Here is a 57,671-nt window from a genome sequence, read left to right as displayed (position 1 = left end):
TTTTTTGCGAAACTTCCATGGGTTTAAAACTCCACATCCAGTAAAGGCTGTCAAAGGCTCTTTTCACTTTGACAGCCTTTACTGGATGTGGAAAAATCCATAAATGGAAGTTCAAAAAAACCATTAGCTATAGTGATTTTTTCTTAGCGTATATCGTGTCTTGATAGTGCATTAAAACAGCCCCTACTAGACGGAAAGCTGATTGGGTGTTTGGAAAAATACGTATAACTTTTTCCCTTCTACGTACTTCTTGATTTAATCGCTCAAGAGAGTTAGTACTTCTAATATGAGGACGAATGGATTCTGGATGATTCATGTATTGAATGGTATCTTCGAAACCTTTATCTAATACATCGAGTGCTTTTTCATATTTAGGGTTATCTCCAAACTTACTCATTAGTTCATCCTTAAATGTTCTAATATCGTCTATTGTGACAGCTTCAAACACACGTTTAATCATTAAGCGAATTTCAGCTGAATCCTTTTTAGGGAGTTTTTCAATAATATTACGTTTAAAATGTACATTGCATCTTTGCCAAGTAGTCCCGATAAATTCACGCTGTATAGCTTTTTGTAGACCCTGATGAGCGTCAGATATAACAAGTTTCGGGGATTGAAGGCCCCGTGATTTAAGTTGTTTAAAGAAATTACTCCAACTTTCATAGCTTTCAGCGTGATCTACACTTAATCCCAATATTTCACGCTTGTTTTTTTCAGTAAGAGCTGTGGCAATATAAACTGCTTTAGAGACGACACGTTGATGTTCACGTACTTTTATATACATTGCATCTACAAAAACAAAAGGAAAATAGACTGTGTTTAAAGGTCTTTTAGCCCAATCATTAACAATTGGATCTAACTTTTGAGTGAGTGATGAAACAAACGATTTAGAGATACTTTCACCACAAAGCTGCTCTACAATATGAGTGACCTTTCTTGTAGAGACACCATTAATGACCATCTCGAGCATAGAAAGGACTAAAGCCTGATCACAGCGAGCGTATTTTTCAAAGACCGAAGGTGAGAATTCACCATTACGAGTTCTTGGAACCTTGAGTTTTATCTTCCCAATACTCATTGTCAATTCGCGTTCATAATATCCATTACGGTAGTCATGACGCTCATCAGACCGCTCGTAAGGAGAAGTTTGTAAGTAGTCATCTCTTTCTTTTTCCATAAATTCATTTAAAACCAAAACAATAGCCGATTTAATAACGGTATCAATGTTTGAATTCATAACAGAATCTTTTAAAACTTCCATATCTAGGGTAAACTGTAACTGAGTCATTTTTATTCCTCTTTCATTGTTTATCGTGGTTGTTAAACATTGTAGCCAAGAAGGAATAAAATGACTCTTTTCTTTTTACACAATTATATGGACTTAATCAGTATAACTAATACATAGACATTATTTAAATTATTTTTCTAAAAAAATCTTTCATACAGGAGATGAAACACATACATGAAGTTATTAGCGATTACCTCATGTCCAAACGGCATTGCCCATACATATATGGCAGCTGAAAACTTACAAAAAGCAGCTGAAAAGCTTGGACATCAAATGAAAGTTGAAACTCAAGGCTCAATCGGTGTTGAAAACGAACTAACCGAACAAGAAATACAAGAAGCAGATGGTATTATCATCGCTGCGGACAAAACCGTTGATACAGCAAGATTTGTTGGCAAAAAGCTTCTCGTAACGGGTGTTCAAGACGGGATTCGCAAGCCTGAAGAATTAATCAACCAAGTGTTAACAGGTGACGTTCCTGTTCACCAAGAAAGCATGAAGTCCGTCGATCAAATTAAAAGTGAAAGAAAAGAGAAACAAAACCCGTTTTACCGCCACTTAATGAACGGTGTATCTTACATGATTCCATTCGTTGTGGTCGGCGGGATTTTAATTGCATTAGCATTAGGTCTAGGCGGTCATCCGACAGCTAAGGGAATGGTTGTCGATCCAGATTCGATTTGGAACTCTGTCTTAAATGTCGGTGCGGCATCATTCGGATTTATGGTTCCAATTTTAGCCGGATTTATCGCGATGAGTATTGCAGACCGTCCAGGATTAGTACCTGGTATGGTCGGTGGATATATTGCCGCACATGGGGAATTTTATAGCAGTGAAGCAGGCGCAGGGTTCCTTGGTGGAATTATTGCCGGTTTTATCGCAGGGTATGTTGCAAAATGGATCAAGAGCTGGAAGGTACCAAAAATGGTGCAGCCAATTATGCCAATCTTGATTATCCCGATTTTAGCAAGTGTCGTGGTTTCAGCCGTCTTTATCTTTATCCTTGGTAAACCAGTGGCAGGCGTGTTCACAGCATTAACTGATTTCTTAAATGGTATACAAGGTACAAGTTCTATTTTATTAGCGTTATTATTAGGTGCAATGATTTCCTTTGATATGGGTGGTCCAGTGAACAAGGTTGCGTTCTTATTCGGTTCTGCGATGATCGCTTCTGGTAACTACGCCATCATGGGTTCAATTGCAGCAGCGATCTGTATCCCTCCAATCGGTATGGGTCTTGCTACATTGATGAATAAGAAAAAATACGAAGATGCGGAAAAAGAAGCAGGAAAAGCAGCGTTCTTCATGGGTCTATTCGGTATCACGGAAGGTGCGATTCCATTCGCAGCGAAAGATCCACTGCGCGTTATTCCAAGTATCATGGTTGGTTCGATGGCCGGTGCTGTAATCGCAATGTTAAGCCACGTGGGCGACCACGTTCCACACGGTGGATTGATTGTTGCCGCACTTGGTGCAGTGGATAATGTAGTAATGTTCTTAGTGGCAATTATCGTTGGGGTCGTTGTGACAGCACTAATGGTCAATGCTTTGAAAAAGAATGTGGAGTGATAATAGATGAAATTGACAGATTTAATCAGTACAGAGCTTATTGAAACAGACATCAAAGGGAACACGAAAGAATCTGTAATCGATGAAATGATTGAGAAGTTAGACGCGTATGGCGCCATCAAATCGAAGCGTAAATTCAAAAAGGCGATCATGAATCGTGAAAAAGAAAGCACAACGGGAATCGGCATGTCGATTGCCATCCCTCACGGTAAATCGAAGGCGGTTGTCAAACCAACTGTTGTGTTCGGCCTCAAGCGTGATGGCGTGGATTGGGAAGCATATGATGGCACACCAGCAAGATTAATTTTCATGATTGCAGTGCCAGAAGAAGCAGCAGGCAACGAACATCTGAAAATCCTACAAATGCTATCTCGTAAGTTGATGAACGAAGAATACAGAGAGCAGTTGCTTGGGATTGAGACGAAAGAGCAGGCTTTGGAATTGTTGGGGCAGATTGAATAGGGTTGGATTGTTGGAGAGAAGAGTCCTTGTGGGGGGCTCTTCTTTTTTAATAAATATGGGATTGGTTAATGTAGACGGGCCCTACTTCTTCTAATTAAAATTCCTAAAACATCGATGTAAACGGGCCCTACTTCTACTTTTTCTAATTAAAAATCCTAAAACGTCGATGTAGACGCGCTCTACTTCTATTTTTTCTAATTAAAAATCCTAAAACGTCGATGTAGACGGGCCCTACTTCTACTTTTCTCAATAAAAGTCCTAGAACGTCGATGTAGACGCGCTCTACTTCTACTTTTTTCAATAAAAAGTCCTAGAACGTCGATGTAGACGCGCTCTACTTCTACTTTTTCTAATAATAACTCCTAAAATGTCGTTGTAGACGCGCCCTTCTTCTATTTTTTCTAATTAAAAATCCTAAAACCTCGATGTAGACGCACTCTACTTCTACTTTTTCTAATTAAATATCCTAAAACATCGATGTAGACGCGCTCTACTTCTACTTTTTTCAATAAAAAGTCCTAGAACGTCGATGTAAACGGGCCATACTTCTACTTTTTCTAAATAAAAATCCTAAAACGTCGATGTAGACGCGCTCTACTTCTATTTTTTCTAATAATAACTCCTAAAACGTCGATGTAGACGCGCTCTACTACTATTTTTTCTTAATAAAATTCCTAGAACGTCCATGTAGACGCGCCATACTTCTTCTTTTTTCTAAAATAATTCTCTCATCGAAAGGTTTCATATTTTTACCATTTGAATATTCGTTGACTTCTGGTTGCTACTTAATTATTATATGTTTAAACACTTAAACATTTAAACACTTGAACATAAATACATCTTATGGAGGACTACTTTATGAAAAAAACTGCATTAATTACCGGTGCAACGAGCGGCTTAGGCTATGAGTTTGCTAAACTGTTTGCGAAGGATGGCTATAATCTTGTTTTGGTCGCGAGAAGCAAAAACACTTTAACTGAAATGAAACAAACCTACTCTAATGTAGAAGTAACCGTTATTCCTAAAGACTTGAGTGCACCAGGAGCGGCGAAGGAAGTATTTGAAGAAATCGAACAAAAAGGGATTTCGGTTTACGTCCTAGTGAATAACGCTGGCTTCGGATTGATGGGCAAGTTTGATGAGCTGGAGATTGAAAAACAATCCAACATGATTCAATTAAACATCACGGCTCTGACAGAACTCACCTACTACTTCCTGCCAAAAATGAAGCAGGTGGGCAGCGGCAGAATTCTGAACGTTGCGAGCACAGCGGCATTCCAGCCAGGTCCGTTAATGGCCGTTTATTTTGCAAGTAAAGCCTATGTTCTTTCCTTATCGGAAGCACTGGTGGAGGAATTGGTTGGTACTGGCGTGACAGTCACCACTCTATGCCCGGGCGCCACGAAAACAAACTTTGGCGCAGTCGCAAGTGTGGAGAACTCGAAAATGTTCAGTTCAGCGATGTCCTCGGATGTAGTGGCGAAACAAGGGTATGAAGCATTGATGCGCGGGAAGCGCGTCATTGTGACAGGCGGCTTAAATAAAGCAGGAGTTCTTGGGGCAAAATTTATGCCAAGAAGTCTGGCGGCGAAAATTTCCAAGTATGTTGCAGGGGAAAAATAATTTTACGTACAAAAGGGGAAATATTAGGCATGGCTCAACAAGCAATCGATGTATTTCGTTCATGTATACCGTTATTCACCGCACTTGCGGACCCGGCAAGGCAAGATATCATTCTGTTACTTGCGGAAAAGGAACCATTAAGTGTCAATGAGATCGCCGAGCAATCGAGTCTTTCGCGCCCGGCCATCTCGCATCACTTAAAAATCATGCGCGACAACAATCTCGTCGTCAGTGAACAAAAAGGAACCCAGCGCTACTATTCTCTTTCACTGGAGCAGAGTGTCGCGCAATTGAAGCAGCTGATTCAGATTGTGGAGAGCGAGTGCATTTTGTGACTTGCTCTTTTTTCACCTAGAGTATTGGAATTATTTTTGCCCATGTACTTAGGTTAATTCGCTAGGATCCTGTGATGATAATTACACAAAAATACTTATTATGTTTTGATTGTCCACACCCTCATTCAGCACCAATCATAATTTATCTTAGAGAATAAGGGGGAAAGGGTGTAAAGGTCAGTGCAGGAGAAGGATAATCAAATGGAACGGAAACCAAATCGAGAATTAGACCGCTTCTCAAGCTTTATGTTTGGACAAAGGGATGCTTACAATAAAGATGACAACCAGTCAATGGAATTTCCTGAACAAAAAGAGCATTCATCTTTCAAAAGCAGTTCGGGGGATGATTGGTTTTTAGGCTCCAGGAGAAACGAGCCTGATCACCATAGGAGCAAAACTCAAAGCCAGCTTGAAGATCATATGAACAATATAGATTTTGTATTACTTATGGAAACGATCGATATGTTCGTTGCTACAGCTAACCAATATAAACCATTGTTTAATGAAGTTACTCCTATTTTTCAGAAATTTATTAAAAAATTCAAATCAAGTAAGTAGGGGGACTACCCCCAAACTCATATTCCTCCTCTGAAAAGAATAAGATGTACAAGCGAGGGGGAGTCTCAAATGGATATCCATGGACTTTTTAGCTTTATTCTTCTGAAAGTTAAGGAATTTATTATATTTTATTTATTCATTTTACTAGGGGAATGGTTTGCAGACAGACAGGGCTGGAACTTGTTTGATCGGGCTTGGCTCATCACTATCATCTCCCTCTCCATCATCACCTTTGTCTTTTGGGCCTACTTTGGGAGAAGTCTTAGATGGTTCTAGTAGTTTTTTTGGGGACAGTCCCCCGGCGCTTTAGCGCGACGGGGGACTGTCCCCATGAACATACGGATGGACTTTAGCATATAGTAGAAAACAAGAATTAACTCATAAAGGATGTTTGTGTATGTCTTTTGGACCAGGGCAAGTGAAGATTGATACGGTGAGTGGCGGTATTGTACAGTTTGGAGGCGCGGTATTTGTATCGCCGAAGAGTGCTTCGAAAAGTTTCAGTGGTTCGGGTATTAGCAACACTGGTGTAAATATCGTTACGATTAATGGAGCAAGTTCCACCAATACGGTAGATACTGACGTACTGGACCAGCCAATCGTTAACGACAACTAATTGGAACTCAAAGTAAAAAAGAATGAAAGAGCATGTTTGTGTGCTCATTCATTCTTTTTTAATAGGCGCTCTTCTTCTTTTTTCCAAAAAGATAAACCACCGACAAAACCACCAATGCCCCAAAGCTATCAATTAGTACATCCTTATAAGTTGCTGTCCTTCCAGGCATAAAGGATTGATGATATTCATCGCTCATCGCGTAAAGGGCCGTTAATATCCATGCAAGAAGATACGAAAAGTTTGAAGTCTCAACAGATTTGAACAATAAAAATGCTAAGATACCAAAAACCGTAAGATGAGTCGCCTTTCGAATAAGGAAGTTGAGCACCTTAACCACCCCATGGTCCGCACTGGGTGTATCTATCGTTTTATGTTCCGTGTTTACCACTTTTTCGATGGTCTGGGATGTGTTTTCTCCTGTGAAGTATGGAAGCTGTGTCGCACAGAAAATGCCGGTCATCCAGATAATCGCCGCAATAATCCACCACTTTCTCCTACCCATGTGCAAAACCTCCTTTCGTTATACAATCTATTTGTTTTATTTTACAGGAAAAATAGACCTAATACCTACTTAACTACACGTTTTTTGAAGATATCTACATACTTTCATGATTTATCTACACGTTTTCCACAGATATCTACACACTTATAACATTTATCTACATAAAATCTGAAGTTATCTACATATCTTTAAAGGAAATCTACATATCTATTAAATAGACCGATAGCCCCTCCGCGTTTTCTTCTTGACAGCCTGGGCAATTTGCTTTAATATATCTCAAGTTCAAGATTTTTACATTACGAAAATTTTTTCAAAACAAAGGGGATATATATATGAAGAGCAGAACAACTGTGATGGTTAGTATTGTTCTTGCGATGCTGGTTGCGTCCATCGATTCAACGATTATGAATACGACGATGCCCATCATTGCAAAAGAATTAGGCCGGTTTGACCTCTATGCGTGGTCGTTCGCGTCCTATATGATTACCAGCACCATTCTTTCTCCTGTGGCTGGTCGGTTATCCGATTTATTCGGACGTAAAAGAGTCTTTGGCACCGGAATCCTCCTATTCCTAGTTGGATCGCTCCTTTGCGGAATTTCCGCCAATATGGTGCAGTTAGTCCTTTTCCGTGCCGTACAAGGAATTGGCGCTGGATTCATGATGCCATTCCCTGCAATTATTGCGGGTGACTTATTTTCCGTTGAAAAACGAGGCAAAATCCAAGCCTTATTTACAGCGATGTGGGGCTTATCTGCCGTCCTCGCTCCATTGCTTGGTTCGTTTTTCGTTGAGTTTATGACTTGGCGCTGGATTTTCTTTGTGAATCTACCGGTGTGCTTAATTTCGTTTGTCACCCTGCTGCCTTACAAAGAAAATTATCAACCTAGAAAAGCGAAGGTCGACTACATTGGCGCCATTCTGTTTGCCATTGGTGTCACGTTCCTACTATTAGATACGATTGTAAAGGATAATCGCGTTCTTTTCGCAATTATTGGAATTGTCTTCTTGGTAGTTTTTTACTTTTTCGAAAAGAAACAAGAGTCACCAATTGTTCCACTGTCTATGTTTAAAAATAAGATGATTTCTCGCATCAACATCAATGCTTTTATTGGAACGACGGCTTTATTCGGGGCATCCAGCTTCGTTCCCTTGTTCTTGCAAAATATTGCCGGCCTGTCGCTGTTCCTTAGCGGGGTTGCCTTACTCGGAACGGCGATTGGCTGGATGGTGGCGGCCGTACCTGCGGGTAAATGGATTCTCAAATACGGTTATCGCATTCTATTAATAATCGGGAATGCGTTATTATTCTTGTCTGGCGCCTTGTTAACGATGCTAGACCCAAGCCACGGGTTCTGGTTTGTGTTCTTAGTGATGATTGTTCAAGGATTAGCGTTTGGTCTTCTTACAACCGTGGGAATGATCGGCGTCCAACAGCTTGTCGGCCCAACGGAAAAAGGAATCTCGACTTCATTCTTTATGTTCTGCCGAAATATGGGGACCGCGATTGGCGTCACCATCATGGGGGCATTATTAACAAGTGGAGTGAATTTCATGGAAGGCATTCACCACCTCTTTATTTTCGGATTCGTGGGCAGTATCTTAGCGTTTCTAACCTCCTTCCTGGTTCAGAAGGATTCATCATCCGAACAGCAAGGATTAGTAGCTAAACCGAAAATGAGTTAAAAAAACAAAAAAAGAGGGGACAGTCCCCCGGCGCGCTAAAGCGCTGGGGGACTGTCCCCATTTCTATTATTTCTGTTTCTCCAGCCCATTTACATCAATAAACGGCGTGGCTCCTCCTGTAACGCTCGGTAGACGGCCATCCCATTTTTCTAAAGCTTTTTCTTGGACTTCGATTTGTTTGAGTTGGATTAATTCCGGAGTGACTTCTTGCTTTTTCAAACGTAAGGCTTCGGCTTCTGCTCCCGCTTGAGCGACCTTCTGTTCCGCTTCAATTTTGATTCTTTCGAGGTCCCGCTGTGCCCGTAACGCATTTTGCTCTGCGGTTTGCTTGGCTTCGATGGCCTTATTGAATTCTTCGCTAAAAGCGAATTCTTTAATATTAATATCTTCTAGAATCATATAATATTTGGTTAATTTCGCTGCAAGCATCTCTTTGACTTTTGCTGAAACCTCCGGTCGTTTGGAAATCAATTCTTCCGCTGTATATTGTGCCGTAATGGCTTTTAGAGCTTCAGCAATCGCAGGGTCAACAATCCTGGAACGGTAATCCATTCCGATGTCTTGATAGAGTTTATTTACAGCTTCTGGATTAACAGAAAAGTTAACGGCTACATTGGTGGTAACGGTTTGTAGGTCCTTTGAAGCGGCCGTCTGCGAACTTTCTTCCTTTTGCACCCGTACCTCAATCGGTTGAACGGTTTGGATAAATGGAAGCTTAAAATGAAAGCCTTCCGTTAAAATCGTTGGCTTAACAGCCCCTAATTGCAACAGTACTCCACGATAACCTGATGAAACAGTGGTGGTCGAAAAAAAGCCAACTACTAAAATAACAATGGCAATGGCTCCACCAATTATCGACCTCTTATATTGCATGCTGCTCCCCCCTTTAAAACAGATCTCCTCCATGTTTCCTTCAAAAATGACTGTTTACATAACTTTATGAAAATCATTCTGACTTTATTCAACCAGGCCAAAAATGGGGACAGTCCCCCGTTGCGCTAAAGCGCCGGGGGACTGTCCCCAATCTTTTTTATTTTTTCATCCACTCAGGCTTCCCAAAGCCTTTGAACTTTTCGTCGATGACTTTTTCAAAGTCTGCAGATTCTACAACTTCTTTAATATCTTTTGCAAGCTGGGAATCTTTGTTTTCTGTTTTGACAGCCACGATATTGCGATAGGAATCTAGCATGTTTTCTAGTGCTAATGCATCAAGCAGATTCATTTTTGCAGCTAATGCGAAGTTTCCTGGTACTGCTGCTAAATCCACACTGTCCACCGACCGAGGAAGCTGACCCGCTTCAATCGCTTGGAACTTTAGTTTTTTCTTATTTTCAACAATATCCTTCTCAGATACTTTCAACGGATCGGCACTCTCGTTGATTGTAATTAAGCCTTCATCGCGAAGTGTATTTAAAGCACGTGCTGCGTTTGTTGGGTCATTCGGTAAAGTTACGGTCGCTCCGTCCTTTACTTCAGCCAATGATTTGTACTTCTTAGAGTAAAGTCCCATTGGTGCTGTTGGTACAGAAATCAATGCAGACAGCTTCATGTTGTTTTCCTTCGCAAAATTCTCTAGATAGATAGAGTGCTGGAATAGGTTTGCTTGGATGTCCCCATTATCTAATGCTTTGTTTGGCTGAATGTAATCGCTGAATTCTACAATTTCAACTTTGTAACCCTTCTTTTCTAACCCTGGAACAATTGCTTCCTTCAACATATCGCTATACGGGCCAGCAGTAGCACCTAATTTAATGTCCTTTGATTTTGCCTCTGCTTTGTCCTTGCTGTCAGAACTGCTGCCGCAAGCGGCTAACGCACCCACGACTACTACTAAAATCATTGCTAAAAACCACTTTTTCATGACCTTTTCCTTCTTTCCTTTATCTTCTTTTATCTACAACTTTGGCAACAAAATCACCAAGCAGTTGAATAACCTGAACTAAAATAATTAATATTACGACAGTGGCAATCATGATTGTATTGTCATAGCGATAATATCCAAAGCGAATCGCTAAATCGCCAATTCCTCCGCCGCCGACTGTACCAGCCATTGCCGAAAACCCTATTAAACTAATAAGGGTTAACGTAATACCCGATATGATTCCTGATCTCGCTTCAAGAAGCAAGACATCTTTTATAATCATGGTTGGCGTTGCGCCCGCCGCAATCGCTGCTTCAATGACCCCTTTGTCAATTTCCCTTAATGCGGTTTCGACAATCCTAGCAAAGAATGGAATCGCCGCCACTGAAAGTGAAACACTTGCGGCAGTTGGTCCAATCGTCGAACCAACAATGAGGTTGGTTAATGGTATAAGCGCCACCAGCAAGATAATAAATGGAATCGAACGAATCAAGTTCACCAAGAATCCCATCGTTACTTGAATGAAGCGGTTTTGTAAAAACAAGCCTTTGTCAGTAACAAATAACAGGATTCCTACTGGAAGGCCAATGACGATGGAAATCGCTAAGGATATCAGAATCATGTAGATCGTTTGTAAAAAAGCTGTATTGATATCAGGGATGAGCTCCACCAGATGCTGAAAATCAATGCCCATTATGTAACACCTCCACTTGTGCCGCACGGTCTTCGATGTATTGAAGCGCCGAGGAAACTTCCTCCTTCGCACCTTTCAGTTCCATAATGAAAATGCCCAAAGGCAATTCTTGTATATATTCAATCGAACCATGGAGGAAGTTCCCTTTTAGACTGAATGTCTGCAACATATCGGAAATGACACCCTCTCCGGCGACTTTTCCTTTAAATAACACCTTGATGATAGGACCATCACAGCTAGACAGGATTGATTGCGGAATGTCAAAGGAAACCACACTATCAATAAACTCTTTGGTGAGTTCCGCTTGGGGATTAGCAAATATGTCGTAGACCGCACCCTCTTCAATGACTCTGCCGTCTTGCATGATCGCCATTCGGTGGCAAATTTCTTTCACTACATCCATCTCATGTGTGATGAGAATAATCGTAATGTTAAGCTCCTTGTTGATCTTTTTTAATAGATTCAAGATCGACTTGGTTGTGGTCGGATCGAGTGCGGAGGTTGCCTCATCACATAATAAGACTGTTGGATTATTGGCGAGTGCCCGTGCAATCCCTACCCGCTGCTTTTGTCCTCCGCTCAGCTGGGCTGGGTACACATCGCGCTTATCCGCAAGTCCCACCGTTTCTAGTAATTCCATCACACGAGTGCTGATTTGATTCTTCGGATAGTTAGCCGCCTTCAGTGAAAAAGCAATATTCTCATACACGGTTTTCTGACTGATGAGGTAAAAGTGTTGAAAAATCATGCCGATCTTTAATCGGGCTAAGCGTAGCTTCTCCCCTTTTAAAGAAATAAGGTCCGTCTCATCGACAGCAATGCTTCCCGAAGTCGGCCGTTCCAATAGGTTGATGCAGCGGAGCAACGAGCTTTTCCCTGCACCAGAGTAGCCTACGATGCCATAAATCTCGCCTCGTTGAACATTTAAGGAAACGTCATCGACTCCCTTGACCGTGCCATTTTTCGTTTTATATTCCTTTGTTAGATGACGAATTTCAATCATAACGAGGACCTCTCTTTCTAAATAAGCGATATTTTATGTTTTTTCCTTTCTCCAATTAACAAGGGAGAAATAGTTGGTTTTTCCATAAAAAAAATGCCCCTTTCATCTGAAAGGAGCATCGAAATACAAACAATTATTTCAAGCTTATCTTTCAGAATGAAAGTCATTCTGCTGGAATTGGCACCTTCCCAATTAGGGGGTTGCCGGACGTCATAGGGCCAAGTCCCTCGGTCGCTCTCGATAAGAATTATTAGTTTTTTTTAACATTTTTGATATTACTAATCTAGTTTTATCTTGTCAATCCTCAGAAAATATTATTTTACTATTGTAAGTGTTTCCATTATTATCAAATCAACTATTTAGGTACTCTAAAAAATTTTTTTGGGGACAGTCCCCCGGTGCGCTAAAGCGCCGGGGGACTGTCCCCGCTCTACTAGATAAAGTTCTGTGTCGTGTTGTTCCTGCTGAACCGATACACGGCGATGAGGAAGAAGGCCGCGGCAAAGGCGAATAGGATGATGTAGTGTAGGTACAGGCTGCTGAAGCTGCTTCCTTCCTGCAGTTTCGTTAGAGTGTCTAATGTCCAGCGCTGCGGCAGGAATTCTGCGATTTTTTGCAACGCTTTCGGCATCACTTCCACAGGCCAAAAACAGCCGGAGAGCATAACCGTTGGGATGATGACTAAGTTTTGCAATGCACTCGCAGCATTCCGGCTGTTGGCAAAAGAGATAATCACCAATGACAACCCGACCGAAATCAAGGAGAAAAGGATCATGACAAAGGCCGCTTCCCAGAAAGATACGTTCACGCCCATATCAAAAACCGTTCTCATGATTGTTAGCGTAATTAACATCTGTACGGTCATAACGATCATATTCACGACCACATTCGCTAGTAAAAACTTCCTGGCATTGATTGGTGTCGATAGTAAACGGTAGTAGGTCCGCTGTTCTTTTTCCAAAAGAATGATTTCTGATAGATTCACAGCCGACATCAGCATAATCATAATCAAAAAGCCGATCGTTTGATTGGTCATATACTTATTTTTCGATGCATCCTCCACCGAATGAGTCGCAAGCTTATAGTGGCTTTGCTGATAGTCCGCCACCATCTGCTCGAACAGCGGCTGATTCCCCTCTGCTGCTCGGCTGATGGTTGCTAGATTATTAATATATTGATATAAATACGATTTCACGAAGCCAGTCACGGCTGCCCCTTTGATGGAGCTAATCTCGATATGATTAGGCGAACCCTTCAGCACGCTTTCCGAGAATCCTTTTTCAAAGGTAATTACAGAGTCCAGCTTACCGGATGTCACCCGTTCCTTTCCCTGTGCGGTGTTCACCTCGGAAACCTTTACATTCTCTAGCCCTTTGAGAAATTCAATCGTATGGTCCGTAATCTCACTTTTATCTTGATTCACGACGCCTATTGCAAGGATTGGTGTTTGCCCCCCTCCATAGGCAAGCAGCGCAATGAAAATCCCAACCAACGGCATACAGAGAAACATGATGATGTTTTTCCGTTTGCGAAACGTCATACGTAAGGTGTTTTGAATTATCCAGAGGATATCTTTCATTTATAGCCCCTCCCTTCTTTTTAAAGAAATAACTGCTACTAGTAAAAATAGGAGTGACCCAGCCAAATTAATTGAGATTGCAGGGATGGCCGCAGAAAGGTCATTCGCATAGATTAATTTCGTTAAGCCGTTGTTCATCCAGGTAAGGGGAGAAAGTTCCGTAATAAATTTGAAGAAACCCTCAGGATTCACAATTCTAAAATAAGACCCGCCAAAGAAGGAGGACAACTGGGCAACGAGTGTAATGATCACTTTTGGAGCAGCATGTGTTTTGGACAAAAAGCTAATCCCAATCCCTAGGCTCACTGCAAAAATAATCTCCGTCAAGAGTACCAGGTAGACCATCCCTTCATGATCGCCCCAATTCGCATCGAATAACAGCTTGCTCAACTGAACCACGAGCAAGGCAGATATGCTGCTGCTAACAAGACTTCCAAGTACTTTTCCGATAAAAATGTCACTTTTTCGAATCGGAGAGGCAATCAGACGATTTGCCGTCCCTCTCACACGTTCCTCCACAATTAACGAACTAGCTGACATCGCCCCGTACAAGATAATCATTGTCGTGATCACTATCGCATAATAGTCCATCGAACTCGGTTGCTTATCAGGTTGAAGCGAGGTTTCTTTGATAAAATTCCCGTTGCTTTCTTCGGAAAAAGCAATGGCCATCTTATCCGGCGCCGCCTTCATGATTTCAGTGGCAATATTGTATCGGTCGACATAGGCAGAAAGCATGCCTTGAAGGATATTTGCTTCGATGCTGTTGCTATTATTGAGAAAGAGCTGAAGCCCCTCATCTGTTACCTTTACGTAGCCGTCCACTTTACTTTGCTGCACGTCTTTTTTTGCCTTGGGTTCATCGGTGGCTTTTTTAAAATGAACGCCCGACTTTTTAACCTCCGTGATGAAGGGCTGGAAGTTCTCTCCCTTTGTCGTATCTGTGTATAACACGTGGATATCATCCACAGGAAGACTCGTCGTAAACGTATTCGACAGGGCGGTTCCCAGGACAAGCATCAAGACAATCGGAAAGAGGAGCATGAAAAACAAGGTTCTTCTGTCACGGAAATCTGATTTGATTTCCTTCCAAGCAATACTGAAAATGTTCATGGTCGTTCCCTCCTTTCCTTATTGGTCCCGTAAATTCCTGCCGGTTAACGTTAAAAAGACCGTCTCTAGGTTTGGCGCTTTTTCCTGCAGCGAACGGATTTCGATATGCTCGCTCATAAAGTGCTCAATGATGTGATTTAAGTTGTTAACGCCGGTATCCGAGTTAATTTTAATAATGTTTTCATCGATTGAAACCGCTTCGACCCCTTTAATTTCCTTAATGGCTTGAACGTTCACGTGTTCCGTTGATTTGACCTCTATCCACAAATCCTTTGTATTGGTGATGATTGATTTCAGCTGTTCCTTCGTGCCTTCTGCAATGATTTTTCCATGGTCGATAATAGCAATTTGCGTGCAGATTTCTTCGACTTCCTCCATATAGTGGCTCGTGTAAATGATCGTACAGCCCATCTCATTTAGCTTGCGGACCGAATTGAGGATGTAATTACGCGATTGTGGGTCGATGCCGACCGTTGGCTCATCCATGATAATCAGCTTTGGTCGATGGGCAATGGCACAGGCAATATTTAGGCGGCGTTTCATCCCGCCGGAAAAACTTTTCGGATAACTTTTATGGCGATCTTGTAATCCAACAAATTCTAAGGCCTCTTCGACCCGTTCCTTTAATTCCGCTCCGCGCAGGCCATACAGACCAGCAAAAAATTTCACATTTTCATAGGCCGTCATGTCCTCGTAAATGGCGAGGTCCTGCGGCACCATTCCAATATTCATTTTGGCGTATCGACTGTGTTTGGCCGTATCCTTACCGAGAATGGAAATCGTCCCCTCGTTGCTGCGTAAGAGGCCGGCAATCATGTTAATGGTCGTACTTTTCCCCGCCCCCATTGGATCCGAGGAACCCAAATATTTCTCCTTCTTTCACGGATAAGCTCATATGGTCGACAGCAATAAAATCACTGAATTTTTTCGTTAAGTTTCTAATTTCTAACACGTTCATCCTATTCACCCCTGCTCCCTTGTATAGTTCAAGTATAAAAAAAAGAATGAACCTGCATAAGTGCAATCGTTCATTCTTTTTACATGAGAATCTTCATGTTTTGCTTGTGAAATGATCATGGTGACTGGTTGGGCAACGTCGTCTTATATGAAAAACTTCACGGCGGTAGGTTCTGAGCTAAAAACCTCATGCTTGTGTGATCGGCAACAGAGTCGTGACCGAAAACCCATGCGTACTATCCACAATGATTTTACCATCCACAGAAGCCGTCCGTTCCTCCATCCCCATAATCCCAAGACCCTTCTTAATCATCTCCGTGCCGACGCCATTATCCTTCACTTCAACACGGATGATTTTGTTTAGTACTTTAACATCCACAGAAACCAGTGTTGCACCTGAATATTTCATGGCATTCGTTAATGACTCCGTGACATTCTCATGGATAATTTTCCATTGAATCGGCGTGATGTGGTCTAAATTTCCCTCATAGGTTAGGACGGTCTTGATGGATTGCTTCGCGTTGAAATCATCGAGCAAAAGCTTCATCCGGTTTATCCCCACTTGTTCGGTCGGCGGCTTCATATTTTTCAACGTCATGCGAATCTTCTCAATCCCCTCCTTGGAGATGTTGATGGCGTTTTGCAAGAGCTCGGTGGCTTTTTGCTTGTCGCTCTCCATCAAACGTTTGGCTGCCTCCATTTGAAAAAGAGCCCCCGTCATGGAGTGGCCGATTTTATCATGAATCTCCTGTGAAATTCGATTCCGTTCCTCTAATTTAAAGGTGTATTCCGACTGGCGGATGTATTCGGTATTTTCATTGATATTCTTCGTTAACCTGTGGAGCGTTTTTCGCATCGTATCGATCTGGGCTTCATTTTTTTCCAGTTTCTCTTGATACAGGTGTGCCATGGTAAAAATTAAAAAACAAAGAATCGTCACTAAGCTGTAAATGGGCTGGAGTTCGACCTTTATGTAAAGGATGGGAACCATGGATACAATCAACAGAGTGAGTCGGCTATGGACAAATTCGGCTGCCAGTTCAATAATTGCAAGCGGTAGGAACAAGCAAAATAAGGGTAATACAAGAACATAGGAAAGGACCGAGAGACCGATGGTGAGTATTAGCAACACCCGTTTGACAGTGTAATTTTTAAAGATATACATCGTAATATTTAGACAAAAGTACAGTAAAAAGGTGAGGACCACCCATGAGAAATGATTGATTTCTCCACGGATACAAGTAACCGCGATATACACTAAAAGACTAACCTTAGTAAAAATCATCCAAAGTTCCATCTTTACTCTACTTTCCCCGTCAGATAGTAAATCGCGATTTGGGTGCGGTGCTCCAGTCCCGTTTTATTTAGGACCGAGGTGATATAATTGGCGACCGTCCCTTCAGAAATAAACAATTCCTTTGAGATAGTTTTGTTGGAATAGCCTTTGGCAATCAAGGACATGATGGCGCGCTCTCTCTCGGTAAAAAGAGTGAGGTCCAACTTGGTTTCAGACGGATTCGTGCCGCTGCCCAGGTTCGATTTCAGCTTCTCTAAAATGACGTCCTGAATAATGCTATTTCCTTTGTACACACTTTTGATGGCATCACGGATTTGTTCCGGGTCGTTATTTTTCAATAAATATCCTTTCGCACCATTCCTAATGGCATCCGTTATGTATTCATCATCATCAAAGGTGGTGAGGATGATTGGCTTCGTATTCGTTTTTTCGGTAAGAATCTTGGTAGCTTCCACCCCATTCATATTGGGCATGCGGACGTCTAACAAAGCAATATCAACCTCATGTGTTTGGCAGTATTTCACGGCTTCATTTCCATCTCCTACGGTGTCTAGGACCTCGAATTCTGTATAGGTAGATAGAATGATTTTTAATCCTTCGCGAATAAATGAGTTATCATCGGCAATTATGACTTTTATTTTCATCAGCTGGGGAGCCCCTCCCTAAATTTGACTATATCTATCTGCTATTATAGCAAGATTATGGTAAAAGATTGAATAGCAAGTAATAGCCCCCGAATCGCTCGTTATAGTCCTTGATACCTCCACCACTATTTTTCCATATTTTTTACATACCTCTTGACTTATTTTTTTGTTATGATAGAAAACAATTGCAACTAGTTTGTAAGTTTTTAGGAGGTTCTGTTTTATGAGAGCTCGAAAAAAGAAAAGAAAGTTAAGAAAATGGGTAAAAGTGACGGGCGCCATCCTTCTTGCGATAGGAATCGGCGGCGGTGCGTACGGTTACTCTGTATATAAATCTTTAAATAACGCGGTTGATTCGATGCATCAGGCGTTTGACCGAAAATCAGATAAACGCAAGGAACCAGTTGTGGTGGAGAACAAGGAGCCATTTTCCGTGTTAATGCTTGGTGTGGACGAGCGTGAAGGGGATAAGGGCCGTTCGGACACGATGATTGTGTTGACGGTGAATCCGAAGAATCATACGGTAAAAATGCTGAGCATTCCACGTGATACTCGCACGGAGATTGCCGGAAAAGGAAAAGTAGATAAAATTAACCATGCCTACGCATTCGGCGGTGTGCCGATGGCGATGAATACGGTGGAGGATTTCCTTGATATTCCGATCGATTACTATATCCAGGTGAACATGGAAGGCTTTAAGGATATGGTGGACGCGGTTGGCGGTGTGACAGTGAATAACGATTTAGAATTCACGCAGGATGGTTTCCATTTTGCGAAGGGTAAGTTGAAGCTTAGTGGTGCAGAAGCGTTGAGCTATACTCGAATGAGACACGAAGACCCTCGCGGCGATTTCGGCCGTCAAATGAGACAGCGTGAAATTATTCAGGGTGTCATTGATGAGGGCGCAAGCTTCTCCAGCTTGAAAAACTTTGCTGGCATTTTTGACGTGCTTGGTAAAAACGTGAAAACGAACCTGACCTTCAAACAAATCGTGTCTATTCAAAAAGGCTACGACGTGAAGGATACAACAATTGAGCAAATGGAGCTAAAAGAAGAAGGAACTCGAATCAACAACATCTACTACGGATTAGTTTCTGCAGAAGAAAAGCAGCGCGTACAAAACATCTTACGTGCACAGCTGGATTTATAATCATTTGTTGGGGACAGTCCCCCACTGCGCTAAAGCGGTGGGGGACTGTCCCTACTTTTTATTTAATGTAATAAATTTTTCCTTTGTTAACCCATACTTCTGTTTTTCTACCTTTTTCATCTACTCCTCTAACTAAATAAAAAGGGCCAAGTTCTTTGTCATTTTCGCTGATCTGTTGATTGATACTAAAGACTTTGACCAGTTTTGTATTTTTCAACACTAGCTCACTTGCTAATTGTGCCTCGCTTTTTGGAGTCTTTTCCGCTCTCTCTTTACCTTTTGTGCTCAATTCTTTTGCAGTAGAAACTTCCGATTTGTCAGCCGTCTTAGTCGCTTCCTTATCTTTTGAGCATGAAATAAGCGATGCCACTAGTAGGGATGTTAGTACAAGCAGAACAAATTTTTTAAACAAAGGACTGGCTCCTTTCTAAGAAAGTTCTCAAACAAACACACGTTTCAAAAAAGTCGACCCCAGAAAATAAAGGCCGGCACTCTTACACTTGGTTAGTTAGAAAGATTAATACGCAATTGATCCATTCCAACTAATTTTCCATCTTCGACACTAAATTTAAGATTTAATACATACCACTTCGATTCAGATTCTAACCAAATACCATCTAATTGATAGGATCCATTTGGTACGACCAGACCAAAGCTTCCGTCTGCAGCTGTTTTCGCATTAAACCATTGATCACCACTAGTGGAATGGAAACTAAAAACAACATTGCCTAACGCTTCTGTTCCTTTCGTTAATACACCTGTCACGTTTTTAACTGGTGCAGTCGGAATCGTCACATCAAGCGTAAGTGAACCAGAAACAGTAAATTCCTTTTGTAGCTCATACCATTTGCCATCTTTATCAACCCAAATACCTTCAAGCTTGTAAGATCCATCTGGTAGACTGAACTTAAAGTTACCGTTCGCATCGGTTTGTGCATCATACCAAACACCAGTTGTCGTATGAACACTGAAGATCGTATTCGCTAATGGAGCATCCCCTTGTTTTAAAGTACCCGTTACATTTCCATCAACAGAAGTCACATTGACGAGTAATTGGTCTCCTCCCACTAGCTTCCCATCTTTTACAGTAAATTGTTGATTTAATACATGCCACTTGCCTTTTGCTGCTTCCCATATTCCATCTAATTGATACGTTCCATCTGGCACCTTGACTGCGAAATTCCCTTTCGCGTCTGTTCGTGTATCGTACCAGTTGGCGCCATCAAGTGTATGGACGCTAAAGGTGATGTTAGCAAATGCATCGCCATTTTTCGTTAATTTACCTGCAATGTTCCATTTGGCTGGGTCTATTGGAACTTGATAATCATTCGCGTTAATGACTAATTTGTTTCCATTTACAAGACCATTTTTAATCGTAAAGGATCCGTTTAATGGATACCAAGTCGGAGCGGCCCAGACACCATCAATCTTATAATCTCCATCTGGAAGATTATGTGTGAAGTTTCCATTTGTATCGGATTTTAAATCGTACCAAACTTGGTTTGCACCAGCTGTATACACGCTGAATGTAATGTTAGCTAATGGTTGGCCATCCAATAATAATTGACCTTTACCTGCATCTGGATTTGGTTCTGGATCAGCGGCCTTTCTTGTGACGGTGATTTCTTTTGAAGCAGAGTTTTGTGCATCATCATCGACCATAATCTTGACTTTGTTATCTCCTTCAGTCAAGCCATCTATGGAGATATTGAAAGAACCATCTTGATTAAGTGTAATAGCCGTTGTTCCTACTTGTGTTTCACCTTTGCTATTTGTTAATTGATACTTCGCTTTTAGTTTCGAATTGATGTCATACCCTTCTTCAAATACCTCTTCAACACCTGGTTCCCAATCGATATACGAGTCATTCAGGCTTCCGGATAGGTCAAATTTAGTCGTGTTTGTCGTATAACTGGCTTCAGTTACAATGGTTGGAGCTTTTGTTTTAACAAAAATCGGTCCAACCCATCCTGAAGCAGCAACCGCTGTTTGAGCTTGGTTTAAAGTGGTAATATCAATCGTGTATACACCGTCAGCAGCAAGAACTTTCTTGCTTGTTCCCCAATCCGTATACTGTCCATTGAAGGCAAGTGTTTTTGCTCCAACTGTTGTAGAAGAGGAAGCAAGTAAGTAGCCTAAATATCCGTCACCATATTCACCGGCTTCCTGATGGAAGGCATCCCAGACTTCAATATAAGTGGTGTATTGACGGTTATGGAATTCATAACGTAACGTTGTGCTGTCTAATTTTCCATCCCCATTTGGTGAGATCACTTTACTATCAATTGAGTAGCTCTTTAAGCCAGTTGGAGGAGCAAAGTTACCAGCAAACGGTAATATTAATTTCGTTTTACCATTCGTAATATGGATATAACCTAAAATTTCATTTCCGCTTGTTCCCGATCCTTTTGGAACATCTAATGTTACTTTTAACGCTTGTTCTCCTGAAGCAGCCAGGTTAAAGCTTGATTGATCAACCGATACTTTTGCAGCTGCTAACGTACCCGTTGCCGCCTTTGTTGTTTGCACTGTAACAGTATAATCACTTGCTTCCCCAGTTAGGTTTTTCACGACAATATCTCTTACTACCTTGGATTCAGCGGTGGTGCTTGTTGCCACGTTACCGAATGTAACCGTACCTTTGATATTTTGATAGGTTTTTCCGGAGAAACTTGTCTGATCGGTGGAATAGGCTAATGCCTCAGTAGTTGCAGCCTTTAACGGTTGCACTCGTCCAGGTCCTTGTGAGAAAACATCATATTTGGTTACATCTAGTTGTTTCGATGTATTGGAAATCGCTACCTTCAGATCAAATGGTGTCCAATCAGGATGTTCTGATTTTAGTAACGCAGCAATACCTGAAACATGCGGAGTTGCCATACTTGTTCCAGTGAAACGATCATAGGATTCAGAGTAATCAGCGTTTGGATAATCCTTTCCATAAGCTGGAACCGACGACATGATATTCGTACCTGGAGCAGACACGTCTGGCTTCAAATCGAAATTCGGATTTGCTGGTCCACGTGAACTTGAGCTATTGATATCATCTCCAGCCGTTTTGGCAGAAGTAAAATTACCAAAAGTCACAGTCGCCTTTTTCGTTGCTAACGCAGTTCTAAGCGCAGTACCATCTGTAGTTGACATATCAAATGTCGGAATGAAATGGAACGAATCCCCTAGGAAAATTCCTGCTGGAGTAGTTCCCGTATTATTATGAATAATCGCAGCCACTGCTCCTGCTTTTTTCGCTGCAGCAATTTTATCAACGAACGCAATACCGCCTCCACGAGAAACAAGGGCTACTTTTCCATTGACGTCTAAGCCTGTATAATCGGCATCTACTCCAAAGTTTGGAACAGCTACAACGTCATAAGTACCTGTTAATAAATCACTTGGCTCTGTACCGAATTTCCAACCCATAAGGTTCATATTATAGGGAGTTGGTGCGGTTCCCTCAGCTGTTACAGTCGCTTGGCCAGCCTTTGTTGTTTCAGGAACAGTAGAGTTTGCTACAGAAATAGCAAATGCAGCTACCCCAGGACTTCCAATTGTTCCGCGATTTGGACCGTCATTACCAGTTGCGATGACAGCCGTTACACCCACAAGGGCAGCATTGTTAATAGCAATCGCGTCTGAAGAGGTTTGGGTATTATTGCTGCCACCTAATGATAGGTTGATAATATCCATTTTCTCTTGGGCGGCTTTATCAATGGCTGCAATAATGCCAGAGTTAGCACCGCTTCCATAGGCACCTAATACGCGGTAGGCATATAAATCTACCTTTGGAGCAAGACCTTTGATCCCAAATGGATTTTTCCCTTGTGCCGCAATGGTTCCAGCAACGTGTGTACCGTGCTCGGTATAGAAGGCACTACCATCGGAATTAAACTCCGCTTTATTGCCCGGACGATCTAAAGGAGTCGTTTCATATGGATCATCCGCAGCTCTAGTTCGTGCATAGTTCGCAGAGTTGGACTGATCGATAAAGTTGTATCCACCTTTGTATACGCCCTCAAACTCAGGGTGATTATAGTCAATCCCAGTATCAAGGACTGCTACTTTTACCCCTTGTCCTTGATAGCCTAAGCCCCAAACAGATGGAACTTCTAAGAATGGATTGCTCGTATTCATGGTTGCATTCTTTTGATCACCAGGCACAACTTTTTCTCCAAGTGCAACTTTTTCTGCATCTGGTTCGACTAATTTAACACCATCAACTGAAAGAAGCTTCGCCACGTCACTAGCTTTTAATTTTAAGGCCAATCCGTTGAAGGTGTAGTTGTAAGTAAAGCCAACCTTTGCCGCAATGCCCTTTGCACTTAGGTTGGTTTTAAATTTTTGCTGTTGAGTAATAACTTTTTGTTGAATCGCCTTTTCTTCTGTTTTTGAAGTCGACTTACCAGCTTGTTTGTTGATTCCTTTAACTAAAGCAACTGGGTATTCAGACAACTCAACAATGACGGCGACTTCTTGATTGCCTTTAAGGTTTTTTAGACTGGGATGCAAAACAGGTCCTTGAGCTAAAGCTGCCTTTTGCTGTGCAATTAGATTTTTTGCTAATGAGTTAGATTCATTGCTTACTATGTTCTCTTTTTTCTCTAATCGTTGCGTAGCTGCAGCCCCATATGATGGGAAAAGCATGGTGAAAATAATTGTTAATACTAGATAATTGATACCTAATTTCCGCCTATTCCTACCCTTCAACCTTCCAATCCCCTTTCAAAACTATGAAATTTTCCGCAATAAAATAATGTGTTCACCTCCTTTAAAATATAGGCACTGTTAAATTTACCTGTTGGTTTCCGCTCAAGAAGCGAGCGGTACGGGGGTATTTCGGCGAGACTCCACGTAGCCTACGCCTCCGGGGGCTCCCCTGAACCATATTCCTACAGGACATTGTCATCGAATCTACACCGCACGAAGGAAATGCGATAGCATTTTCGAGGAGTCTTCGTGCCTTCCGCACCAATTAACGGGTGTAAAAATCAACACTGTTCTTAAAAAAACAGCCATAATATAAAAAAGTAGGGGAATGCCTAAAAACTTCTAAAATAGCAGAGAAACTATCCTACTTTATGTATGATATAGAACCATTTATACCTACTATTTTACTTAATAATTAAGAGAAATTATGATGTGTGGTACAAGTTGGAGAAAAATTGAGAGAGAGTTAAGGTTTCGTTGTCTAAAAAAGTGAATATTCAGTTATTTAATTGTACTTTATATTCACCTAGTAGTAAAGTCCTAAAAAGGGAAAACGGAAGCTTCTGAATCGACTCTATTTCCTTTTAATAAAGCTCTGTTGAACTTGTCTGTTGATTTTCGCTCAAGAAGCGAGCGGTGGGTCGTTTCGGCTAGTCTGACTCCACGAAATCAACAATGAAGGGACAGTCCCCCGCCACGTTAAAGCAGTGAGGGACTGACCCCGGATTGGTATCCTTCTGGATTTTTCTTTTGCCATTTCCATGAATCTCGACACATGTCTTCTATTCTTCTTGTTGCTCTCCAGTCTAGTTCATATTTTGCTTTAGATGGATCCGCATAGCAGATGGCAATATCTCCTGGTCTTCTATCACTCATTCGGTAAGGGATTTTTACTCCGGTTTCTCTTTCGAATGCAGCAATTAACTCTAAAACGCTATATCCGGTGCCTGTTCCTAGATTGTATGCTTCTATTCCCACTGAAAACATGACTTTCTCTAAGGCTTTAAGATGCCCGTTAGCAAGATCAATTACATGAATATAGTCTCTTACACCAGTTCCATCAACTGTTGCATAATCACTTCCGAATACCAGGAGCTCCTTCATGGTCCCCATGGCAACCTGAGTAATGATCGGCATTAAATTATTCGGGAAACCATTAGGGTCTTCACCAATTAAGCCACTTTCATGTGCACCAATCGGATTAAAATAACGTAATAGCGCAATACTCCATCTATCATCCGAGTTATACAAATCTCTGAATAGTTCCTCTAAAATCAACTTAGTTCGTCCGTAAGGATTGGTTGCATTCAATTTACAATCCTCTGAAATAGGTACTCTTTCCGGCACACCATAAACTGTAGCAGATGAACTAAATACTAGTTTATGGACACCGAATTCCTTCATCACCGTACAAAGATTCAGTGTTCCCATTATATTAGTTTGGTAGTAGTAGAGGGGCATATGGACCGATTCTCCAACAGCTTTTAATCCAGCAAAATGAATCACTGCCTCTATGGAATGATTGGCAAACAAGCTTCTCAACCCCATAGCATCCAACAAATCTAACTCATAAAAGCTAAAATCCTTACCAGTAATTTGGCTGATTCTCTGTAATGATTCTGGCTTGCTATTTGAAAAATTATCTAGAATGATAATCTCGTAACCGCTATTTAGTAGTTCCACACATGTATGACTACCAATATACCCTGCTCCGCCTGTAACCAAAACCGCCATAACCAAACCATTCCCCTCTATCAAAAAATCATCATTTCCTGACATCTACCATGATTGTAACACCATTAAATAGAATTTTCTCTCTATTTACAATAATATTATTATTCACAAATTCCTTATAGATTACATAGGACTTTTGTAATATAATTCAAAATATATGCTTACTTTTACAAAGTGATGAGTTGCAGTGATAAGGAGGAGCGAGTCTGATGAAATTACTCAATGAGATTAATCCCCATAACGAAATGCTGCCAAAAAGCAAAATACTTTATTCCAGTGTCAAACATGCCATTGATATCGTTATTAGTATTTGTTTCTTAACCACGCTTTCTCCTTTATTCCTTTTGGTCGTTCTATTGATTAAAGCAGATTCACCCGGAGCCGTTTTTTACACACAAGAACGAATAGGACTGGGTGGGGTTCCGTTTTATATAATTAAATTTAGAACCATGCATACGGACGCAGAAAAGAATGGTCCTCAATGGGCAGACCATTTTGACCCAAGAATCACAAAAGTTGGCTATTATTTAAGAAAATATCGAATCGATGAAATTCCACAGTTTTTTAATATTTTGCGCGGGGAAATGTCCATCATTGGTCCACGACCCGAGCGCTTAGTCTTCATTGAAGAGTTTGAAAAAGACCTTCCTAATTTTCGTAACCGTCTGCAAGTGAAACCTGGAATTACTGGTTTGGCACAAATCAACGGAGGTTACGAGCTTTCCCCCAGTGAAAAACTTGAATTGGATTTACAATATATTTATCAATTTTCATTTTTACTAGACTTAAAGATTTTTTTAAAATCAATTCCCGTTATCTTGTTCTCAAAAGGGTGGAGATAGGCTGTGAAGAGGATTCTATTTTACGAGAGTCGTCCGGAATGGGGTGGAGCTCAAAAATGTGAGCTTGAACTACTTAATGCACTTGAAAACAATGCCTTACAAACCTACTTTCTTACCTCCACCGACGGACCCATGAATCATCGTGTATCAGCACATGGGAAAAGTGTATTTCTGATTCCTATCAGTAGGCACATTGACAACATCCGCAAGGGGCAAGTAAGAACCGGTTTATTTTTTTTACTTATTCAAGTATTTTACTTACTGCCTCATTTCATAAAAGTCATGTTCTTTATTCTACGGAATCGGATTGACATCATCTATACTAGTCAATTTCGATCACAGCTCGTTATCGGCTGGCTAGCCAAACTCCTTGGTAGAAAGGTCATATGGCATATCCATGGAGAAGAGAAAATTGACAATCTATTAGGAAGAATATGCATTACAACAGCAGATAAAATAATTGTTGTTTCTCAACTATTAAATGATAGATACTGTACTCTCTATCCAAACAAGATTGACAAATTCATCACGGTACATAATGGAGTAGACAGCCCCTCTCTATCAAATACACACATCAAGAACAGTGAATTCACCATAAGTATGGTAGGAACTTTAATTGAAGGAAAAAGGCAGGACCTAGCCATCTTGGCTGTTGCAGAGCTTATCAAAATGGGATATAACGTCCAGCTAAAAATAATAGGCGAGAAGCCTCCATGGCTGAAAGAAGACTATTTCCTTTCCTTACAAAGACTAGTCCATCAATTAGGGCTCGCAAACTCTGTGTTATTTCTAGGTTGGCTGGATCAGCCGTGGAAGGCATTACTCCAATCAAATGTGTTCATTTTGCCTTCGGATACAGAAGGATTACCTCTTTCAATAATTGAAGCCATGGCTATAGGACTTCCCGTCATATCAACCAATGTTGGAGGTGTACCGGAATTAATTGAAGATGGAAAAACCGGTTTTATTATTCCACCTGGTAATGTTGAGGAATTAGTTAGAAAACTTAAAAAACTTATAGAATCTCCCTCCGCTTGTGAGCAAATGGGCAAGGAAGCTCTCAAGAGGTATGAGACCCGTTTTACGAAAGAATTATTTGTTAAAGGAGTGGCAGGTGTCATCCACACCGTAATTCAATGAAAATCCTTTATGTAATTACAGGCGCAGATATAGGTGGTGCACAGAGGCATTTACTCTATCTTTCTAATTGGTTTTCAAAGCAAGGTCACGAAGTACACGTGGTTTTGGGAGAAGATGGACCTTTCAAGGATGAGCTCGAAAAGCAAAATATAAAGGCAATCGTGATTCCGATACCAAGAACCATTAAGTGGAAAGAAGACTTATATGCCTTATGGAATTTAAGCCGGTTTATTCAAAAAGGAGGCTATGATGTTGTCCATTCTCACAGCTCAAAAGCGGGAATCATAGCCAGACTTGCCTCTTTCATGAATCGAGTAAGGAAAAACATCTATACAGCACATGGATTCGTATTTAATGATCCAACATTAACAAAGAAAAAGAAATACTTTTACTTATGGCTTGAAAAATCATTTAGCTGGATATCATCCCATATCATTACGGTTTCAGCCTATGACTATCATCAGGGAGCAACGTATGGAATGAAGGAACAGAAATTATCTGTCATTTATAACGGGATTCCTGAAAATCAAATTCTTTCACAATCTGAATGGGCGGTAAAGCAGAAAAGGCTTCGCCATACGAAAAGAAAAATTATAGGGTTTGTCGGCCGATTTGCATCAGAAAAAAATTTGGATATGCTGCTTCGGGTCGCCTCACATTTTACGGATGAAAATGTAGAGTTTTGGCTTATTGGGGATGGCCCCCTATTTAATCATTATCAACGTGAAGTCATGAAACAGAATCTACAGTCGACGATTCTGTTAAAGGGTAGTCAGGACAATGTGTATGAATGGATGGACCAAATGCACGTGATGATAATTACTTCTCATAAAGAAGGTTTTCCTTATGTTTTTGTTGAAGCATGTGGGAGGGGACTTCCGGTAATTAGTACAAATGTGGGTGGAATAAAGGAAGTTCTTGACTCACATGGTAAGGAAAACCTCCTTGTCCCTATCAATGGAGATGATGAAATGGTCCAACGGCTTCATTCCATACTTTCTGATGATACCATTCGCTTAGACCTAGGTATGTATTGTTTAGAGATTGCTCAACAATTAACTGTGGAACAAATGTGTGTAAAAACCAATAATGTATATTCTAGTTAATCTAAGGGGACCATGAGCATGAATACTTTCATAAATAAAAGTCGGATTGGCCGCGATACCATAATCTATATTCCTGTATTTTTAACACCTGCACTGGTCAATATCATCTTGCTGATGGTCTTTACGAGATATTTCTCACCAAAAGAATATGGTACCTATACTATTGTGGTGAATACAACGATTATCTTATCCTCCCTATTAACACAGTGGATTATATTATCGATCCAAAGATTCCGACCGGAATACAGTCATAAAGGGACGATTAATGAGTTTAATCGTCATCTAAACCACCTCCTCTTATATCTCTCTCTAGGTTTTGTCCTTTTGAGTATTCCCATGTATCTATTTTTACCATTTAGTCTACAACCCTACCAAGAGTATTATTGGCCCTCAGTACTACTGATTACGAGTTCTATTTACTTTATGGTACTAAGCGGAATCTATCAAGTTGACTTGCAATCTAAGAAATACCGAAACCTAAATGTGATCCAATCCCTTTTGAAGTTACTAATCATAATTGGGATGGTTAACTATTTACACTTGGCACCTGTTGCTTTTGTCTGGGGTTCTTTACTAGCCCAGCTATTGGTTACAACCCCCATGCTTCGATATGTTCACACCAATAGAATGTTTAAACCTAAAAAGACAAGTAAGGATTCATTTCGCAAATTTGTGAAGAAATTATGGACATATGGTTTCCCATTAATTGGATGGTACATTGGAACCACCGTTATGAATCTAACAGATCGATTTATGATTGAGTATTTCCGTTCATCACATGAAGTTGGGATTTATTCTGCTAATTTTACCATTGCAGTGCAGGCAATTGCTTTAATTTGCAACCCATTGTTTTTTGCCGTTCAGCCCAGAATGATGAATGAAATTCAACAAAATAAAGATAAAGAGTATATTGAACAGAAAATATCTCACTATACGCAATTATTTATCATGATCTCTTTACCTTTTGGTGTCTATTTTTCAATCTATCGAAAGGAAGTAAGTTCCCTCTTACTCGGTGAACAGTTTACTAGCGGAGCAATCATTATCCCCATATTAATCTTTGGCTTTTTCGCTTGGAATATTGGCTTATACGGACAACTTGTCTATCAAATAACTAAAAAGACAAAGGAAATGTTTTATTTTGTAACAGTGGCAGCAATAGTGAATTTTGCTCTTAATCTTTATTTTATTCCTCAATGGGGCTATGTGGGAGCCGCTATTTCAACCACTATCGGATTTTTCTTGTATAGCTCATTACTTTATTTTTTCTCATTCAGACTAATCCAATGGAAATTCCCCTGGATGGTATTAGGGAAAAATTCTATACTAGTCTTAACACTTTCTTTACCGGTAATTTTTGTAAAAAATATATATTTACAAGGTGTTTCCCCTCTAGTTAGTATGTTAGTAGGAATACCTTATTTCCTTATTTACATAGGAGCCGTATTCTTTCTTTGGAAAAATACACTAAAAAATATCCTAGCCTGAACAATATATGGAGTGATTAGAGAAATGACCATAAAAAAAATGAACCTATTTAGATTACTACTGATTAGCCTATCGATGGTCGTTCTTATTACAATCTATAAAGTCCCAGCCTTTGGCAGCCTAGGAATATTCCTTTGTGGTGTTTTTCTTTTACCTGTTATTTTCTCTTTCATCTATAAGCATCGGGGAACTTTTATCTTATTTGTATTTTTCTGCAGCTTTGGCATCATGAATACAGACATCAAACTCTTTGACCTCTTATTTATTATCGTAGGTTCCATTTATTGGGTAAAGCAAAAGGAAAAATTTCTGGCAATGCAACAGGTTAGGTCTATAAATTATGCTTTTCTACTATTTATTGGGATTACTATGCTCTCGATACCTAACAGCACTAATATTAGTGAAGGTATCGGCTACTTTATACATACCGTGTTTATGATAGCCATTTACTATTTTCTCTCAATTCTCATTCGAACGAAAAAGGAATTTTACTCCATAATTTTGGGCTATATTTGCACCGTCCTGGTTACAGTATTAGTGGTAATAGTACAGAAATTGGGGTTCATAGGTGATATGGGTACTTGGTTTCAAGGGGTTCGTGCGCAAGGATTTTTTATGGACCCGAATGACTTTTCACCGTTCTTGATCCTCGCTATTTTCCTTTTGATTGAACGGGCATTTTCTTATCATTATGTTTCCATTCATTATTTTTTCTGTTGTTTCCTTGCTGGGACTGTATTTGCCGTTTTACTTGCTAGTATGTCACGTGCAGCTCTATTAAATTTCACCATCGTGTCACTTATCTATCTTTATTTCTCTATTTTTCATAAGAAAAAGTACGGTCAATCCTTCATATTGGTCGGTATGATACTGCTAACAGTAAGTGTAACCCTAATAGTAGCAGGGGATTCTATTATGCATGATCTCTCTATCCGATTTTCCGGATCAACAGACGTATTGCAGTCATATGATGCGGATCGATTCTATTATCAGCGGCAAGGAATAATACTCGGCTCTACACATCTTTTCGGAATTGGCCCTGGACAATTTGAACTCCTATTCAACTATGCCACACACAATTTATTTGTCCGAATTATCGCAGAGAATGGTTGGCTCGCCTTCCTGATGTTTGTTATGGTCATTCTGTATATTTTATCTCGCCTTTTTCATTTTCGAAAAAAGGAAGTCTGGAATCTGCCCGTTTATTTATTTTTAGCGGTTTTTATCGGTGTAATTGTTAATAGCTTCTTTCTAGACACCTTACATTGGAGATACCTTTGGTTTATCTTAGGACTTTGCACTATACTATTAAATAACGCTTCTAAAGTAAACATAGAAAAAGGAAAACAATAACCCTTCATCGGGTTGTTGTTTTCCTTTTCTCCATTAATTTGCTTGTGTTTCCATCTCAAAGATCTTTAGATCCTTAATCCAGACCTCACTTACCTCTCCTCGTAAATCAATTCCACGGACAACAAAGAATGGACCTAAATCAGGATGCTGTTCTTTACTTCGTTTACTGATACTAGAAATTTGAACGATTTTTGTATTAGTTAATACAAAGTCAACAACCTCTTTTTCTCCTACATTCTGATTCTTATCTGTTTTTTCGGTTGGTTTCTCGGTTGTTTTTTCATTTGAGTTCTTCGTTGTTTTGTCTGTTGGTTTATTTGTTGAGTTTTCCGATGTTTTCTTTGATGATTTTTCTGCCGATTGTTCAGTTGTATTGGCGGCAACCTTATGATCATCCGTGGTAACACTTCCGGTAGTTTCAGTTACCTTTTTAGTAGTTTGATTGGTTTCTTTCGCTTTACTTGCAGGTTTATTATTGGCTTCAACCGACTTTTTCCCTCCAGCATCGGAAGCTGTTTCTTTACCAAAGCAACCACTTAAGCTAATTAATGCAAATGATAACAGTAAGACAAAGATGATTTTGCCTGATCGTTTCACCTTTTTTCCCCCTTTAAAACTAAGAAACATATGATTGGTGAAATTACACCGATTTTTCCTATCACTTAGTAAACTATTTTTATACGCCCTTACAAAAAGGAGGAAAAAAGCACCTGCCTCAATGAACAAAGTTCAGGTGCTTTTTTCTTTTACCAATTAACTCGCAGGCCAAATGGACTCTGCCCACTCTGGATGATCGATGAATGGATTACGATTTCCTTGAATGGATTGAATCACATCGTTTCTGTGCTTTTCAAAGGCATCCGGTGGATCCATTTTACTCCATTGAAGGAGGACAGACTTTTTGCCATGGAATGGCGTTGGATACGTATTCACCTTGTCAGCTAGCTCAAGGTTAAGCTCCCCGCCGTCGCCCTCATAACGGACATCCATGTACATAAGCATTCGAGCAATGTCACCTTTTACACGATCTGGCGGCTCGAAAGAATCGCTATCATATTTACATTGAGCACACTCCCCTTGAGGATTGCCGCCATTATCAAAATCCAAATGGCCGCGTGTGCTGTTTACTGATGCGTCAGCTGGTCGTAAATGATGAATATCTGTTCCAGGACCAACACTTGTTCCAAAATTACCGTGAGATTTTGCCCAAACATGCTCACGATTCCAATCGTTGACTCCTGAACCAAAGGTTGTTTTTGCCTGTGATCGACCCGTGTACAAAAGTATGACGTTATTGGAATTGTTGGGATCCTCGTCGGTTTTCTTTAAAGCTTCCGTTACTTGAGCATACGTTAATTTCGTTTGCACTTTAATGATATTGTGTAGAGCAAGCTTCAGGTCGGAACCTGTTTTTCCAGCAGCAGCCTGGTAATAAGGCTCTACGTCCCCTCCTGGTGTAGAACCTGCTGTTACGGTTACAGTAAAAGACACACTAGTCGTTTTCGCTCCGTCATTTGCTGTTACCGTCACATTGACTGTACCTGCCGTTGCTGTAGGAATCATTAACGCCGATCCTTGAACAATGCCGACAGTTGATGTGTACGTTAACACATCACCATCTGGATCAGCAAAATAGTCATTTAAATTAATGGATAATGTTGCATCTTTTTGAATGGTGAAAGCAGGAAACGGGTTGGATTGCACAGGTCCCTGATTCACTTTTGGCACCGTTATGGGAGAAGGGGTAATGACTACTCCATCAATGGTTGTACATTTGATCTTAGATGGGTCCACTCCATCTTTTACTGTCCATTTTTGAACCTTTTCAACGCCCCTGATTTGGCTGATATTCGCATTATCTATGATGACTTCTTTAACTTCTACGCCGCCAAAGTCAATAACAGCTGCGTCTCCTGGTTCTGTTGGACTAAGTGTGACAATGGTATTCTTTAACCCTTCGCCACCAAGCTTAGCGAAAGAGCTTTTTAACACAATTCCTTCCGAAATCACCGAAGCAGAATCCATGGTAATGTCAGTAGCTGCGTGGGTCACGGTTAACTTTTTCGTTTTAAATCCGCTTAATTTGTAAACCTTCGTTGATGCTGGCGGTGTTACCGGTGGTAAAACCTCTTCGGTTGCTTTTAATTTTGTCTGGATTAAGACTGGGTCATGATCACTTGCACGTCCATGTACTTCCATGAATCCAGAGTTAATGTGTAAGATATCGACAGTCGTGTTGACTACCATATTGTTCGTAACTAAGACATGGTCTAATTCTTGGGCGTTACCTTGGTATGAGTAATTGTAACGCTCCCTTTCTGGAACGAAGCCAACCATGTTGGTTAATTCATTTCCTTTTGCAATTTCTAACGTTTTAGTGAATTCAAAATCATTAAAGTCGCCAAGCAAGACAACATTGGCATTGGCATCCTTTGATTTCACATCTTTTACGAAGTTATTAACAATCCCAGCAATTTTATGACGTTGTATTTCACTGCTCAATACTGGTGGTTGAGTTTTACCAAACAATGGTTGGTCGCCGCTTTTAGAGTTAAAGTGATTAGCCACCACGATAACACTTTGGCCTTGGAAATCAAATTGCGCAGCCAGTGGCTTCCTGCTTGAGTTAAATGCAGAATTGGTTGGATCAATCCGTCCTGGATTTAGGGTAAGTTTGCCATTTTCAAAACCTACAGCCTGTGTCGCTGCTCCTTTAGGTGCTCCTGCAGTTAATGAAACACGAGCTTTGTTGTACAGGAAGGCAACACGAATATTTCCACCAGGTGCCCCGCCATCTTGATTATTAATTGGCGCGATTTCAGTATACAAATAGTCCGGTCCGCCAAGAGTTTTGATCTTACTAATGATCTTTTGTGCACTTTGCGTACCATCTACAATACCGTTATCTGTTTCGCCGTTATTATCCTGGACTTCGTTTAGGCCAATAATGTCAGGGTTTTTCATTTTATTAACTATCGCATCAGCAATTTTTGTTACTTTATCGTCTGGAGTGACTGTTGAGAAATTCTCAACATTATACGTCCCAATCGTTAATTTGTCTGTTGCCGGCGTAATTTTTGTAGCTGCCCTTACAATTGGTGTTTCAGTTAGGGTTGGTAAACTGGATTCTTGAGTCATGACTTTAAAGTTGCTATAACCGTAGTTCACAACACCTTTTATTGCTCCGGTATAATAGTCACCCATTTTAGCACGGTACGACTTATTAGCCGTAGCTCCATTTCTTACATCGACACCAATCCGATCTGGGTTATAATCTGTGGCTGTAATTCGTAAACCACCAGGATCAACGTTTGTAGGATAGTTTTTCGGTACAACCCAAACCAATCCATCTTTTTGAAGCGCAATCACTTTTGCGTCATCTACTTGAACATACATACCTTCAAGGCTTTCCCAGAAATCGATGGCATCCTCTGCTGGATCAAACTTAGCAAATTGGTCATTATCAATGATTTCTGGTGGAGCAATACGGTCCACACCAAGCTTGATTGGGGCTGGTAGCGGAGTTGTTCCACTTTTTGTGATCGTTGAAGCTTCAATTTCAGTAATAGTTAAGTCTGTTGATGTTTTCTCAGCATATCCTTCGCCGTAGTATTCTGTAACTTTTCCCGTTACTTTTACTCGGTCACCAATTGACACACCATGACTGGACTTGAAGACCAGAATTCCGTCAGAAGTACTATCATCACCGTCACCTTGCAGATCTTGGATAAAGAAACGGCTAGTACCATCAATATAGGTTACAACGCCCTCTACATCAGTTACCGTCTTGCCGTTAAAAATCGATGTGTGAGATTTCCCTTGAATATCATAAATGTGAACCGCACCATCTTGGATGACATAATCAAACGTTGCAATTGGACTATTAGTCATTCCAGCTTTCACTGCTACTGCCTTAATTGTAGTTGCTTTAGTTATAACAATTGGCTGTGTGAATACTGGGCTAGTAGCGGTTGGTTCACTTCCATCCAACGTATAATGAATGGATGCACCACTTGTACCAGTCGCTAAGGTGACCTGTGTACCCGAATTCACCATACCCGAGCCTGGCGTAGCGACAACCGATTGAACAATGCTGGAATCTTGAATAATGTCGCCTTCATTCCGTGGAATTAATTGATACACTCCGTTAAAGGCACTTAGTACGCCCGTAATTTCTTCATAGGTTGTACCTGTTGTCAGCATGGAGGAGCTTGGCGGCCGGATTTGGAAGCTTGTTCCATCACCATCTGTTGCCGTATAGTTACCGCCAGAGAACGCACCTACTGTTACATTTTTTAGTTTTAAAAGCTTTGCTTCTTTACTTTCTTGTAAATCCGCTGCCTTGACAAGCTCGGCTGCCGGAACAGTTTCTGTACCTGTAACCACAATATCTTCATGATTAGCTTCAATTTCAAGTAACGTGGAATATTCCGTTAATTTACCTGAAACAGTGATTTTGTTTCCTGGTTGAATAGTCGTGCTGTCAGTTGGTGTATAAGCCACAATCCCTGCTGTTGCATCTTGGAAGTAGATAGCTCTTCCTAAAACAGCTGTTACAACGCCGCTGGTTTGAACATTTGATTGCAGTGGCATAGCTCTGACTGCAGCAATGGAATTGGCTTGTAAAATCGTATAAGCCAATGTAGCTACATCGCTGTTATCTAAGCCCGCCTTGACCCCAATTGCTTTGATCGTCACATCTTCATTAATGACAATTGGAGCTTTATATTCAGAGCTTGAAGCAGTTGGCTGTGAGCCATCCGTGGTGTAATAAATTTTTGCATCCGCCGTTGCTGTTGATAATGTGACAGACGTTCCAGCGGCTACTGCACCTGCTACTGGGGTTGCGGTTACATTCGCCACCTTCGTTTCAACTGGTGTCGAACCGCCATCCATCGTATGTGAACCAAGATAGGTAAAAACATCTTTCCCCATATTATCCCATTCTAATGCTGGATCAAAGGCGTCATCCGGATTCTTATCTCCAGTGGTAACGGAGCTTTTGCGTACTAAAGTTTGATCAATGGTTTTCACCGTAGTTCCCCAGTTGATCCTCTCTCCCACTTTTCCAATCACATCAATGATTGCTCCGTTATGTTTTAATACAATCGCGTCATCGCCATTAAAGTTGATAACGGTTTTGCCTGCATCCAATAGGTTTGCTTTAGCTACAATGGTCGCATCCGCATCACTGCGTGAAATAACAAAAGTAGATCCATTGGCAAGCGTTGCAGTTGGATCAGAAGATAGTGCCATTTTAAGGGTTGTTGTGGTAGCACCATTAGCGTAATGTTCAAGCGTGTATTCACTTAACTTAACCGCTGCACCAGTGCCATTATAAACTTCAATGGCTTTGTTGAAGCTACTGCCCTCGATATATTCTGAGATGAATAGATCCGTAGCATTTGTCGCGGCCGTCACTTTTCCTGCAAAGTTTGGTAAAACTAAGCCAAGCAATAAGATCACAACAAGAAATAAACTGCTGCTTTTTCTCCTCTTCCTACTCAATTAATCACCCCATAAATAATAAGTATGATTTAGTCTTATAAGGGGTCTGACCCCACTTAAAATACCAACTGTGGGGTCTACCCTTTTTTTCTTACGTCTGACTTCTGTTTTTGATTAATCTTCGAAAATGGTTTCGCCTTCGACAATTACATTAGAAAGCTCAACACTCGTATTACCTTTTAAGGTAAGGTTCCCTTTCACCGTAGCGTTTTCAAGCTTAGCCACACCATTTACATCAACAATGACGTTTCCAAAGTAAACCTTTGGATTGGCCGTAGTTCCACTGAAGGATGCGGCTGGAACAGTTTGTGGAAGCACGTTAATGATCCGTCCTTCTACCTGAGCGTTCACCGATTTATTTGGCTGTGCTTCAATATAGTCACGGAACATTTCCCAATCTACGAAACCTGGCTCACTTACACGTCCTTCTGAGTAAGCTTTAGCGAACATTGTGAATCCGTCGCCGCCTTTAGCCGTGAAAATATTCGTTGCTACGAAATAGTTTTTCGCTAAGTCTAATGCCTTATAGCTACCATCTTGGCCTTTGACTTCAATCGTTTGGATTTTTTGACCAACTGGTTTAGAGCTGTCATACGTAACTTTCAATCCTGAAACCTGTAAGAATCCGCCGAATGCAGTTGTTGGTGCATCCTTCACACTGTATTCAAGCGCCTCTTTAATCTCAGAACCTTTTAAATCCATGATTCCTAATGCGTTACCAAATGGTAGGACCGTAAAGATATTGGCTAACGTAATGTTTCCAGCGTTAAGGGTCGTGCGAACGCCTCCGCCATTTTGAAGCGCAATCACTGTATTTGGATTGATTGTTTTGGCTTTTGCCAGCATACCGTCAGCAATAAAATTACCTAGATTTGTTTCCCCCGTACGAGCCGCAGGATTTCCCCCAACTAATGTATTGACAGTTGTACCAACTACTGTTGCTTTCTTTTGATCGATGGCTGGCTTATATTTTGTGTTTAAGATGTTAGCTGTAGCAGGATCTTCCGCATACGTGCTAATATCTAGAAGTTTACCTGTTGTTTCTGGAACGATTACTTTTCCAGAAGCATCGAAAGTTACATCCAATGTTCCAAGGAACTTGTTGTATTCATTCGCTTGAACTATAACTGTTGGCTCATCTCCCGTTGTATCAAACACCGGAGCAGATAGCTGTGTATGTGAGTGGCCGCCGACAATCACGTCGATTCCTTCAACGGCTGCCGCTAATTGTTTATCATTGTCCCAAACAAGGGAATCGTCAAAGCCAATATGGGTTAACGCAATGATTTTGTTTACACCTTGCGCTTCAAGGGCAGCAACTGATTTTTTAGCCTCTTGAATATAATCCTCGAATACAACTCCAGCTCCAGGGCTTGAGATGGTAGGAGTCTCTGCGGTTGTTAACCCAAAAATTCCAATTTTTTCCCCATTTACAACCTTAATGATTCCGTTGTAAATTTCGCCGCCAGATGGATTATTGGTTGTGACACCGTCATGGAAGCGAGATTGTAAATTGGTATCCTGTGCAAAGTTTACGTTCGCACTAACAAACGGGAAGGATGCACCTTTTACAAAGTTAGACAGTACTGCAGTGCCCATGTCAAACTCATGGTTTCCAAATGTCATCGCATCATAACCAGCTAAATTCATGAACTCTACATCGGCTAATCCTTGATACTCATTAAAATACAGGGTTCCAGAGAACACATCTCCAGCATCCAGTAATAATGCATCAGGTTTTGTAGCACGAACCGACTTAATAGCGGTCATTTTCTTAGCCACATTATCAAGATTGGCGTGAGTATCATTTGTGTGCATAACATTCAATGTATATTTTGCATTTCCATCTAAAACATTTATCGTTAATTCTTTCGTTCCATTCACGGTGAATTCTTGTTGCAAATTATACCAGTGTTTTTCTGAATCGAGCCAAATTCCTTCTAGCACGTAGCTGCCGTTCGGTAGTGGCGTGCTAAAGCGTCCATTCACATCTGTTGTTATGTCATACCATTTCACTTCACCAGAAGTAGTGTGAACACTGAACACTATATTCGGTAATACTTCATTACCTTTCTTCACAACGCCCGTCACATTTGGTGTCAGATCCACTGGTCCATCCTTAAGTACATCGATGTTCAATTGCAGCGTACCAGAAACCGTAAAGTTCTTCTGTAGAACATACCATTTACTTTCAGCTTGATCCCAAATACCATCAATAGTATAAGAACCATCTGCTAGCTTTAAGGCATAGTTTCCATTTGCATCCGTTTTGGCGTCAAACCACTTTGTTTCGCCAGTTGAGGTATGGATACTAAATACGGTGTCGTTCAATGCTTTCAATCCTTTTGTCACCGTTCCAGTTACGTTTTCTTTGTTAACAGCTGTATCAATATCAATTAGTAATTCAGTTGCTCCTTCAAGCTTGCCAGACTTCATGCTGAAAGCTTTATTTAACTCATGCCATTTTCCAGCTGCACCATCCCAAATTCCGTCGACTTGATAGCTGCCATCTGGCAAGTTAAAATTGAATTTTCCATTCTTATCCGTTACCGCATCGTACCATTTTCCATCTGTACTATGTACGCTAAATGGAATATTGGTTAAAGTTTTGGTGCCATTTTTAACAAATCCCGATAGATTCCATGTTCCTTCAGCAGGATTTAATCCATCGACTACTAATTCATGCAATCCATCTACTAGACCATTTTTTATCGTAATAGTTTTGCCAAGCGGATACCACCTTGGCGCAACCCAGACACCTTCAATCTTGTAGGTACCATCTGCTAGATTGTGAGTAAAGACTCCATTCGCATCAGATGTGAAATCAAACCATTGATCGGTGCTAGTATTCTTAAAGCTAAAGGTGACATTGGCTAATTTTTCATCCCCCAATACCAGCTTTCCTTGGCCTGGGACTGCTCCTGGATCGGGTTGAGGCTCTTGAACAGCCGCTTCCCCTTTAAACTCAATTTCCCCGATACGGCTTGTTCCGCCGGAAGCAACTGGGCTGCCATTGATTGCTGTGTCAGTGGATTTTAACCATCTAACATAGACTACATCCTTATCATTTGCCGCACTAGGCAGTGCAACATTCGTTAAAACTCCACTCGTCCAATTGTTGCCTACCGTTACAGTAGCACCTGGGACATCATTCCATGTGGAATTATCTAAGCTATATTGAACTTTAAAATCTTTTGGTCCTGTATTGGAACCTGATTGTTTAGAAGATAGGGTAATATTTTGATAACCTTTTGTAGAAATGGATACCTTCCAGAATGAAGGATTGGCTGTCCACGGCGAGGCATTGGGTACCGTGATTCCTGTTGTAGGTCCTGCAACATAGGTTGTGGAAATAGTTGTCCCAGTTGCGGATAAAAGTTTGTCTGTGTTTGCGGCAATTCCTGATGTAGCTTGTAGTTTATTTGTGTTGCTAAAATCCCACTTCGCCAAAGATACCGGCGCAGCGACTGCTTTTACACTGATTGGGACTACCATCGCTAATAGTAGAATGGCTGTTAAAACCATGCTAATCCATTTTTTAGATCTGCTAAACAGCTTTGTCACAGTTTGATTCCCCCCTATTAAGTTTGCTAAAACTAAAATTTAGAACGTTTACTACTATATTTGTCATTTTCGATTCCTTCCAAAAACCACCTCCTTAACCAATAGGTAAATACTACTACTAGTGTATAATTATTTTTGACAGAATACTATATTTTTTCAAAACTTTAGAAATACTCAATATTACTGGTGAAATATACTATAAATACTAACTACTATTTGGTAAATAAGTGCAATCAAAAAAGGATCTGTTTACTTATAACCCCGTTTAAATGGATAAATGCAAAAAAACTACAGGGACAAGCATATGAATCTTATCCACTGAAAAGTGGGGACTGTCCCCTTTTTATTAGGTAATTTATGTTAAAATCTAGTAAACTCCCATGAAAAGGAGCATTATATATGGAAAATTAGGGTTAAAAATGATGATACTTAGAGGAGTTGAGTGGGGGAAAAGGTTCCCTCAAATTCAATTTCGCCTGTTTGGACTGAAACCGCAAAGCTACCGCTGTAAAAGAAGAGCCCTAGTAAATATCCAGTCCATCGATTTCTAAATGCCTGTTTGTGCTTGTGCAATCCAAAGGCGGCTAACCCCTTTTGCCTCGTACTTTAGCCACGATACGTGCGGCAATAAAGAAGAGAAGAAAGGAAGCAAAAAGCAGAACCGGGCTTAGTGGGAATCATTTTACTTACGTTCCTTTCATCGACAAGTGAAGACATTTTAACCCGTGGATACGTGTTCAAGTATCTACCAAATCATTGGTCAACCGGGATGCTGGTGGTCGTCTCTTCAGTGATCTACGTTTTCAATCACATCTAACGTCTCGGAGATGGATACACCCAGTGGATCATGCTATTTCTCATGGGACTTACCTATGCTATTCCATTTGCGGTGACGCGGTCTCTTTGGTTCACAGTCGGCTGTCATTGGGGTTGGAACACCGTGTCCCTGTTTAAAAGCCAGATTGGTAATTTCAGTAAATTCAAGATCATCGATCATACAACCGACTGGACCTATATCGTCACTATGCTCCTCTTCCTTCTCTTTGTGTGGGGACAGTCCCCCACTGCGCTAAAGCGCCGGGGGACTGTCCCCGCCAAAAATGAAACCGTCCGACGGTAACCTCGTCTAACAGGTAAGTGCAAAAAACTAAAGGGAACGAGGGTATGGAATGAAAAAATTCGGTTTGATTTTTGTTGTGATTCTGATTGTGGCCGGGGTGTTTGGGTACAAAATGGTCACGGCTGACAAAAGTGTAAGCATTAAAACACAGGTAAAAAACTTTGGAGAAAAGAAAACCAATAAGGTACCAGAGGATTATACAAAAGAAGAAGCGCTCGAAAATGGAGACATCCTACAGGGACAAATTAAAGCGAAGGAACGGAAACGAATTAACGAGTTTAAAAAGAACGTAGAAGAGGGAAAACCTGACCTCCTTCGCTTTATTCGCTTCAATACGGATGACAAACCGGGAGAGATTACTGAATTTCAATTCAACGGAGAGATCATCTATTATAGCCAGGAAGCAAGAGATTTTGATGGTCAAAAGGAAATAGTTAGCGACTACTGCCAAAAAATCGAGAAGTTAAAGAAGCCTTGGGAAGGAACCTTTCTCACACACTGTCTGAATCCTAAAGGGGTATATGAGTTTTAAACGAAAAAAGTAGGGACAGTCCCCCGTCGCGCTAAAGCGCCGGGGGACTGTCCCCATTTTTTTATTTTGCTCGGTCCGCAAGCATCAATGCCCCTGTGATTCCAGCATTGTCGCCTAAACCCGGGCGCACGATGTAGTCGGATAGCTCTGGCAACGAAACGTAGTCATTTAGCAGTTCTGGCAAATACTTATAGATGGCTGCAAATACTGCTTCTTGATGGCTGACTCCGCCGCCAAGAATGATTTTTTTCGGAGAAAGAATCAGAATATATTGCATGAGAGCTTGAGACAAATAGTAGCCCTCTAAGTCCCAAACCTCCGGACGATCCACGAGATTCACACCCTTATCGCCCCAACGCGCTTCGATGGCCGGACCTGCTGCCATCCCTTCTAAGCAATCGCCATGGTACGGACATTTTCCTTGGTACGAATCCTCTGGGTGACGACGTAATAGGATATGTCCCATTTCCGGATGGGACCACCCTTGCAACAATTGTCCCTGGACAATCGCCCCGGCACCGATACCGGTACCAACCGTGATATACAAACAACTGTCCAAGCCCTTCGCCGCACCAAACGAAGCCTCGCCTAACGCCGCTGCGTTCACGTCCGTATTAAAGCCAATCGGCACACCGAACGCTTCCTTCAGCGTCTGTACGAACGGATAATCCTTCCACCCTGGCTTTGGCGTAGACGTAATATTTCCGTAGGTTGGACTCTCTTCATTAACATCAATCGGTCCAAACGATCCAATTCCGATCGCATCGACCGCAAATTTTTTAAAAAAGGCAATCACCTGTGGCATTGTCTCTTCAGGTACAGTGGTCGGGATTTGAATCCGCTCCACAATCGTCCCTTTTTCATCTCCTACCGCACAAACAAACTTTGTTCCGCCCGCTTCAATGGCACCTAGCATACAACAATTCCTCCATGCAAAAAATTTACTCTAGCATTTGTTCGAACCCAACACCGCTTCCTTTTTCGGCTTTTTCCAAATGATATAAAGCGCTGGAATCATTATGACATAAACAATTGGAAAAAGGCTAAAGGATACTGGTAAGAGCTGTTCAAAATCAAAGAACTTCCTCATTGCTAAAAACAGAAACACCCCAATGATTCGTCCCACACCGAGTGGAATTTCACGAATGATAATATAATCCAACCGCCGTTCCTTGTAATGAGGATCCTTCTCGATCGATTCGTAAATCATCGCATTCATGGATGTGTTAATCATATTCATTGCTACAGGAGAAACGATGCCGAAGACCACCAGCGACGCAAGCACCGGCATCGCAGATAACAAGGTCGAGCTTAAAAATACACTAAGCGAGCCTATTGCAAAAATGGCCAGCCGGAATTTCGGATTCGAAAACTTAGCGAGCACATAGAACGCGACAATCGCGACAATCTCCGCCGCCGTATTATACACCCCTAAGCTCAGCTCTCCACCCGCTACTTTGAATGTAATCATCGTAATTAAAAAAGTAGTATAGACACCAGAAACGATGCCATCTGCAAACATCACTTTGTACATCTTCTGCCATTCCGGTGAAGGCCGTTTAATGACATCCCAGAAATAGCTTTTGGTTGTAACCGGGCTTCCTTTGACTTTTAACGAAATCAAAAACGAAATGAAGAAAAACACACAGGTCGCAATAAACACCACATAATAACCAAACATACCGTTGTATTGTGAAATCAGCACCCCGGCTATAAGCGGTGCGATGACGCCTCCAATCGTTAGCAAGATCCCTTGCACATATAAAAACTGATCGCGCTTATCATTGGTCGTTAAATCTAACACGGCCATATGTACGCCCACATAGTACAGGCTCATGGCCAGGCCATTGGACATTCCCAGCAAAAAGATGTGATCTTGTAACGTATTATGGAAACCCAACATAATGAGATAGGTAATAAGATAAAAAACAAACCCTAACCGCATCGTAATCATCGGGCTTGTTTTCCTAGCAATCCAGGCACATACGCCGAAAAAGACAATAATCGCCAATGACCAGTACAAGCTATAATAAGCGAGCAGGGAATACGTTTTATCCAATTTCCACAGAAACACACTCTGAAACACACCTGATAAACTACATCCAAAGGAAAAAAAAGTACTCATCAATAAATAAAACTTTAATTCCGTGGAAAAAGATTGAAATATTTTAAACATGGTTCTAATCTCCTTTAAAGCAGCGGGGGACTGTCCCCCGTCGCTTTAATGCGTTATAACGCCTTTTGACACTCCGAGGGAAGGATAGTCCGCCATCGCTACAGGCAATTCCTCTTTTGTAAAGCGGTGTGAGATAAGCGAGCTCACATCGACTACCTTTTTCGCGATTAATGCAATCGCTTCTTCGTGTGTAAAAGGGTTAATAAACGATCCTTTGATCGTTAATTCTTTTGAAAAAATTTCAAATGGGGACACAGAAATCATCGTGTCAGGGGCAGCCACTCCAAACAGCAGCACCTGTCCGCCTTTCGCCGCCGATTTCACCGCCAACTCCATGCTTTCCGGCCGGCCGACACATTCAATGACAACATCTGCTTCCAGCTTCGCAGCCTCCATCGGGTGTATTACCTCATCCGCCCCGAGCTGATACAAAAGCTCTTTTTTATTTTCAGCCGGTTCACTGACAACGATAGACTGGACATGCTGATGCTTCACTAACTGTAAAAACAATTGACCGATGAATCCGCCGCCGATAATCAATACTTTGCTCAGTGGTGACAGGTTTATTTTTCTAAAACCATGCAACACACAGCCTAACGGCTCCACCAATGCCGCTTCATCGAACGTCATCTCATCGGGAATCGTATAGCCATTCGCACTCGGCACCGTACAATATTCCGCCATGCCGCCGTCTCTTGTGACACCTACCGCCTCAAGATTCGAGCATAAATGCACTCGATTGCTGCGGCAGTAATCACAGGTTCCGCAGTATATATTCGGATCAATCGACACGCGGTCGCCTACTTGTAAACTCGATACCTCTGAACCTACTTCCACCACTTCACCCGCTAACTCATGGCCAAGCACGATTGGAGGATGAACCTCGGCAGAACCCGGATGGCCGTGGTAAATATGTTGATCTGTTCCGCAAATGCCGCAGCTTTTCACCTTCACAACTATTTCATGTGCGAGCGGTCTCTGATTTTCCCACTCTACTACTTCCAACTGCTTCGTTCCCTTTAACACCGCTGCCTTCATTCGCCTCATCCCTCCACACTATTGATCGCTTTTACTCGTAACGTATCCCATGGAATCTCTTTACCCTGTGCCTGCTCGATTCGAATCGTTCGCGACTCACCAGCCAGCAGATCAAAGAAGTTATCCTCTATCACCAGTTGCTCCACGTCGAGCTCAATCGTAACCATCCTTGCTAGGGAATTCGTTGAAACGGTCAACTCGTTCGTCTCGCGGTCAACGGAGACTAGCAACTGCGCCTCTCCTAATCTCAAATCCTTTTGATCGCGGAAATAATAGCTGTTTTCACCGGTTCGTTGATGTTTGGAACGGACGACCAGCACAGCCTCTTCCGGTTGCAGACCACCGAGCGCTTCGTGTTCAAGGATTGTCGCAATCTGTGTCGCCATATTGGCTTCTACATTGACCGTCCACTCTATAGAAAACACCTTTTTTCCGTAAAAATCGTACACGGAAAGCTCTATCTCATCTTGGTAGGCTTCTAACTTGTCATTCACCACCCAAACCTTAACGTCTTCCCCTGGTGTTTGATCAAGTGTCAAAAGGATCGGACTGAAGAATTTCCGTGCATAATGATAAGAAGCCTTTGGCAATAGATAATAATCAATCACCGACCAGCTCGTCCCCGGCCAGCAATCGTTCAGTTGCCAGAACAACGCCCCGCTTGTATGCGGCTTGTTACGGCGATAATGTTCAATCCCAAACTTTAAGCCCTCCGCCTGCGTGAGCATTGAATAGGCGATATATTCATTGAGGTCCTTCGGTGCACCCGTATACCCTTCCATTAACAATATGCCTTTTGGATGGTGGATATCTTTATTCCGGTACGCCATTTCTTCGCTTCCCCAGAAAAATTGTTCTTTAGGGATGTTCCGTTCGAGCGTATAGCGGTTTGACGAAGCATGCATGCCAAATTCACTGGCAAACAGCGTCGTGTCCGTTTTGAAATTTTTAAATGAAAGGCCTTCGATACTGTAATTGACGTGCTGCGGTTCCCCGAACACCCGCGGTTCAATGTTTCCGTGCCACACCTGCCAGTTATGCGTGTCGCCCTCTTCCCGGGAGTTATGGTCATTCCCACCAAATGGGGAACTTGGCCAAAACAGTCGTGTCGGATCGAGTTCCTCCAGCAATTCAGGCATTAGTTCATGGTAGATTTTCTCGCCGTAAAAAGGATGCGGAATCTCTCCGGAAGACTTTAATGCTTCATACAGCCAGTCATTCTCATTGTTGCCGCACCAAATCGCAAGGCACGGATAATTGCGCAGCCGCTTAACCACATGAATAATCTCTTCGCGCACATTCGCCATGAAGTTCTTGTTGTAATCCGGATACAGCGCACAGGCGAACATGAAGTCTTGCCATACGAGAATTCCGAGGCGGTTACACTCTTCGTAAAACACCTCTTTTTCATAAATGCCGCCGCCCCAGACGCGGAGCATATTCATGTTGGCGTCCTTCGACATCTGGATCAAGTGCTTATATCGGGTGTCAGGCACCGCTCCTATGAAACTATCAATCGGAATCCAGTTGGCTCCTTTGGCAAAAATCTTTTCCCCGTTTAGAACGAAGGTAAAGCTCGGCTGGCCGTTCTCGTCTCTTCGTCTGACTTCGATCGTGCGAATACCGATGGATTCTTGTTTTTCGTCGATTTTCGCCCCATCCGCTAGCAGCTCGACCTTTAGCTCGTACAGGTGCGGCGTACCGATATCATGGGTCCACCAAAGTTTCGGTTCGTCCACTTCCAGGACAGCTGCAGCTTTTTTCCGGTCCACTTTCACCTTTGTGGTGGTGATTCGTTCCTCACCGTCATGTAGGCTGATAAGGACCTCAAGTTCTTTTTCTCGTGTGTAAGAGGTGATGTCCACATCAACTGCAACGGTCGCCTTGCCATCGTCAATGCTTGTGGTTCTCGCAAACACATGGTCAATTTTCGCTGTCGAGCGTTTTTCTAGATGGACATCCTTCCAAATTCCTGCGGCGACGAGCCGTGGACCCCAGTCCCAACCATAATGACTTTGTGCCTTCCTGGTCCAAATTCTTTTTTTGCTAAAACCAGACCAGTAATATTGCACCTTATCCTTCACGTGGACATGAACGGGATCGAAGCGAACAGCCAGTACATTTTTCCCATGTTTGAGCTCTCGTGCGACTTCAAACGTATGGCTGATAAACATGTTCTCAGTGGACCCGAGCTCCACACCGTTTAAGTACACCGTTGCGAACGTATCGAGGCCTTCGAAAATAAGCTCGTAGCGGTCGCCTGACTGAATTTCCTCGTTGAATTCAAACGTCGTCCGATACCACCACACTTTTTCCTCGACCCACTGGCACTTCAAATCGTTATGCCCGTAAAAGGGATCGTCGATCAGTTTCCGTTCAATTAAGGTAGAATGAACATCCCCCGGCACCGCGGTGGTCATCCAAAAATAATCAATATACTCAGGCGAAGCCACCTCCAGTTCACGTGCAGCCCCCACATCAAAATACTTTAACTTCCAATTATCATTCAGTTTCATAGAAACCTCACCTGCCTTGTTGTAAGCTCATTTTTGTAAAAAACAAACGAAAGGCCAAAATCGCGTGAACAATTTTGGCACTATAAACAACTACTTTATATAGGTCAATGAATCTAATATTTCTTGTACACTTAACTCCGCGCAAGCCATCGACGTATCGGCCACACCGTAGAACATCTTGACCACATCGCCTTCCACCACAGCACCGCAAGAGAACACCACATTTCCAAAGAACCCTTCTACCTCATAGTCCGCTTCCGGCTCCAAGATCGGCTGATCAGAGCGCGCAATGACCTTTGTCGGATCCTCTAAATCTAGCAGCACAGCGCCCATGCAATAACGGTGATCCGTCGTCGCACCATGGTACAGTTCAAGCCAGCCTTTTTCCGTTCTAAACGGAACCGCTCCTCCGCCCATGCGCGCGCTATCCCACATGCCTTCGCGCAAACCTAGCAAATGCTTGTGGTTGCCCCAGTGTAATAGATTCGTAGATTCCGCAATCCACATCTCCGGCATCCCTACACTCTTTGGAACAGGTCGGTGAATCGCGTAATATTTTCCGTTTATTTTTTCCGGAAAAATTAACACGTCTTTATTTTCCGGTGCAAAAATCATTCCGTGGTGTTCATACGTTACAAAGTCCTTTGTGGAAACCATCGATTCCCCTACACCAACAGGTGAAACTGCACTGAAATAAACATAATACGTATCTTCAATTTGCGTGATCCGTGGATCTTCAATTCCAAATGTCTCTAACTCATTGGAAGGATACACAAACGGTTTCTCATCAATCGTAAAATGGTGACCGCCGTCGTTGCTGCGGGCAATGCGTAAATATGCGATCGATGTTAAGTATTCAAAGCCTTGTGTATCGCCGTTGCGACGAATCACACGCGGATCGGAAAAATCATACGTCGTATCATCCAAACGGAACTCGATAATTTCCAGCTCGTTTGTTTGTGGATTATAAATTGGAGCCTTCACGATATTCGGGTCGTGACTAATCGGGCGCTCCGCCACGCGAAGCATCATGATAATTTCATCGTTGAAAGTGGTTACCCCTGCGTTAAACGCACCAATAACTTCGAAATCCTCGCGGTGAGGTGTCACATCTGCTGGAGTTACTAATGGGTTCTGTTCATATCTATATACGTTCATTGTTATAGTCTCCTCTTAACCTTCGTATTGTAAAAACGGATCAATTATCGTGATTTTTTGCGCTTCTGCATCGCTGATTCCTGCGTACATATCCGCCGTTCCATCAGCTTTTCGGACAAGACCGCCGCTGAATACCACATCTATTAAATCAGGACGCTTTGCTGGGCCAGGTAAAAAATGACTTCTTGTCGCAATTAACTCGATATCAGAGATAGCGCCGGTGTCTGGGTCGAGCGCAAACACCATTGGATAATAGTGACGGTTTCCTTCTTCATCAAATGAAGCGATGTGACCTAACACGCCGACAAGTCCGTTCGCAAGAAGATGCGGTTCGTTCGCTCCGCCCCACTGTTCGTCGATGAACTGACCTTCTAATAATGGAGCCTGCTCCACTACTTCAATCGTTAACTCGTCAAGAGAAGAAATACGTGTCCAGCCAATTTTTCCACGGCCGCCTTTTTCCCCTTGAGGTCTTGTTAACACACCGATACTTTCGTCCTTTAGTTCAACCAGGCGAAGGTCCTTCATGCCATCTGGCCCTTTAGCGAACTCCTTCAGGCTTGCAATGTTAGCGCCTTTGTAAAAAACCGTACGCCAGCCGAGGGCGCCTTCATTGATAGGGTGCGGGAAAATCTGCACGCCGCCCAACACGAGTTCTCCTGCAATTTTTGTAAAAAATGGATCCTGTAATTCTAGGACTGGTGCACCTTCTCGTGGCACCCACTGTCCGTCACGTTCAACAAAGAAATACACATTCGAATGTTCGCTGTCACGTGACTCGACACGTCCAGCAATGACAAGCTCCCCTTCGTCTTCAAACGGCGCCGAAATGTTATACACATCGTTTTCACCTACACCTGTGAAGACAATTTTTTCAGGATTCATCGGTGTTTTCGTAAATTCTTTTACCAGCTGTTCACAGGTTTTGACAGTTCCTTTCGTTAAAACGGTCATTACTTGAGATCCTCCTTTAAAATCATGGCTTCGTTGCCTACAATTATTCCAATTTTTCCATCATGAGCTGTTCGCTTGTTCGAAAGCAGCAAGCCGCTACCTGTTGTGAACCCTTCAAGTGTTTTCGACTGCTCCGAAAAATTCAGCGCCACAAGAATTCGTTCTGATTCATTCCTTCTGACGAACGTCAACAATCCATCCTCGTACCGTAAAGATTCATAGGTTCCTAAGGTGAGAGCGGGGTGTTCCTTGCGCAAACTCATCAAGCTTTTATAAAAAGAAAGCATCGATTCCGGTTTGTCTAACTGATTTTCTACATTCGTTAGTGCCGCTTCATTCGGAACGGTAATCCATGGTTTCTGCTCAGAAAAGCCGACATACTCGCTTGCATCCCATTGCATCGGTGTCCGCGATTTGTCACGTGATTTGTCATTCGCGATGACAAGGGCCTCCTCATGTGACTTGCCAGCCTCCAGTGCCAGCTTGTAACCCATGATTCCTTGCACATCCTTCATTTTCGCGATGTCGTCCGTAATCCAGTCGCGCATGCCGATTTCATCACCGAAATAGATGAACGGCACCCCTCTAGCAGTTAGCATTAAGGTCGCAATGAGTTTCGCACGGTCCTCATCACCGCCAAATCGTGAAATAAAGCGGGACATATCATGACTGCCGAAGAACAGCGTCGGCACCTGCGTCTCGTCGTAGGCCGCCTCCGTGTCCGCGAGTTGCTGATACAACCTCTCCGGATTAAACTCCGCGATACTTCCGATATTGAAATTAAACACGACATCTAATTTACCTCGACCGGAATACTGTTTGAGGATGTTGATGTCCTCTGATCCCACTTCGCCGACGAGGAATTTATCCGGATACTGTTGAACAAAGGCAGCAATCTCCTCGATAATGTTGTGGATGCCTTCTTGGTCTTTATCATATAGATGCTCTTGTTCCTGTTTCGTGGCATCAAACGGATTGTCTGTGAACTCTTTATTTACTTTTAAAAAGTTGATGACATCAAGTCGGAAGCCATCGACACCTTTTTCTAACCAGAACTTCATGACCTCGAACATGGCAGCCTTCACTTCCGGGTTGGCCCAGTTTAAGTCGACTTGTTCCTTCGCAAAAGCATGATAATAATACTGCTGGGTCGCCTCATCGTACTCCCAGGCCGTCCCGCCGAAGAACGATTCCCAGTTGTTCGGCTCATCTCTCCAAATGTACCAATCGCGTTTCGGATGGTCCTTTGATGACTTCGACTCCTGAAACCATTGATGTGCGGAAGAGGTATGGTTGAGAACCAAATCGGCGATGACCTTGATGCCGCGCTGATGGGCTTCTTTTATAAAAAGCTCAAACTCTTCCATCGTTCCGTACGCCGGGTCGATGCTCACGTAATCCGAAATGTCATAGCCGTTATCCACCTTTGGCGATGGATAAAACGGCGTCAGCCACAGGCCATCAATTCCTAGTTCTTTTAAATAGTCGAGCTTGGAAGTGATGCCGGCGAAATCACCCATTCCATCGCCATTTCCATCCTTAAAGCTCGGCATATAGATTTCATAAAAAGTCGATTGCTGCCACCATTTCACCATTTGATTGGACTCCTAACCATTGAAAACTTCGATTTTTCGGACTGGATTCTGTTTTTAATTGAGATTTGGTTTAGCTTCGATGGTGGGATTCCGCCAATTTTGTGAATTATTCCGCCAACTTTATGTGGAATTCCGCCACTTTTTGCATTTATTCCGCCAACTTTGGCCAGAATTCCGCCAACTTCAACGTTTTTTCCGCCAACTCAACAAACAAGGCCCCAGTCTAACAGATTATTTAAGTGTAAACTGCATTCCTTCTTGGAATTTTTTCGCAAAAAGTAAGAAAATGATAATGATCGGCATTGTTAGTAACACCGATGCTGCATACATTGGGCCTGGATAGCCGCCGTATGGTCCGAACATTTGTGATAGCAACACATTTAGGGTCAGCATGCTGTCGCTCTTCGCCACTAACATATCCCATAAAAGCTCTGTCCAACGCTCCATGAACAAGAACAAGAAAATAACTGACGTAATTGACTTTGACATCGGTAACACGATCTTGAACATGATCTGCAGCTCACTCGCTCCATCCAGCTTCGCGGCTTCGATAAACGTATCCGGGATCGCCTTGAAGAAGTTTGTGTACATAAACACCGCCCATAAGCTGAGTGCTTTTGGCAAAATCATGCCCCAGTAAGAGTCGTACATGCCTAGACGTTGAATCACTAGGAAAGTTGGGATTAGTAAAATAATCGCCGGGAAGAACATTTGGAACAAAATCACGTTGTTAACCGTGTCTCTTCCTTTGAAAGGAATTTTGGCCCAGCGCATAAGCGACCATAACACCCGTGACCATCATCAAGAACGTAGAACCGGCCGATACTAGGAAGCTGTTGAAGAAGGCGCTAATCCAAGGTCTTGGTATAACAGCTTCCCCTCCGCCTAGCAGCCACTCGTATGATTTCAAGCTAAACTGTGTGGGAATGAGCTTTTTATCGACTTGATCCCAATCAGCAAAGGAATTCAGTACCATATAAATGTATGGAAAAATCATGACTAGTAAGAGAACAACCGCTAGCACGTAGCGAAGCCATACTCCCTTTTTCTTAGCTCCATCCATTTCGTTTCCCCCACATTTCTAGAAGTTTTCGAATGATAAAAATAGAAATAAACGTGACAACGGAAGCAATGATGGCAATAGCAGAAGCATAACCCGCTTGAAGATTCGAGAACGCTCGTGTGAAAATCTCCATTTGCCACGTGTTCGTTGCAAAGTTTGGTCCACCGCCTGTTAACTGGTATACCTCGGTGAAAATACCGAATGTCACACCGATCGATAAAATCAAGACCGTAAATAATGCAGGATAAAGAAGCGGGAAGGTAATCTTCCAAAAACGCTGCCAGCCTGTTACTCCATCAATACTAGCGGCTTCGTATACTTCCTTATCAATGCTTTGAAAGCCTGATGTTAAAATAAGTGCATAATAGCCAGTGAATTTCCATGCAATAATAACGGCAACTGTAAACAAGGCTGCAAACGGTGTGCCGAGCCAGTCAATATCTAAACCGAACGTGCCGCGTAAAAATTCATTCACCGGACTGTTGTATGATAAAAGTCCTTTAATAATGAGCGAGGATACAACCCCTGACGCTAAGTACGGCAGGAAGAATCCGATTAAGAACAACCCTCTGAATCTTGGCAAACCTTGAACGATCATTGCCACAATAATGGATGAAGCGATTACCAATGGGACAAACACGGCCATAAATTTAAATGAAACGAAAAATGCCGATTGCACCCCTGGGCTTTTAAACGCCTCTGAATAATTTTCTAAGCCGACGAAACTAAACGTAGGTGCGATCAAATTCCAATCTGTGAACGATAGGAACAGTGACCATACTAGCGGGATGAGAAAGAAAACAATCGCGTATAAAAGATAAGGACTGGCAAATAGCCAGCCCAACCTTCCTTGCTTTGTGCTCATTACTTAAGAGCCCCCTCAATAGCCTTCTGCATATCCTTCCATGCAGTTTTTGGATCTTTTTCACCCTTTACTACTGGATTGAATGCCTGTTGGCCAATTAATGTTTGAATATCATTATATTTAGCGTTATCCATTGAAGGAATTCCGTTTGGAACAGCGGCTGCATATGGTTGTAATGCTGGGTTTTTGTCAAAGAACGCTTTGAACGCATCATTAGATGTTAAATCATCACGTGCAGGTGGTAAGCTTGTCTTTTCAAGCCATTTCACATCATTTTCAGGGTTAGCATACACCCATTTGATGAATTCCATTGCTGCTTTTTGCTGTTCTTTCGTTGCAGAAGCGTATACGACTAAACCTTTTGTATCAGCGAACGTCTTCGCATTAGCTGGGTCCATCTCATCTGGAACTGGCGGTAATGCTAATGTATAAGTTTCATTAAATTTCATATCTGGGAATTTGTCTGCCCAGTACGGAATAGTCCAAGGACCAATGTCAGTGAAGATTCCTAATCCTGTTTCAAAAGGATCTTTTGCTTGCTTTGGAAGTAACGCATTCTCTTTACGAAGACCATCAACTAATGAAAGAACTTGTTCGCCTGCTTTTGCATCACCAGTGAACTTTGTACCTTCCACGAACTTGTTACCGTTTGATGCTGCATCGTAAAGCATGAAGAAATCAAACCATCTCTTCCAAGCAGTTGGGTCAGCTAAATCAGCTTTAGCCCAAACATATTTGTCAGGATATTTTTCTTTTAATTTCTTAGCAACTGCTAACATTTCGCTGTAAGTTTTTGGCGCTTCGTTAAAGCCAAGCTCTTTTAAGATATCCAGTCTCCAGCCAAATAACATCGCGTTAGAGTAGATTGGTAATACATATTGGTGGCCGTCTGCGAACTCCCAGCCCTTCATGGTATTTTCCATCTTACGGCTTTCAGTTACATCCTTCCATCCATCTAATTCATCTAGTGGAACAAGCGCTTTACTATCTGCTAGTTGAGCCGCGAACCCACGGTTAATGTTTTCAGATAGAGTTGGCGCGCTGCCGCCAGCAATCGCTGATTGGATGCTTGCCTCTGATGTTGGGCTTTCCTTCATCGGACTTACGTTTACTTTGATCTTAGGATTTTCTTTCGTGAACTCGTCCGCTACTTCCTTCCAATACACTTGCTGTGTCGGGTTTGGAGCTGCCCAGAATTCAATTGTTGTTACACCATCTTTAGATCCTGCTGTTTTCGTATCCTTGTTTCCTGTTGAACAGCCTGCAAGGCCAGAAACAGTCAGTGAAGCTGCAAATAAAACCGATGCTACCTTTTTTATTTTCATCGTAAGTTCCTCCAATTATTAATATCTTGTCTTAATTTGAAGAAGTGTAAAACATGATTACGAAACTACTAAAAGAAATAATGATAACGCTATCATTGTCCTGCAAAAAAATTTACAATAGACGTGTAAATCATTTTGTCATGGAGATCAGCTTTGCCAGAATCCCTCTTTTCTTTTTAAATGATTTCACCATTACAAAACTAGCAAATTAGTTAACTTGTAATGTCGCTATTAACGTTACAAGTACATTATTGCACTGCAATTCTGTAATGTCAAACATATTTTATGAAAAAATTACATTACCAACGATGAAAGTTCTATTGAAATAATTTATTTGTAACGTTACAATATAATTACAATTTAAATTACAAAATAACTTAACGTAAAGTTACTATATAAAGGGAGATCTTGATATGGAAAGAAAGGTATCGATGCAGGACATAGCCGATAGGCTTAATATATCGAAGAACTCTGTTTCTCAGGCTTTGTCAGGGAAACCGGGAGTTAGCGAGGAAACGAGACAACTGGTGCAAAAGGTTGCAGACGAACTGGGGTATCAATATGCAGGGAGCCGCAAACAGAAGCAAGTAGAACAAACGGGGCCTAAAAACATTGCCCTCATTGCCTCCGATTTCGCTTTTTCATTAGTCAGCTTTTTCGGAGAAATTTATTTAAGTGTAGAAAAAGAAGTAAGAGAACGCGGCATGAACTTATTTATTGAATCGATTAACCAAGAGTCGAAAGAAAAGTTAATTCTGCCTTCTCTTCTGACCAATCATGAAATCGATGGCATCATCATCTTATCTCATATAAGTACAGATTATATTGCTAAAGTAATCGATACAGGGATTCCAACGGTTTTAATTGACCATCATGACCCGATCCTTCAAGCCGATGCCATTTTAACCAACAATCGTTTCGGCGCTTACACTGCGGTGGAGCATTTAATTCAGTTAGGGCATCAGGACATTGCATTCTTAGGTGACGTCGATTTTTCACCGAGCTATCAAGAACGTTTCGAGGGGTATTTACTTGCGCTTAGAAAATACGGGTTGGAGCCGAAGCATGAGTTCATTTTTTCAAAAGCGCAGGAGGATTTAGGGGAATTACATCAGTATTTTGAAGCACTGGAAACGAAGCCGAGCGCCTGGTTCTGCGTGAATGACGGCCATGGATTTCTGATTACTTCCTTATTACAGCAAAAGGGCTACAAGATTCCGGACGATGTGTCTGTTTGCAATTTTGATAATGGACAGTTGTCGCAACTTTCGACACCAAAGATTACCACGATGGATATCGATTTACGCTATTTTGGTAAAAAAGCGGTGGAACAGTTGTGGTGGCGCATTTACCATCGGGATGAGCCAATTCAGGAAATCCTCCTTCCGACGAAGTTGATTGTGAGAGATTCAACTGCAGCATTCCATAAAATTGGATAAAGTAGAAAAGCGGAAGCGCCTTGGTTAGCCCCAACAGGCAAATGTTCTACGGCAAGAAAAGTCGCTCTTTGACTTTACTTGCCGAAGGTTATTTGACCCGAGCTGTAACAATCATCGCTTAATCAAGCCAGGATTGACACAAGATACTCAAGGCAGATTATTCAGGATGAAAACTGGCTAGGCGCTGGAGCTGGACAATTCTAGAAGTCGAATTTTATACATTCTTGTAATGTGAGCAAATACACCTTGTCCAAATCCTGGACAGGGTTTATTCTAATAAGAGGAAAAATAGAGGGAGAGATGACTTTGAATTGGACACAGCAAGCAGATAAATGGTTCTCTTTTTCAGGCTTAGAAAATGATTTAAATGAGAAATTAGTAGAAATGAAGGAAAATACAGGTCTGTTAGAGGATAGCTTCTATAAGCACCTTGAGTTCGGAACAGGCGGAATGCGCGGTGAGCTTGGACCTGGTACAAACCGTTTAAATACGTATACGATCCGCAGAGCGGCAGAAGGTTTAGCGCAATATATCGTGGAACAGGGCGAGGAAGCAATGAAACGCGGCATCGTGATTGCCTATGATTCTCGTCATAAGTCACCTGAGTTTGCGTTGGAAGTGGCAAAGACGGTTGGAAAGCACGGCGTGAAGGCGTATGTATTTGATGCACTTCGCCCAACACCAGTTCTATCTTTTGCGGTTCGATACTTAGGCGCTTTTTCCGGTGCGGTGATTACGGCGAGCCATAACCCGCCGGAATATAACGGCTTTAAAGTGTACGGCGAAGACGGCGGACAGCTTCCTCCTGAAGCTGCTGATATCATCATTCGCTATGTGAATGATGTGGAGAACGAGTTAGCCGTGGAAGTTGGCGAAGAACAAGATTTACTTGCTAGCGGGTTATTAACGTACGTAGGTGAAGAAATCGACAACGCTTATGTCGAGCAGTTAAAAACGCTTCAGTTAAACCCTGAGATGGTGGCAAGTGTGGCGAAAGAATTAAAGGTGGTTTACTCTCCATTACACGGTACAGGGAACAAGCCCGTTCGTGCCGGTTTGAAGGCATTCGGTTTTGAAAACGTAACGGTGGTGGCCGAGCAAGAGCTACCGGATGCGAACTTCTCAACTGTGAAGTCGCCAAATCCTGAAGAGCATGCGGCGTTTGAATTAGCGATTAAGGTCGGCGACGAAATCGGCGCGGACGTCTTGATGGCAACGGATCCGGATGCAGACCGTTTGGGTGTGGCTGTGAAAAATAATGCCGGCGAATATACAGTATTAACAGGGAACCAATTGGGCGCTCTTATGCTTGAATACTTGTTATCTTCAAAACAAGCACAAGGCACGTTGCCTGCAAATGGCGTTGTGATTAAAACGATCGTTACGTCTGAAATCGGTCGTGCAATTGCGGAACATTACGGTGTTCAAGCGATGGATACACTGACTGGCTTTAAATTCATCGGTGAAAAAATCAATGAATTTGAGCAAACAGGCGAGCACACTTTCCTTTTCGGT

The 57,671-nt window shown here is 41.9% G+C and carries 40 protein-coding genes, 4 pseudogenes and 1 riboswitch (1 of these 45 only partly in view); of the genes and pseudogenes, 17 read left to right on the top strand and 27 right to left on the bottom strand.

The genetic code is table 11. The features are described from left to right. Positions 1 to 127: 127 nt before the first annotated feature. Positions 128 to 1,288, bottom strand: a complete 1,161-nt coding sequence (locus tag QE429_RS05285; RefSeq protein ID WP_307283867.1) for an IS256 family transposase — start codon at positions 1,286 to 1,288, stop codon at positions 128 to 130. A gap of 174 nt (positions 1,289 to 1,462) precedes the next feature. Here QE429_RS05285 and QE429_RS05280 point away from each other — a divergent pair. The 6 genes and pseudogenes from QE429_RS05280 to QE429_RS05255 all read left to right on the top strand — a co-directional run bounded on the left by QE429_RS05280 (position 1,463) and on the right by QE429_RS05255 (position 6,451). After that, positions 1,463 to 3,319: pseudogene (locus QE429_RS05280) on the top strand (fructose-specific PTS transporter subunit EIIC). An 858-nt stretch (positions 3,320 to 4,177) separates the two neighbouring features. Continuing rightward, positions 4,178 to 4,942, top strand: coding sequence for an SDR family NAD(P)-dependent oxidoreductase (locus tag QE429_RS05275; RefSeq protein WP_307284835.1), 765 nt, complete (start codon positions 4,178 to 4,180; stop codon positions 4,940 to 4,942). A gap of 29 nt (positions 4,943 to 4,971) precedes the next feature. Beyond that, positions 4,972 to 5,277: an ArsR/SmtB family transcription factor gene (locus QE429_RS05270; protein WP_307284832.1), complete on the top strand. Its 306-nt coding sequence runs from the start codon at positions 4,972 to 4,974 to the stop codon at positions 5,275 to 5,277. 201 nt (positions 5,278 to 5,478) lie between these two features. Beyond that, positions 5,479 to 5,835, top strand: coding sequence for a hypothetical protein (locus tag QE429_RS05265; protein ID WP_307284829.1), 357 nt, complete (start codon positions 5,479 to 5,481; stop codon positions 5,833 to 5,835). A 69-nt stretch (positions 5,836 to 5,904) separates the two neighbouring features. Continuing rightward, positions 5,905 to 6,111, top strand: coding sequence for a hypothetical protein (locus tag QE429_RS05260; protein WP_307284826.1), 207 nt, complete (start codon positions 5,905 to 5,907; stop codon positions 6,109 to 6,111). Positions 6,112 to 6,232: 121 nt separating this feature from the next. Next, positions 6,233 to 6,451 carry a spore germination protein gene (locus QE429_RS05255; protein ID WP_307284824.1) on the top strand — a complete coding sequence of 73 codons (219 nt, stop codon included), beginning with the start codon at positions 6,233 to 6,235 and terminating at the stop codon, positions 6,449 to 6,451. A gap of 58 nt (positions 6,452 to 6,509) precedes the next feature. Here the strand turns inward: QE429_RS05255 and QE429_RS05250 are convergent, their stop codons facing one another. Further along, positions 6,510 to 6,953 (bottom strand): VanZ family protein, encoded by a 444-nt coding sequence (locus QE429_RS05250; RefSeq protein WP_307284822.1) that lies wholly within the window; start codon positions 6,951 to 6,953, stop codon positions 6,510 to 6,512. 332 nt (positions 6,954 to 7,285) lie between these two features. On the opposite strand from QE429_RS05250, the gene QE429_RS05245 reads away from it, so the two are divergent. Next, entirely contained in the window at positions 7,286 to 8,638 is a 1,353-nt protein-coding gene (locus QE429_RS05245; protein ID WP_307284821.1) for an MDR family MFS transporter, read from the top strand. A 66-nt stretch (positions 8,639 to 8,704) separates the two neighbouring features. Here the strand turns inward: QE429_RS05245 and QE429_RS05240 are convergent, their stop codons facing one another. From QE429_RS05240 to QE429_RS05200, 9 genes and pseudogenes are all read right to left on the bottom strand, one after another. Beyond that, positions 8,705 to 9,511: a prohibitin family protein gene (locus QE429_RS05240; RefSeq protein WP_307284818.1), complete on the bottom strand. Its 807-nt coding sequence runs from the start codon at positions 9,509 to 9,511 to the stop codon at positions 8,705 to 8,707. A 157-nt stretch (positions 9,512 to 9,668) separates the two neighbouring features. Beyond that, a complete protein-coding gene (locus QE429_RS05235) occupies positions 9,669 to 10,499 on the bottom strand; it encodes a MetQ/NlpA family ABC transporter substrate-binding protein (RefSeq protein ID WP_307284815.1) in 831 nt (276 codons plus the stop codon). A gap of 19 nt (positions 10,500 to 10,518) precedes the next feature. After that, positions 10,519 to 11,193 (bottom strand): methionine ABC transporter permease, encoded by a 675-nt coding sequence (locus QE429_RS05230; RefSeq protein ID WP_307284813.1) that lies wholly within the window; start codon positions 11,191 to 11,193, stop codon positions 10,519 to 10,521. Then, on the bottom strand, positions 11,183 to 12,196 hold the full coding sequence (locus QE429_RS05225; RefSeq protein ID WP_307284811.1) for a methionine ABC transporter ATP-binding protein: 1,014 nt from the start codon (positions 12,194 to 12,196) through the stop codon (positions 11,183 to 11,185). Before QE429_RS05225 ends, QE429_RS05230 begins: the two co-directional genes overlap by 11 nt. Positions 12,197 to 12,337: 141 nt before the next feature. Further along, positions 12,338 to 12,443, bottom strand: a riboswitch (SAM riboswitch). 186 nt (positions 12,444 to 12,629) lie between these two features. Next, a complete protein-coding gene (locus tag QE429_RS05220; protein WP_307284809.1) occupies positions 12,630 to 13,775 on the bottom strand; it encodes an ABC transporter permease in 1,146 nt (381 codons plus the stop codon). After that, a complete protein-coding gene (locus QE429_RS05215) occupies positions 13,776 to 14,888 on the bottom strand; it encodes an ABC transporter permease (RefSeq protein WP_307284806.1) in 1,113 nt (370 codons plus the stop codon). An 18-nt stretch (positions 14,889 to 14,906) separates the two neighbouring features. Then, positions 14,907 to 15,846 (bottom strand): annotated as a pseudogene (locus QE429_RS05210) (ABC transporter ATP-binding protein). 186 nt (positions 15,847 to 16,032) lie between these two features. Beyond that, the gene (locus tag QE429_RS05205) at positions 16,033 to 17,142 is read right to left on the bottom strand and encodes a sensor histidine kinase (RefSeq protein ID WP_307284804.1); all 1,110 of its coding nucleotides are present in this window, start codon (positions 17,140 to 17,142) and stop codon (positions 16,033 to 16,035) included. A gap of 2 nt (positions 17,143 to 17,144) precedes the next feature. Further along, the gene (locus QE429_RS05200; protein ID WP_307284802.1) at positions 17,145 to 17,786 is read right to left on the bottom strand and encodes a response regulator; all 642 of its coding nucleotides are present in this window, start codon (positions 17,784 to 17,786) and stop codon (positions 17,145 to 17,147) included. A gap of 223 nt (positions 17,787 to 18,009) precedes the next feature. Here QE429_RS05200 and QE429_RS05195 point away from each other — a divergent pair, with 223 nt between their 5' ends. Continuing rightward, on the top strand, positions 18,010 to 18,936 hold the full coding sequence (locus tag QE429_RS05195) for an LCP family glycopolymer transferase (RefSeq protein WP_307284801.1): 927 nt from the start codon (positions 18,010 to 18,012) through the stop codon (positions 18,934 to 18,936). Positions 18,937 to 18,994: 58 nt separating this feature from the next. Here QE429_RS05195 and QE429_RS05190 read toward each other — a convergent pair whose 3' ends face one another. The 3 genes from QE429_RS05190 to galE form a co-directional block, all read right to left on the bottom strand. Beyond that, on the bottom strand, positions 18,995 to 19,348 hold the full coding sequence (locus QE429_RS05190; RefSeq protein ID WP_307284799.1) for a hypothetical protein: 354 nt from the start codon (positions 19,346 to 19,348) through the stop codon (positions 18,995 to 18,997). A gap of 92 nt (positions 19,349 to 19,440) precedes the next feature. Further along, on the bottom strand, positions 19,441 to 23,640 hold the full coding sequence (locus QE429_RS05185; RefSeq protein WP_307284797.1) for a S8 family serine peptidase: 4,200 nt from the start codon (positions 23,638 to 23,640) through the stop codon (positions 19,441 to 19,443). A 699-nt stretch (positions 23,641 to 24,339) separates the two neighbouring features. Beyond that, positions 24,340 to 25,374, bottom strand: coding sequence for a UDP-glucose 4-epimerase GalE (gene galE / locus QE429_RS05180; protein WP_307284795.1), 1,035 nt, complete (start codon positions 25,372 to 25,374; stop codon positions 24,340 to 24,342). A gap of 209 nt (positions 25,375 to 25,583) precedes the next feature. On the opposite strand from galE, the gene QE429_RS05175 reads away from it, so the two are divergent. Genes QE429_RS05175 through QE429_RS05155 form a run of 5 tightly spaced genes read left to right on the top strand, consistent with a single transcriptional unit; the run spans position 25,584 to position 31,303 of the window. After that, positions 25,584 to 26,216 (top strand): sugar transferase, encoded by a 633-nt coding sequence (locus QE429_RS05175; protein WP_307284792.1) that lies wholly within the window; start codon positions 25,584 to 25,586, stop codon positions 26,214 to 26,216. Between the two features lie 3 nt (positions 26,217 to 26,219). Further along, entirely contained in the window at positions 26,220 to 27,356 is a 1,137-nt protein-coding gene (locus QE429_RS05170; protein WP_307284790.1) for a glycosyltransferase family 4 protein, read from the top strand. Beyond that, entirely contained in the window at positions 27,353 to 28,462 is a 1,110-nt protein-coding gene (locus QE429_RS05165; RefSeq protein ID WP_307284789.1) for a glycosyltransferase family 4 protein, read from the top strand. Before QE429_RS05170 ends, QE429_RS05165 begins: the two co-directional genes overlap by 4 nt. Before the next feature lie 18 nt (positions 28,463 to 28,480). After that, positions 28,481 to 29,950 (top strand): oligosaccharide flippase family protein, encoded by a 1,470-nt coding sequence (locus QE429_RS05160; RefSeq protein WP_307284787.1) that lies wholly within the window; start codon positions 28,481 to 28,483, stop codon positions 29,948 to 29,950. 24 nt (positions 29,951 to 29,974) lie between these two features. Further along, complete coding sequence (locus QE429_RS05155; protein WP_307284785.1) at positions 29,975 to 31,303, top strand: O-antigen ligase family protein; 1,329 nt, start codon at positions 29,975 to 29,977, stop codon at positions 31,301 to 31,303. 33 nt (positions 31,304 to 31,336) lie between these two features. Here the strand turns inward: QE429_RS05155 and QE429_RS05150 are convergent, their stop codons facing one another. The 3 genes from QE429_RS05150 to QE429_RS05140 all read right to left on the bottom strand — a co-directional run bounded on the left by QE429_RS05150 (position 31,337) and on the right by QE429_RS05140 (position 40,375). Beyond that, positions 31,337 to 31,900 carry a hypothetical protein gene (locus QE429_RS05150; RefSeq protein ID WP_307284783.1) on the bottom strand — a complete coding sequence of 188 codons (564 nt, stop codon included), beginning with the start codon at positions 31,898 to 31,900 and terminating at the stop codon, positions 31,337 to 31,339. A gap of 156 nt (positions 31,901 to 32,056) precedes the next feature. Then, positions 32,057 to 36,811 carry an endonuclease gene (locus QE429_RS05145; RefSeq protein WP_307284780.1) on the bottom strand — a complete coding sequence of 1,585 codons (4,755 nt, stop codon included), beginning with the start codon at positions 36,809 to 36,811 and terminating at the stop codon, positions 32,057 to 32,059. Positions 36,812 to 36,925: 114 nt separating this feature from the next. Continuing rightward, the gene (locus tag QE429_RS05140) at positions 36,926 to 40,375 is read right to left on the bottom strand and encodes a 5'-nucleotidase C-terminal domain-containing protein (protein ID WP_307284776.1); all 3,450 of its coding nucleotides are present in this window, start codon (positions 40,373 to 40,375) and stop codon (positions 36,926 to 36,928) included. A gap of 670 nt (positions 40,376 to 41,045) precedes the next feature. Between QE429_RS05140 and QE429_RS24415 the strand changes: the two are divergent. Both QE429_RS24415 and QE429_RS05135 read left to right on the top strand, forming a co-directional pair. Beyond that, a pseudogene (locus QE429_RS24415) lies at positions 41,046 to 41,495 on the top strand (lysostaphin resistance A-like protein). A gap of 49 nt (positions 41,496 to 41,544) precedes the next feature. Further along, positions 41,545 to 42,027 (top strand): hypothetical protein, encoded by a 483-nt coding sequence (locus QE429_RS05135; RefSeq protein WP_307284774.1) that lies wholly within the window; start codon positions 41,545 to 41,547, stop codon positions 42,025 to 42,027. A 61-nt stretch (positions 42,028 to 42,088) separates the two neighbouring features. Here the strand turns inward: QE429_RS05135 and QE429_RS05130 are convergent, their stop codons facing one another. From QE429_RS05130 to QE429_RS05085, 10 genes and pseudogenes are all read right to left on the bottom strand, one after another. Further along, positions 42,089 to 42,943, bottom strand: coding sequence for an ROK family protein (locus QE429_RS05130; protein WP_307284771.1), 855 nt, complete (start codon positions 42,941 to 42,943; stop codon positions 42,089 to 42,091). A gap of 30 nt (positions 42,944 to 42,973) precedes the next feature. Next, positions 42,974 to 44,203, bottom strand: coding sequence for an MFS transporter (locus QE429_RS05125; RefSeq protein ID WP_307284769.1), 1,230 nt, complete (start codon positions 44,201 to 44,203; stop codon positions 42,974 to 42,976). A 45-nt stretch (positions 44,204 to 44,248) separates the two neighbouring features. Beyond that, a complete protein-coding gene (locus tag QE429_RS05120; protein ID WP_307284767.1) occupies positions 44,249 to 45,241 on the bottom strand; it encodes a zinc-dependent alcohol dehydrogenase family protein in 993 nt (330 codons plus the stop codon). A 5-nt stretch (positions 45,242 to 45,246) separates the two neighbouring features. Next, complete coding sequence (locus tag QE429_RS05115; protein WP_307284765.1) at positions 45,247 to 47,757, bottom strand: beta-mannosidase; 2,511 nt, start codon at positions 47,755 to 47,757, stop codon at positions 45,247 to 45,249. 90 nt (positions 47,758 to 47,847) lie between these two features. Beyond that, positions 47,848 to 48,915, bottom strand: a complete 1,068-nt coding sequence (locus tag QE429_RS05110) for a BtaManbiosPhlase (RefSeq protein ID WP_307284763.1) — start codon at positions 48,913 to 48,915, stop codon at positions 47,848 to 47,850. A gap of 15 nt (positions 48,916 to 48,930) precedes the next feature. Further along, entirely contained in the window at positions 48,931 to 49,869 is a 939-nt protein-coding gene (locus QE429_RS05105; protein ID WP_307284759.1) for an MTP-1 family protein, read from the bottom strand. Continuing rightward, positions 49,869 to 51,461 (bottom strand): glycoside hydrolase family 13 protein, encoded by a 1,593-nt coding sequence (locus QE429_RS05100; RefSeq protein ID WP_373463229.1) that lies wholly within the window; start codon positions 51,459 to 51,461, stop codon positions 49,869 to 49,871. The genes QE429_RS05105 and QE429_RS05100 overlap by 1 nt, the downstream gene beginning before the upstream one ends. Before the next feature lie 234 nt (positions 51,462 to 51,695). Then, positions 51,696 to 52,527, bottom strand: a pseudogene (locus QE429_RS05095) (carbohydrate ABC transporter permease). Beyond that, on the bottom strand, positions 52,514 to 53,392 hold the full coding sequence (locus QE429_RS05090; RefSeq protein WP_307284754.1) for a carbohydrate ABC transporter permease: 879 nt from the start codon (positions 53,390 to 53,392) through the stop codon (positions 52,514 to 52,516). Before QE429_RS05090 ends, QE429_RS05095 begins: the two are co-directional and overlap by 14 nt. Further along, the gene (locus QE429_RS05085) at positions 53,392 to 54,717 is read right to left on the bottom strand and encodes an extracellular solute-binding protein (RefSeq protein WP_307284751.1); all 1,326 of its coding nucleotides are present in this window, start codon (positions 54,715 to 54,717) and stop codon (positions 53,392 to 53,394) included. The genes QE429_RS05090 and QE429_RS05085 overlap by 1 nt, the downstream gene beginning before the upstream one ends. Before the next feature lie 413 nt (positions 54,718 to 55,130). Here QE429_RS05085 and QE429_RS05080 point away from each other — a divergent pair, with 413 nt between their 5' ends. Together QE429_RS05080 and QE429_RS05075 are read left to right on the top strand one after the other, a co-directional pair. Further along, on the top strand, positions 55,131 to 56,156 hold the full coding sequence (locus QE429_RS05080) for a LacI family DNA-binding transcriptional regulator (RefSeq protein WP_307284750.1): 1,026 nt from the start codon (positions 55,131 to 55,133) through the stop codon (positions 56,154 to 56,156). 300 nt (positions 56,157 to 56,456) lie between these two features. Next, positions 56,457 to 57,671, top strand: the 5' portion of a protein-coding gene (locus QE429_RS05075; protein ID WP_307284747.1) for a phospho-sugar mutase. 528 nt of this gene lie beyond the right edge of the window; only the first 1,215 of its 1,743 coding nucleotides appear in the window; the start codon lies at positions 56,457 to 56,459; the stop codon falls past the right edge of the window.

It is taken from the genome of Bacillus sp. SORGH_AS_0510 (genome assembly GCF_030818775.1).
In the GTDB taxonomy this organism is placed as follows: domain Bacteria; phylum Bacillota; class Bacilli; order Bacillales; family Cytobacillaceae; genus Neobacillus.
This window is presented reverse-complemented; position numbering and strand designations above follow the sequence as displayed.

Bases quoted from the DNA above. Each gene is read 5' to 3' on its own strand.
- QE429_RS05195 (WP_307284801.1), top strand. From the start codon at position 18,010: ATGAGAGCTCGAAAAAAGAAAAGAAAGTTAAGAAAATGGGTAAAAGTG.
- QE429_RS05160 (WP_307284787.1), top strand. From the start codon at position 28,481: ATGAATACTTTCATAAATAAAAGTCGGATTGGCCGCGATACCATAATC.
- QE429_RS05090 (WP_307284754.1), bottom strand. From the start codon at position 53,392: ATGAGCACAAAGCAAGGAAGGTTGGGCTGGCTATTTGCCAGTCCTTAT.
- QE429_RS05260 (WP_307284826.1), top strand. From the start codon at position 5,905: ATGGATATCCATGGACTTTTTAGCTTTATTCTTCTGAAAGTTAAGGAA.
- QE429_RS05130 (WP_307284771.1), bottom strand. From the start codon at position 42,943: ATGCTAGGTGCCATTGAAGCGGGCGGAACAAAGTTTGTTTGTGCGGTA.
- QE429_RS05120 (WP_307284767.1), bottom strand. From the start codon at position 45,241: ATGAAGGCAGCGGTGTTAAAGGGAACGAAGCAGTTGGAAGTAGTAGAG.
- QE429_RS05085 (WP_307284751.1), bottom strand. From the start codon at position 54,717: ATGAAAATAAAAAAGGTAGCATCGGTTTTATTTGCAGCTTCACTGACT.
- QE429_RS05250 (WP_307284822.1), bottom strand. From the start codon at position 6,953: ATGGGTAGGAGAAAGTGGTGGATTATTGCGGCGATTATCTGGATGACC.
- QE429_RS05200 (WP_307284802.1), bottom strand. From the start codon at position 17,786: ATGAAAATAAAAGTCATAATTGCCGATGATAACTCATTTATTCGCGAA.
- QE429_RS05165 (WP_307284789.1), top strand. From the start codon at position 27,353: ATGAAAATCCTTTATGTAATTACAGGCGCAGATATAGGTGGTGCACAG.
- QE429_RS05105 (WP_307284759.1), bottom strand. From the start codon at position 49,869: ATGACCGTTTTAACGAAAGGAACTGTCAAAACCTGTGAACAGCTGGTA.
- QE429_RS05285 (WP_307283867.1), bottom strand. From the start codon at position 1,288: ATGACTCAGTTACAGTTTACCCTAGATATGGAAGTTTTAAAAGATTCT.
- QE429_RS05275 (WP_307284835.1), top strand. From the start codon at position 4,178: ATGAAAAAAACTGCATTAATTACCGGTGCAACGAGCGGCTTAGGCTAT.
- QE429_RS05110 (WP_307284763.1), bottom strand. From the start codon at position 48,915: ATGAACGTATATAGATATGAACAGAACCCATTAGTAACTCCAGCAGAT.
- QE429_RS05255 (WP_307284824.1), top strand. From the start codon at position 6,233: ATGTCTTTTGGACCAGGGCAAGTGAAGATTGATACGGTGAGTGGCGGT.
- QE429_RS05265 (WP_307284829.1), top strand. From the start codon at position 5,479: ATGGAACGGAAACCAAATCGAGAATTAGACCGCTTCTCAAGCTTTATG.
- QE429_RS05080 (WP_307284750.1), top strand. From the start codon at position 55,131: ATGGAAAGAAAGGTATCGATGCAGGACATAGCCGATAGGCTTAATATA.
- QE429_RS05205 (WP_307284804.1), bottom strand. From the start codon at position 17,142: ATGGAACTTTGGATGATTTTTACTAAGGTTAGTCTTTTAGTGTATATC.
- QE429_RS05215 (WP_307284806.1), bottom strand. From the start codon at position 14,888: ATGAACATTTTCAGTATTGCTTGGAAGGAAATCAAATCAGATTTCCGT.
- QE429_RS05125 (WP_307284769.1), bottom strand. From the start codon at position 44,203: ATGTTTAAAATATTTCAATCTTTTTCCACGGAATTAAAGTTTTATTTA.
- QE429_RS05175 (WP_307284792.1), top strand. From the start codon at position 25,584: ATGAAATTACTCAATGAGATTAATCCCCATAACGAAATGCTGCCAAAA.
- QE429_RS05245 (WP_307284821.1), top strand. From the start codon at position 7,286: ATGAAGAGCAGAACAACTGTGATGGTTAGTATTGTTCTTGCGATGCTG.
- QE429_RS05115 (WP_307284765.1), bottom strand. From the start codon at position 47,757: ATGAAACTGAATGATAATTGGAAGTTAAAGTATTTTGATGTGGGGGCT.
- QE429_RS05135 (WP_307284774.1), top strand. From the start codon at position 41,545: ATGAAAAAATTCGGTTTGATTTTTGTTGTGATTCTGATTGTGGCCGGG.
- QE429_RS05270 (WP_307284832.1), top strand. From the start codon at position 4,972: ATGGCTCAACAAGCAATCGATGTATTTCGTTCATGTATACCGTTATTC.
- QE429_RS05220 (WP_307284809.1), bottom strand. From the start codon at position 13,775: ATGAAAGATATCCTCTGGATAATTCAAAACACCTTACGTATGACGTTT.
- QE429_RS05240 (WP_307284818.1), bottom strand. From the start codon at position 9,511: ATGCAATATAAGAGGTCGATAATTGGTGGAGCCATTGCCATTGTTATT.
- galE (WP_307284795.1), bottom strand. From the start codon at position 25,374: ATGGCGGTTTTGGTTACAGGCGGAGCAGGGTATATTGGTAGTCATACA.
- QE429_RS05155 (WP_307284785.1), top strand. From the start codon at position 29,975: ATGACCATAAAAAAAATGAACCTATTTAGATTACTACTGATTAGCCTA.
- QE429_RS05225 (WP_307284811.1), bottom strand. From the start codon at position 12,196: ATGATTGAAATTCGTCATCTAACAAAGGAATATAAAACGAAAAATGGC.
- QE429_RS05235 (WP_307284815.1), bottom strand. From the start codon at position 10,499: ATGAAAAAGTGGTTTTTAGCAATGATTTTAGTAGTAGTCGTGGGTGCG.
- QE429_RS05230 (WP_307284813.1), bottom strand. From the start codon at position 11,193: ATGGGCATTGATTTTCAGCATCTGGTGGAGCTCATCCCTGATATCAAT.